The sequence below is a fragment of the Pseudomonas sp. BP6 genome (assembly GCF_017875935.1).
GTDB classification, from domain to species: domain Bacteria; phylum Pseudomonadota; class Gammaproteobacteria; order Pseudomonadales; family Pseudomonadaceae; genus Aquipseudomonas; species Aquipseudomonas putida_Y.
The window spans coordinates 5,851,389-5,909,059 of the sequence record NZ_JAGINI010000001.1; the positions used below are offsets into that span (position 1 = coordinate 5,851,389).

General features: G+C 61.2%; 40 protein-coding genes, 2 pseudogenes and 1 riboswitch (2 of these 43 cut by a window edge). Of the genes and pseudogenes, 27 read left to right on the forward strand and 15 right to left on the reverse strand.

Going from position 1 to position 57,671, the window contains the following annotated elements; translation table 11 throughout:
* The 6 genes from J3A98_RS26500 to J3A98_RS26525 form a co-directional block, all read right to left on the reverse strand.
* A protein-coding gene (locus J3A98_RS26500; protein WP_209969641.1) for an NAD(P)/FAD-dependent oxidoreductase crosses the window boundary here: on the reverse strand, positions 1-870 show its 5' portion. It extends 312 nt beyond the left edge of the window; the window shows 870 of its 1,182 coding nt (coding positions 1-870); the start codon lies at positions 868-870; its stop codon lies beyond the left edge, outside the window.
* A gap of 121 nt (positions 871-991) precedes the next feature.
* Complete coding sequence (dbpA, locus tag J3A98_RS26505; protein WP_245355303.1) at positions 992-2,329, reverse strand: ATP-dependent RNA helicase DbpA; 1,338 nt, start codon at positions 2,327-2,329, stop codon at positions 992-994.
* Positions 2,330-2,441: 112 nt separating this feature from the next.
* Complete coding sequence (gene mdtD / locus J3A98_RS26510) at positions 2,442-3,869, reverse strand: multidrug transporter subunit MdtD (protein WP_176683097.1); 1,428 nt, start codon at positions 3,867-3,869, stop codon at positions 2,442-2,444.
* Between the two features lie 106 nt (positions 3,870-3,975).
* Entirely contained in the window at positions 3,976-5,295 is a 1,320-nt protein-coding gene (locus J3A98_RS26515; protein ID WP_176683098.1) for a TldD/PmbA family protein, read from the reverse strand.
* Positions 5,295-6,737, reverse strand: a complete 1,443-nt coding sequence (locus J3A98_RS26520; protein WP_209969644.1) for a TldD/PmbA family protein — start codon at positions 6,735-6,737, stop codon at positions 5,295-5,297. The genes J3A98_RS26515 and J3A98_RS26520 overlap by 1 nt, the downstream gene beginning before the upstream one ends.
* A gap of 31 nt (positions 6,738-6,768) precedes the next feature.
* The gene (locus tag J3A98_RS26525) at positions 6,769-8,571 is read right to left on the reverse strand and encodes an acyl-CoA dehydrogenase (protein WP_209969648.1); all 1,803 of its coding nucleotides are present in this window, start codon (positions 8,569-8,571) and stop codon (positions 6,769-6,771) included.
* A gap of 142 nt (positions 8,572-8,713) precedes the next feature.
* On the opposite strand from J3A98_RS26525, the gene J3A98_RS26530 reads away from it, so the two are divergent.
* Positions 8,714-9,397 carry a hypothetical protein gene (locus J3A98_RS26530; protein WP_209969652.1) on the forward strand — a complete coding sequence of 228 codons (684 nt, stop codon included), beginning with the start codon at positions 8,714-8,716 and terminating at the stop codon, positions 9,395-9,397.
* Between the two features lie 1,448 nt (positions 9,398-10,845).
* Here J3A98_RS26530 and J3A98_RS26535 read toward each other — a convergent pair.
* The gene (locus J3A98_RS26535; protein WP_209969656.1) at positions 10,846-12,156 is read right to left on the reverse strand and encodes an IS4 family transposase; all 1,311 of its coding nucleotides are present in this window, start codon (positions 12,154-12,156) and stop codon (positions 10,846-10,848) included.
* A 123-nt stretch (positions 12,157-12,279) separates the two neighbouring features.
* On the reverse strand, positions 12,280-16,233 hold the full coding sequence (gene putA / locus J3A98_RS26540) for a trifunctional transcriptional regulator/proline dehydrogenase/L-glutamate gamma-semialdehyde dehydrogenase (RefSeq protein ID WP_209969660.1): 3,954 nt from the start codon (positions 16,231-16,233) through the stop codon (positions 12,280-12,282).
* Between the two features lie 355 nt (positions 16,234-16,588).
* On the opposite strand from putA, the gene putP reads away from it, so the two are divergent.
* The 9 genes from putP to J3A98_RS26585 all read left to right on the forward strand — a co-directional run bounded on the left by putP (position 16,589) and on the right by J3A98_RS26585 (position 27,343).
* Positions 16,589-18,067: a sodium/proline symporter PutP gene (putP, locus tag J3A98_RS26545; RefSeq protein ID WP_176683103.1), complete on the forward strand. Its 1,479-nt coding sequence runs from the start codon at positions 16,589-16,591 to the stop codon at positions 18,065-18,067.
* Positions 18,068-18,173: 106 nt separating this feature from the next.
* The gene (gene rlmJ, locus J3A98_RS26550; protein ID WP_209969664.1) at positions 18,174-19,010 is read left to right on the forward strand and encodes a 23S rRNA (adenine(2030)-N(6))-methyltransferase RlmJ; all 837 of its coding nucleotides are present in this window, start codon (positions 18,174-18,176) and stop codon (positions 19,008-19,010) included.
* 192 nt (positions 19,011-19,202) lie between these two features.
* Positions 19,203-20,960, forward strand: a complete 1,758-nt coding sequence (locus J3A98_RS26555) for a carbamoyltransferase (RefSeq protein ID WP_003249431.1) — start codon at positions 19,203-19,205, stop codon at positions 20,958-20,960.
* A complete protein-coding gene (locus J3A98_RS26560) occupies positions 20,944-22,074 on the forward strand; it encodes a glycosyltransferase (protein ID WP_209969666.1) in 1,131 nt (376 codons plus the stop codon). The genes J3A98_RS26555 and J3A98_RS26560 overlap by 17 nt, the downstream gene beginning before the upstream one ends.
* Complete coding sequence (locus J3A98_RS26565; RefSeq protein WP_176683106.1) at positions 22,074-22,970, forward strand: antimicrobial resistance protein Mig-14; 897 nt, start codon at positions 22,074-22,076, stop codon at positions 22,968-22,970. Before J3A98_RS26560 ends, J3A98_RS26565 begins: the two co-directional genes overlap by 1 nt.
* On the forward strand, positions 22,967-24,370 hold the full coding sequence (locus J3A98_RS26570) for a PIG-L family deacetylase (RefSeq protein WP_209969669.1): 1,404 nt from the start codon (positions 22,967-22,969) through the stop codon (positions 24,368-24,370). Before J3A98_RS26565 ends, J3A98_RS26570 begins: the two co-directional genes overlap by 4 nt.
* A gap of 48 nt (positions 24,371-24,418) precedes the next feature.
* The gene (locus J3A98_RS26575; RefSeq protein ID WP_176683108.1) at positions 24,419-25,375 is read left to right on the forward strand and encodes a glycosyltransferase; all 957 of its coding nucleotides are present in this window, start codon (positions 24,419-24,421) and stop codon (positions 25,373-25,375) included.
* Between the two features lie 65 nt (positions 25,376-25,440).
* Entirely contained in the window at positions 25,441-26,214 is a 774-nt protein-coding gene (locus J3A98_RS26580) for a glycosyltransferase family 2 protein (protein WP_176683109.1), read from the forward strand.
* A 37-nt stretch (positions 26,215-26,251) separates the two neighbouring features.
* Positions 26,252-27,343, forward strand: coding sequence for a glycosyltransferase (locus J3A98_RS26585; protein WP_209969672.1), 1,092 nt, complete (start codon positions 26,252-26,254; stop codon positions 27,341-27,343).
* Between the two features lie 3 nt (positions 27,344-27,346).
* Here J3A98_RS26585 and J3A98_RS26590 read toward each other — a convergent pair whose 3' ends face one another.
* Entirely contained in the window at positions 27,347-27,952 is a 606-nt protein-coding gene (locus J3A98_RS26590; protein ID WP_176683111.1) for a toluene tolerance protein, read from the reverse strand.
* Between the two features lie 100 nt (positions 27,953-28,052).
* Here J3A98_RS26590 and J3A98_RS26595 point away from each other — a divergent pair, with 100 nt between their 5' ends.
* From J3A98_RS26595 to hldE, 3 genes are all read left to right on the forward strand, one after another.
* Entirely contained in the window at positions 28,053-29,228 is a 1,176-nt protein-coding gene (locus tag J3A98_RS26595) for an O-antigen ligase family protein (RefSeq protein WP_209969675.1), read from the forward strand.
* A 15-nt stretch (positions 29,229-29,243) separates the two neighbouring features.
* Complete coding sequence (gene msbA, locus J3A98_RS26600; protein WP_209969678.1) at positions 29,244-31,052, forward strand: lipid A export permease/ATP-binding protein MsbA; 1,809 nt, start codon at positions 29,244-29,246, stop codon at positions 31,050-31,052.
* A gap of 130 nt (positions 31,053-31,182) precedes the next feature.
* A complete protein-coding gene (gene hldE, locus J3A98_RS26605; RefSeq protein WP_021783834.1) occupies positions 31,183-32,604 on the forward strand; it encodes a bifunctional D-glycero-beta-D-manno-heptose-7-phosphate kinase/D-glycero-beta-D-manno-heptose 1-phosphate adenylyltransferase HldE in 1,422 nt (473 codons plus the stop codon).
* A gap of 81 nt (positions 32,605-32,685) precedes the next feature.
* On the opposite strand, the gene J3A98_RS26610 is transcribed toward hldE, so the two are convergent.
* From J3A98_RS26610 to J3A98_RS26625, 4 genes are all read right to left on the reverse strand, one after another.
* On the reverse strand, positions 32,686-33,654 hold the full coding sequence (locus J3A98_RS26610; protein WP_209969682.1) for a metal ABC transporter ATPase: 969 nt from the start codon (positions 33,652-33,654) through the stop codon (positions 32,686-32,688).
* A gap of 58 nt (positions 33,655-33,712) precedes the next feature.
* Positions 33,713-34,525: an aldo/keto reductase gene (locus tag J3A98_RS26615; protein ID WP_084850260.1), complete on the reverse strand. Its 813-nt coding sequence runs from the start codon at positions 34,523-34,525 to the stop codon at positions 33,713-33,715.
* A complete protein-coding gene (locus tag J3A98_RS26620) occupies positions 34,522-35,697 on the reverse strand; it encodes an FAD-dependent oxidoreductase (RefSeq protein ID WP_176683115.1) in 1,176 nt (391 codons plus the stop codon). The genes J3A98_RS26615 and J3A98_RS26620 overlap by 4 nt, the downstream gene beginning before the upstream one ends.
* A gap of 88 nt (positions 35,698-35,785) precedes the next feature.
* Entirely contained in the window at positions 35,786-36,118 is a 333-nt protein-coding gene (locus J3A98_RS26625; RefSeq protein WP_176683116.1) for a multidrug efflux SMR transporter, read from the reverse strand.
* An 86-nt stretch (positions 36,119-36,204) separates the two neighbouring features.
* Between J3A98_RS26625 and J3A98_RS26630 the strand changes: the two genes are divergently transcribed.
* The 11 genes and pseudogenes from J3A98_RS26630 to J3A98_RS26680 all read left to right on the forward strand — a co-directional run bounded on the left by J3A98_RS26630 (position 36,205) and on the right by J3A98_RS26680 (position 48,494).
* Positions 36,205-37,095, forward strand: a complete 891-nt coding sequence (locus J3A98_RS26630) for a LysR family transcriptional regulator (protein WP_003249460.1) — start codon at positions 36,205-36,207, stop codon at positions 37,093-37,095.
* A gap of 11 nt (positions 37,096-37,106) precedes the next feature.
* Positions 37,107-38,378: a lipid IV(A) 3-deoxy-D-manno-octulosonic acid transferase gene (waaA, locus tag J3A98_RS26635; RefSeq protein ID WP_209969685.1), complete on the forward strand. Its 1,272-nt coding sequence runs from the start codon at positions 37,107-37,109 to the stop codon at positions 38,376-38,378.
* Positions 38,379-38,616: 238 nt separating this feature from the next.
* On the forward strand, positions 38,617-40,761 hold the full coding sequence (locus J3A98_RS26640; RefSeq protein ID WP_209969687.1) for a type I secretion system permease/ATPase: 2,145 nt from the start codon (positions 38,617-38,619) through the stop codon (positions 40,759-40,761).
* Positions 40,758-42,176, forward strand: a pseudogene (locus J3A98_RS26645) (HlyD family type I secretion periplasmic adaptor subunit). Before J3A98_RS26640 ends, J3A98_RS26645 begins: the two are co-directional and overlap by 4 nt.
* A 26-nt stretch (positions 42,177-42,202) precedes the next feature.
* Entirely contained in the window at positions 42,203-42,970 is a 768-nt protein-coding gene (locus J3A98_RS26650; RefSeq protein ID WP_209969689.1) for a hypothetical protein, read from the forward strand.
* A gap of 104 nt (positions 42,971-43,074) precedes the next feature.
* Entirely contained in the window at positions 43,075-43,371 is a 297-nt protein-coding gene (locus tag J3A98_RS26655) for a hypothetical protein (RefSeq protein WP_245354963.1), read from the forward strand.
* Between the two features lie 36 nt (positions 43,372-43,407).
* Entirely contained in the window at positions 43,408-44,214 is an 807-nt protein-coding gene (locus J3A98_RS26660) for a hypothetical protein (RefSeq protein WP_209969691.1), read from the forward strand.
* Positions 44,215-44,514: 300 nt separating this feature from the next.
* Positions 44,515-45,195, forward strand: coding sequence for a hypothetical protein (locus tag J3A98_RS26665; protein WP_209969693.1), 681 nt, complete (start codon positions 44,515-44,517; stop codon positions 45,193-45,195).
* A gap of 77 nt (positions 45,196-45,272) precedes the next feature.
* Positions 45,273-46,499, forward strand: a pseudogene (locus J3A98_RS27055) (peptidase S8); the annotation flags it as partial.
* A gap of 84 nt (positions 46,500-46,583) precedes the next feature.
* Positions 46,584-46,943 carry an IS66 family insertion sequence element accessory protein TnpB gene (gene tnpB, locus J3A98_RS26675; RefSeq protein WP_245354962.1) on the forward strand — a complete coding sequence of 120 codons (360 nt, stop codon included), beginning with the start codon at positions 46,584-46,586 and terminating at the stop codon, positions 46,941-46,943.
* Between the two features lie 18 nt (positions 46,944-46,961).
* On the forward strand, positions 46,962-48,494 hold the full coding sequence (locus J3A98_RS26680) for an IS66-like element ISPpu15 family transposase (RefSeq protein WP_010954877.1): 1,533 nt from the start codon (positions 46,962-46,964) through the stop codon (positions 48,492-48,494).
* 30 nt (positions 48,495-48,524) lie between these two features.
* Here the strand turns inward: J3A98_RS26680 and J3A98_RS27225 are convergent, their stop codons facing one another.
* Positions 48,525-48,668, reverse strand: a complete 144-nt coding sequence (locus tag J3A98_RS27225) for a hypothetical protein (RefSeq protein WP_245354961.1) — start codon at positions 48,666-48,668, stop codon at positions 48,525-48,527.
* A gap of 117 nt (positions 48,669-48,785) precedes the next feature.
* Between J3A98_RS27225 and J3A98_RS26685 the strand changes: the two genes are divergently transcribed.
* On the forward strand, positions 48,786-52,676 hold the full coding sequence (locus J3A98_RS26685) for a S8 family serine peptidase (RefSeq protein ID WP_348635634.1): 3,891 nt from the start codon (positions 48,786-48,788) through the stop codon (positions 52,674-52,676).
* Between the two features lie 130 nt (positions 52,677-52,806).
* On the opposite strand, the gene J3A98_RS26690 is transcribed toward J3A98_RS26685, so the two are convergent.
* Entirely contained in the window at positions 52,807-54,240 is a 1,434-nt protein-coding gene (locus J3A98_RS26690) for a TolC family outer membrane protein (RefSeq protein ID WP_021783855.1), read from the reverse strand.
* Positions 54,241-54,400: 160 nt separating this feature from the next.
* Positions 54,401-54,507: riboswitch (TPP riboswitch) on the forward strand.
* A gap of 154 nt (positions 54,508-54,661) precedes the next feature.
* Between J3A98_RS26690 and thiC the strand changes: the two genes are divergently transcribed.
* Together thiC and cytX are read left to right on the forward strand one after the other, a co-directional pair.
* Positions 54,662-56,542 (forward strand): phosphomethylpyrimidine synthase ThiC, encoded by a 1,881-nt coding sequence (gene thiC / locus J3A98_RS26695; RefSeq protein WP_021783856.1) that lies wholly within the window; start codon positions 54,662-54,664, stop codon positions 56,540-56,542.
* A 144-nt stretch (positions 56,543-56,686) separates the two neighbouring features.
* A protein-coding gene (gene cytX, locus J3A98_RS26700; RefSeq protein WP_209969696.1) for a putative hydroxymethylpyrimidine transporter CytX crosses the window boundary here: on the forward strand, positions 56,687-57,671 show its 5' portion. 299 nt of this gene lie beyond the right edge of the window; the window shows 985 of its 1,284 coding nt (coding positions 1-985); the start codon lies at positions 56,687-56,689; its stop codon lies off the right edge, out of view.

Consider the following 57,671-nt stretch of genomic DNA (forward strand, 5'->3'; position numbering starts at 1 on the left):
CTTGCGGGTGAACACTTCGCCCAGCACGGTCTTCAGTTCTGCGTTGGCGCGTTCGGCCTGCATCTGTTGCAGCCAGGAAAGCGCATCGCGGTCGGGCAACAGGTTGATCTCGACTGTGTCACCGGCTTCCCAGAACGACGAGATCTGCAGGATCGCCGGGCCGCTCAGGCCGCGGTGCGTGAACAGCAGGTTTTCGCGGAAGCTGGTGCCATTGCAACTGGCAGTACAGTCCAGCGAGGTGCCGGACAACTCGGTGCACATCGCCTTGAGTTGGGGCTCGGTGATGGTGAATGGCACGAGCCCGGCGCGGGTTGGCAGCAAGGTGTGGCCGAACTGACGGGCTACCTGGTAGCCAAAACCGGTGGCGCCCAGGGTCGGGATCGACAGGCCGCCGGTGGCGATGACCAGCGACTGGCAGGCGAACTGGCCGCTGCTGGTCTGCAACAGGTAGCCGCTTTCGGTCTTCTCGATCTGTTCGATGCTGGTGTGCATGCGGATTTCGGCACCGGCCTCGTCACACTCGGCCAGCAGCATGTCGAGGATGTCACTGGCCTTGTTGTCGCAGAACAGCTGGCCGAGCTTCTTCTCGTGGTAAGCCACGCCGTGCTTGCACACCAGTTCGATGAAGTCCCACTGGGTGTAGCGGGCCAGGGCCGACTTGCAGAAGTGCGCATTGTGCGAGAGGAAGTTGGCCGGCTCAGTGTACAGGTTGGTGAAGTTGCAGCGCCCGCCGCCGGACATGAGGATCTTCTTGCCTGGCTTGTTGGCGTGGTCGAGCAGCAGCACCCGGCGGCCACGACGGGCGCTGAGCTGGGCGCACATCAGGCCGGCGGCGCCGGCGCCAAGGATGATCACGTCGGTGGAGTGCACGGTATGAACCTTCAGATTTGAAATGCTGAACCCTGTGGGGGCGGGTTCACCCGCGAATGCGATGGTGCATTCACTGCCGCATTCGCGGGTAAACCCGCTCCTACAAGGGATTTGCCTGGCTTTAGATAATGCGGACTTTCAGGGCGCGGCCCTTGATCTTGCCGCTGTTCAGCCGCTGCATGGCCTGCTTGGCCAGCGCCCGCTCCACGGCCACAAACGCCTGGAAGTCGAAGATGGCAATCTTGCCCACCTGCTTGCCCGGGATGCCGGCATCACCGGTCAAGGCCCCCAGGATGTCGCCAGGGCGCAGCTTGTCCTTGCGGCCAGCGGCAATGCACAGTGTGGTCATCACCGGCAGCAGGGGCTCGCCGCCCTTGTTTTTCAGGCTGTCCAGCTGGTCCCAGCGCAGCGGGCTCTTCTGCAGCGCTTCGATGGCCTGGGCGCGGTGGCCTTCGGCCGGTGCCACCAGGCTGACCGCAACGCCTTTCTCGCCGGCGCGGCCGGTACGGCCCACGCGGTGCACGTGGATTTCCGCATCACGTGCCAGCTCCACGTTGATGACCATGTCCAGGCCATCGATGTCCAGGCCGCGGGCGGCCACGTCGGTAGCCACCAGCACCGAGCTGCTGCGGTTGGCGAACATGGTCAGCACTTGGTCACGGTCGCGCTGCTCCAGGTCGCCGTGCAGGGCCTGGGCGACGATGCCCTTGGCGGTCAGGTGGGCAACCACGTCCTCGCATTGCTGCTTGGTGAAACAGAACGCTACGCACGACTGCGGGCGGTAGTGGCCGAGCACGCGGGTGACAGCCTCCAGACGTTGCTGCGGGTCAATTTCGATGAAACGCTGCTCGATCTGGTTGTCAGTGTGCAGGCTCTCGACCTTGACCTGCTGCGGGTTGCGCATGAAATCGGCGGCCAGTTGCTTGATGCCGGCCGGGTAGGTGGCCGAGAACAGCAGGGTCTGGCGGCGCGACGGGGTCTTGCCGATGATGCTGGCGATGGCGTCGAAGAAGCCCATGTCGAGCATGCGGTCGGCTTCGTCCAGTACCAGGGTGTTCAACCCGTCCAGTACAAGGGTGCCTTTGTCCAGGTGCTGCTGGATGCGCCCTGGGGTGCCGACGATGATGTGCGCGCCGTGCTCCAGCGAAGCGATCTGTGGGCCCAGCGAAACGCCGCCGCACAGGGTCAGGATCTTGATGTTGTCCTCGGCACGGGCCAGGCGACGCAGCTCCTTGGCCACCTGGTCGGCGAGCTCGCGGGTAGGGCAGAGCACCAACGCCTGGCAGCCGAAGTAGCGCGGGTTGATCGGGTTTAGCAGGCCGATGCCGAAGGCGGCGGTCTTGCCGCTACCGGTCTTGGCCTGGGCGATCAGGTCCTGGCCTTTGAGGATGACAGGCAGGCTCTGGGCCTGGATAGGCGTCATCGACGCATAGCCGAGGGCGTCCAGGTTGGCCAGCATGGCAGTGGACAGCGGCAAGGTGGCAAAGGCGGTGGATTCGGTGGTCACGAGGCGGGCCTGCGTTGCGAAGCGAAAAATGCCGCACAGTCTACCAGCCTCGTGGCCATTCGCCCTACGACTCCATGTGTTGTTCCGGACGACGGGCACGCCTTCCGTCCGTCGGCGCCAGTTGCAGGAAGATCGCCGCCGCCAGCATGGCCATTACGCCGATGGTGACGAAGGTCAGCTGGAACGCGCCCAGGGTGGTTTCCACGCCCTCGGCGCTGCCTGCCGCAGTAAAGCCGCCCAACAGTGCGCCGGCGCAAGCCACGCCCAGGCTCAGCGAGAGTTGCGCAACCACCGACAACAGGCTGTTACCGCTGCTGGCGCTGGCATCGTCGAGATCGATGAGCGTCACTGTGTTCATCGCCGTGAACTGCATGGAGTTCACGGCACCCAGAAGGCCAAGTTGCACCAACAGCAGCCAATAGGGCGTCTGCTCGTCCACCAGGCCCAGGCTTGCCAGCAGGATGCCTAGCAGCAAGGTATTACCGGTGAGAATGATGCGATACCCGAACCGTTCGATCAGCGGTCGGGCAATGGACTTGGCCAGCATGGCCGCCACCGCCAGCGGGATCATGCTCATGCCTGCCTGGGCGGGTGAGTAGCCCAGCGCGACCTGCAGCAGCAACGGCACCAGGAAGGGCAGAGCGCCGCTGCCCAGGCGGGCGAACAGGTTGCCGAGGATGCCGATGGCGAAGGTACGCACGCGGAACAGGCTGGGCGAGAACAGCGGCTCCGGGTCGCGCCCGGCTCGCAGCCAGTACGCGGCCAGGCAGGCCATGCCGGCGAACAGCAGCAACATTACCCGCAAGTGCGGCAGGTGCAGCTCGCCCAGGCCTTCCATGGCAATGGTGATCAGTACCATCGCTGCGCCGAACAGCAGGAAACCAGGGCCGTCGAAGGTGGTGCGCTCGGCGCCGCGCAAGTCCGGGATGAACTTCCACACTGCAATGCAGCCAAGCAGGCCGACTGGCAGGTTGAGCAGGAAGATCCAGTGCCAGCTGAGGATTTCCACCAGCCAGCCACCGACCGTTGGCCCCAGCAATGGCCCGAGCAGACCGGGGATGGTGATGAAACTCATGATCCGCACCAGCTCGCTGCGTGGGTAGGCGCGCAGCACCACCAGCCGCCCGACCGGCAGCATCAGCGCACCACCCAGGCCCTGCACTACGCGGGCGAAGATCAGGAAGCCAAGGCTGTTGGCTGCGGCGCACAGCAGCGAGCCAAAGCTGAACAGCAAGATGGCGCTGAAGAAGATGCGCTTGGTACCGAAACGGTCGGCGATCCAGCCTGAGGCAGGGATCAGCAGGGCTACGGTGAGCATGTAGGCAATGATCACACCCTGCATGCGCAAAGGGTCTTCGGCCAACGAGCGGGCCATGGCCGGCAGCGCAGTGTTGAGGATGGTGCCGTCCAGGGACTGCATGAAGAAAGCGATGGCCACCACCCAAGGGATCCAGCGGGCGGTGACGGGGTCCAGCGGGGTGCGTTCGGGCATGACGTCCTCGTTTGTCAGTGCCGGCCCTTTCGCGGCTAAAGCCGCTACAAGGTTTACGCGTTCCTTGTAGGAGCGGCTTTAGCCGCGAAAGGGCCGGCAAGTCCAGTCACAATGTCAGGGTCAGGCCTTTGACCAGTGCCCCGGGCAAATGACTCGACCCGGTACTGCGCTGTCCATAAGTACTGGTCGACAGAATCATCTCGCGCTCCTGGGTCAGGTCCTCCAACTGGCTACCCAGCAAGCTGTACAGGCTGTCATCGAAGCGCATGGTGCTCACCGGCCCCTGGATCTGCCCGTCTTCTACCCAGAAAGTGGCGAAGCGGGTCAGCCCGGTCATGCGCGCCGCTGGCAGGTCCGAGTAGTTCAGGTACCACAGGTTGCTGATGTACAGCCCGGTGCCTAGACGCTCAAGGATCTGCGCACTGGCCAGATTGCCCGGCGCCAGGCTGAGCGCACAGGGCGATTCGTAGCCGTCGGCGCCATTGGCCTGCAGCTCGAACTCGGCCGCGCTGCGCGCACTGATCAACCGCTGCCGGGCTTCACCTTGCTGGATCAGCGGCACATCCAGGCGCGGTGCACCTTCATCGGAAAATGCCGGGCTAAGCGAGCCGCTGACCTGCTCGGTAAAACTCACCAGCGGGCTAAGCCGAGCATCGCCATTGTACAGGCGCTGCAGGGCACTGTTTCCAGTGGCCAGGGCTTGCGCGGAAAAGCCGCCCCAGCACAGCATGCCGGCGATTTCGTCCATGGCCGCGGGTGCCAGGTAGGCACGGTAGGTGCCGGGCTTGAGGGTAACTGCCGGGCGATCGAGGAAGCCCAACTGCTCTCGTGCTTGGCGCAGGCGTGCGGTGAAGTCGTCGGCACTCCAGACCTGGCCGGCATAGTTGGCCTTCACCGCCTGGCCATTATCGTGGAACAGGCTCCAGTCGACGTTGAAACTGTTGGCCTGGTGCCAGCCGAAGGCGCCGAACGAGCTGGCGAAGCCACGGCAGACCGGGCCGGCGGCATAAATGCCGACCAGGTCCAGGTCGCCTGCTTCACGCTCGAGCAGGGGCAGAACTTCGTTCAGTGCGGGCAGGGGGTGTTCCTGCAGGCTATGGCTGTGCCAGGCATTTTCGTCCAGGCGCAGGTAAGGGTCGAGGGCAAGCAGCGGCAAGGTCTGGCGCAACTGCTCGAGCGCAACGTTCAGACGCTGGCGATCCAGTTGTGCGTCGCCACTCAAGGTCACCTGTTGTTCCGCCTGGCGCCCATCGCGCACCAGTCGCAGTTGCGCACAGGCCTGGCTGACTTCGCCGGCCTGGCGCACCTTGGCATGGTTGAAACGCACGAACTGCGATTGCTCGGCACTGTAGCCGAGGGTGAACTGCTCGCCAGCCTGAAGGGCGGCGTGCACGTCCCCTACCAGGTTTTCGAAAGCGTGCTTCATCAGGCGTCTCCTCCGAATACATCGATCTGGCGGAACACGCAGGCCGGTGAGGCGTGGCCCACGCGCACCACCTGGTTGGGTTCGCCCTTGCCGCAGTTGGGCGTGCCCAGCACCTGGAAGGTACTGCGGTCGCCGACCGCCGACAGGTTGCGCCAGAACTGCGCGGAGATACCACGGTAGTTGGGGTTCTTGACGATGCCCTTGAGCTGGCCGTTCTCGATCAACTGGCCCCATTCGCAGCCGAACTGGAACTTGTTGCGCGCATCGTCGATGGACCAGGAACGGTTGGTACGCATCAGGATGCCATGTTCTATGCCCGCGATCAGCTGGTCGAGGGACTGGTCGCCCGGCTCGATGTTGAGGTTGGCCATGCGGTCGATCGGTGCCCGGTTCCAGCCGCAGGCGCGGCTGTTGGCCACGCCGTCCAGGCCAGAACGGAACTGAGACAGCGCGCCACCCAGCGGGCGCAGCAGCAGACCGTCGCGTATCAGGAACGCTTTGCTGGCCGGGGTGCCGTCGTCGTCATGACTGTAGCTGGCCAGCTCTTCGCCAATGGTCGGGTCGAAGGTCACGTTCAGCAAGCTGGAGCCGTACTGCAGATGGCCGAAGTCGCTGGCTTTGACAAAACTGGTGCCGGCGTAGTTGCGCTCGTCGCCGAGAATGCGGTCCATCTCCAGCGGGTGGCCGATGGATTCGTGAATCTGCAGCATCATCTGGTCCGGCATCAATAGCAGGTCGCGCGGGCCGCTGGGGGTGTTCGGTGCCAGCAGCAGTTGCAGCGCTTCATCGGCCACCCTGCTGGCCGCGCCGATCAGCCCACAGCGCTCGATGATCTCGAAACCACCCTGCTGGCCGAAGTTGTCGCGGCCCAGGCTGCGGCTCTGGCTGTCCTGGCCATCGCTGGCCGTTACGCCAAGGCCCGGGAACAGGAAGCGCTGGGCATGGCGCAGCTCGGCGCCGGCCGAGTTGAGGTAGGTTTGCTCGACCAGGCTCAGCCCCAGGCTGGCCTGCCAGTCCACCAGGCGGCTGTCCCTGGGCACGCTGGCCGATTCGGCGGCGAGCAGGCCAAGGCAGTCGGCGAGGCTGGGCAAGGGTTGGTCGAAGTTGGGCGAAACATGGTCGTGGCGTGCGCTGGTCACCGGTTGTTCGCGCAGGTCCAGCAGGCTGTGCCGGCCGATCTGCTGCGCCAGCGCCTCGGCTTGCTCAAGGGCGCGCTGCAGGCCAGCCTGGGACAGGTCGGCGGTGGCAGCATAGGCCTCCACGCCATTGACCCGCACGGTGAGCATGGCGCCCTCATCCTGGCTGAAGAAGGGTGGTTCGGCGACGTTGCGGCGAACCGAAAGCGCCTGGTGTGACTGTTTTACATGGCGCAGGGAAAACAACTCGGCCGTACTGCGCAGCGCGGCAAAGCGCTGGCGCAGCAGGGCGCTGGAATCGAACATGCGGATGCCTCCGTGTACACGGTGGCTCCCCCTAGAACCACCCGTCTTGCATGCCGAGGCAGGTATCGTCGTGTGCCTCGAGCAATGCCAGGTCATTATGGCAGCCCGGTACTTCCCAGGTCAGGAAATAACGTGCGGCTTGCAGCTTGCCAAGGTAGAAGTCGCGATCAGCAGCGGTTCCCTTGAGCAGGCCAAGCTCGGCGTGAACCGCCTGCTCCAGCCAGCGCCAGCCGATCACGCAGTGGCCGAAGGCCTTGAGGTACAAGGCAGAGTTGGCCAGGGCGCCAGCGACTTTGCCTTGGGCCAGGTCGCCGAGCAGGGCCAGGGTGACGCCTTGCAGGCGGTTGACCAACTGCTCCAGCGGCTGGCGCAGCAGGTCCAGGTTGGGGTGATGGCTGGCGCGCTCGCCGGTGGCGGCGATCAGGCGGATCAGTTGCTTGAGGCCGGCACCATTGTGCTGTGCCAGCTTGCGGCCGAGCAAATCGAGCGACTGGATACCCTCGGTACCTTCGTGGATCGGGTTCAGGCGGTTGTCGCGGTAGTACTGCTCAACCGGGTATTCGCGGGTGTAGCCATGGCCGCCAAGAATCTGGATCGCCAGTTCGTTGGCCTTGAGGCAGAACGCCGAGGGCCAGGATTTGACGATCGGGGTCAGTAGGTCGAGCAGGTCTTGCGCCAGTTTGCGGGCGTTTTCGTCCGCGGCCGTATGGGTGTCGTCGAACAGGCGCGCGGCGTACAGGCCAAGGTCAAAGGCGCCTTCGACGTAAGCTTTCTGGGCCAGCAGCATACGTTTCACATCCGTGTGCTCGATGATCGGTACCGCCGGGCTGTGTGGGTCCTTGTTGTCCGGCAGCCGGCCCTGCGGCCGCTGGCGAGCGTATTCCAGGGAGTAGAGGTAGCCGGCGTAACCCAGCATCACCGCGCCCATGCCTACGCCTATCCGCGCCTCGTTCATCATCTGGAACATGCAGGCCAGGCCTTGGTGTGGCTGGCCGACCAGATAGCCGACGCACTGGCCATTGTCGCCGAAGTTCAGCGCGGTCGAGGTGGTGCCGCGCCAGCCCATCTTGTGGAACAGTCCGGCCAGCAGCACATCGTTGCGCGGGCCGCGGCTGCCGTCCGGGTTGACGTGGTACTTGGGCACGATGAACAGCGAGATGCCCTTAACGCCGGGCGGGGCGTCCGGAAGCTTGGCCAGCACCATGTGCACGATGTTTTCCGACAGTTCGTGGTCGCCGCCGGAAATGAAGATCTTGTTGCCTTTGAGCCGGTAGCTGCCGTCGCCTGCTGGTTCGGCGCGGGTGCGGATGTCGGCCAGCGAAGAGCCGGCGTGGGGTTCGGTCAGCGCCATGGTGCCGAAGTAGCGGCCCTCGATCATCGGTTGCAGGAACAGGCGCTTCTGCTCTTCAGTGCCGAAGCTCTCGATCAGGTTGGCCGCGCCCATGGTCAGGAATGGGTAGGCCGTGGTGCCCGCGTTGGCGGCCTGGAAGTGGGCGAAGCAGGCTTGCGAGATCAGGCTGGGCAGTTGCATGCCACCCACTTCGAAATCACGGTTGGCATTGAGGAAGCCGGCTTCGAGGAAGGCATCGACGGCGGGCTTCACCTCGGGAATCAGCTCGGCGCGGCCGTCCACATAGCGTGGTTCGTTTTCGTCGGCCTTGCGGTTGTGCGGGGCGAAATACTTTTCGGCGATGGTACGCGCGGTGGTCAGCGCCGCATCGAAGGTTTCACGGCTGTGCTCGGCGAAGCGTGGGCGCTGAGTGAGGGCTTCGGCGTCGAGGACTTCGTAGAGCGCGAAGGCGAGGTTGCGGGGGCTGAGCAAGGTCTCGGGCATGGTGGCGGTCCTGAGGCGGGATGCTGCGAGTGTAGGAGTGTGTTAGGACTGGGGACAGGTTAATAGGTTTGCGTGATATGGGTTGAGAACGCCGGGAAACCTGCCGTTTTTTGGTGAAACCAACGCCAGATCAGGTCGTGTAATGCCTATCCGGGACAATACAGAGACGTTTCCCACGAGCCAGATCGTAATTGGACTGCTGCGGATCGTATGTCAGTTGGCCTTGAATGTGCGTTTTGGTGTTCACAAGGAAACGTTTCAGATGAGTGATGCCCACAACGCTGACTTGGCTGAGGCCAACGGCAATCAGGTTCCCTTCTTCGTAGTCTCACCCATGAAATTTGGCGTAATGACTTTCTTTACCTTGGGCTTCTACTGGGTTTATTGCTTCTATCAAAGTTGGAGTCTGCATAGAGAGAAAACGGGAGAGCGCGTAAGTCCGTTCTGGCGAAGTGCTTTTGCAGTGTTCTTCATCTATCCATTATTGAGAAGGGCAAATAACCATATTCGCGACTCAGGTAAAACCTATCCGTGGTCCATCCTGGGGCTCACTCTGGGCTATTACGTTTTTTGCGTTATCTGGGTGGTTGCTAGCGTCGTGTTGGAAGGCCGGTTGTGGCCAGCCTATTTTGCGGGCTTAGTCATTCAGGCCGCTTGGCTGATCATTCTGGTGTCCATGCAGAAGGGCATCAATTTCTGTGCGGGTGACAAAGAAGGGAAGGCCAACAGCCGGTTCACGCTGGCCAATTGGCTTTGGATGCTGCTGGGTATTGCGCTTATGGCAGCGCAGCTGTTTGCTTTGATTGTGCTTTCACGAATGGTTTGAGCAATTTTGGCCGGAGCTCTGTATGAGTGGAGCTCCGTACAGTCCCCGATCCGCCCCGCGCTTCCACTTTCCGTGAAGACAATTCGATGCTGGGGTAGAAGCCTGCTGCAAAGTTTTTTGATATGTCTGGACTGGCCCTTTCGCGGGTAAACCCGCTCCTACAGCGGCCTGTGTCCAACCCCCGGTGTGTGTCCACCGCCGTGGTAGGAGCGGGTTTACCCGCGAATACGGTGGTGGTGGCAACGGTGAACGGCGGGTGGAGATTGGCCAGCAGGGCCGGCCCTTTCGCGGGTGAACCCGCTCCTACGACGGCCTGTGTCCAGCCACCGACCTGTGTCCGCCACCGATCCGGTGTAGGAGCGGGTTTACCCGCGAATACGGTGGTGGTGGCAACGGTGAGCGGCAGGTGGAGATTGGCCAGCAGCCCCGGCCCTTTCGCGGGTGAACCCGCTCCTACGACGGCCTGTGTCCAGCCACCGACCTGTGTCCGCCACCGATCCGGTGTAGGAGCGGGTTTACCCGCGAATACGGTGACGGCTGCGACGTTGAATGGCTGGGGATATTGGCCAGCAGGTCCGGCCCTTTCGCGGGTAAACCCGCTCCTACGACGACCTGTTTCCAGCCCCCGACCTGTGTCCGCCACCGATCCGGTGTAGGAGCGGGTTTACCCGCGAATACGGTGGTGGCGGCAACGGTGAACGGCGGGTGGAGATTGGCCAGCAGGGCCGGCCCTTTCGCGGGTGAACCCGCTCCTACGACGGCCTGTTTCCAGCCACCGACCTGTGTCCGCCACCGATCCGGTGTAGGAGCGGGTTTACCCGCGAATACGGTAGCGGCGGCAGCGTTGAACGGCGGGTGGAAATTGGCCAGCAGGGCCGGCCCTTTCGCGGGTGAACCCGCTCCTACGACGGCCTGTTTCCAGCCACCGACCTGTGTCCGCCACCGATCCGGTGTAGGAGCGGGTTTACCCGCGAATACGGTGACGGCTGCGACGTTGAATGGCTGGGGATATTGGCCAGCAGGGCCGGCCCTTTCGCGGGTGAACCCGCTCCTACGACGGCCTGTTTCCAGCCACCGACCTGTGTTCGCCACCAATCCGGTGTAGGAGCGGGTTTACCCGCGAATACGGTAGCGGCGGCAACGGTGAACGGCGGGTGGAGATTGGCCAGCAGGGCCGGCCCTTTCGCGGGTGAACCCGCTCCTACGACGGCCTGTTTCCAGCCACCGACCTGTGTCCGCCACCGATCCGGTGTAGGAGCGGGTTTACCCGCGAATACGGTGGTGGTGGCAACGGTGAACGGCAGGTGGAGATTGGCCAGCAGCCCCGGCCCTTTCGCGGGTGAACCCGCTCCTACGACGGCCTGTGTCCAGCCCCTGCTTCGGGACAGCACCCATAAAAAAAGGAGAGCCGAGGCTTAATGCCAGTCAGTTAAGCTGACTGGCATTTTTCATTTTCGGGTGGGGTACTTCGCTGGACGTTGCTTCACCGTTCGCGGAAACCATCGGTCAGGCCGTCGATGTGGCAAAACATATTGTGCCGCCGAAGCCTGCAGATCCGACAAAAATCCCGGCAAATTCCCGGGGTGGTTCAAGGATGTGCCATGCAGCAAGCCCAGTATTGCCCAGCTACAGGCAGTAAAACTCATCTCGCATGGGTACACACCGGGGCACTGTCGAGACATCTGCACCATCTGATAACGCAACAGGTTGTAGCCCAGCAGTACGCCCCATAGCTCTTGTGCAATCATCTCCGGCGTCTTGCTTCTCAGCGTATATTCACCGCCTAAAAGCCCTTGCTTGATCTCTCGGTATCCCAGTTCGATTTCCCAGCGCTGACTGTAAAGGTCGACGATCTCATCACCTGGGAAACGCAGCGGATCGACCATTGAGGTCAGTACATTCACCACCTTGCCTTTGATCGTCTTGCTTAACAGCCGCGCTCGAATCTCCAGCGGCAGGCCGGGCCATTGCTTACGGGCTTGCGGCGAGGTGCGCAGAACGACCACGGCATCATTGCGCCCAAGCTTGTGCTCGACCTCGTACTGGGTACCCTTCTTCAAAGGAATAAGCCAATGACGCTGCTCGCCTTGTGATTGCCAGTGATGCAGCAAACCCAACGAGTAGAAACCTTTATCGAACAGGGTCAGCGAGTGATCAGGCGTGGTAGCACTCAGCTGTTCGGCCAGCTTCATTTCGCTACTGTGATAGCTCTCGAAAGTACTGCTTATCAGCAGATGGCTAGTCAGTTCCATCTGGCAGACCATTCGGACTTGAGGGTAGCTGCCATCGCCATGCTGGTTGGTCGCGCCGCCGTAGCACGCCCGGTTTTCTGTGGTGTCGGGGGTATTCCAGACCACGCCATCCACGCCCAAAAGCGTTAACCCCAACCATTGCGGGTGTTGAACTTCTGCATGCCATCGTTGCTGGGTGAGCGAGAACACCTCGCGAACAGCTTCGCTACCCAGTCGTTGCCGTCCCTGAACAACAGCGCTGGGCGCCACCAGAGGTCGCTTGCCCGGCAGCAAGATGTCCATGTGATTCACGACATCCCAGACCGACATCCGGCGGAACAACGCCATGCCGATGATGCACCAGACCAGGCTTTCCAACGGCAGCCGGCGCTTGCGTATAGTCGAGACGCCTGCCGTTTCGAAGGCCTGTTTCACAATGTCTGGATCAAGCAACGCTCCAAGCCCTTCGAGGGCATGTGGCCGCGATGCCATTTCATGAGTGAGGGACAGGGCTTTTGACAGGCGCATAAAAAATCCGATGCTCGTTTCCAAGCATCGGATTTTGCGGCCTATGGGCTAAAGGTCAATGCGTCAGTCTTAACTGACTGGCATTAAGCCGAGGCTCTCCTTTTTTTCAACAACCCTCAGCCATTAGCCAATGGTCATCAGGCTGGCGTTACCGCCTGCCGCTGCAGTGTTCACACTCACCGCGCGCTCGATGACCAGGCGTTCCAGCGCAATCTGGTGATCACCGCTGGACAGCCCGTGCACCCCAACGATCGCCCCGGCACGCTTGGCTACCTGCTGGCATACGCCGCGCAGCTGGTCCGAGTCGCCATGGTGGATCACGGCGTCGAACGCCACTTCATCCTTGTTCCAGTCCGCGACCAGCTTCACCTTGGCCTGCAGCTCACGCGGCAGGCGGGCGCGCAGGGCCTTGCCCGGTTCACCGTCAACCCACACCGCCGAGCTGCCAACGGCCAGGACTGCGGCGAACTGCGCCAGCAGGTCGGTTTCGTTGTCGGCCAGGCACAGTACGTGCTCACGCGGCAGGATGGTGTAGCTGTTGCGCTCGCCGGTCGGGCCTGGCAGCAGGCGGGCGATGCCGCTCTGCGACTGGCTGGCGAACTGGCTGCACAGCGCGGCCAGGTCGGCCAGCTGGTTGTTCTCGGCCCAAGCCTTCAGGCCGTGCAGCGGCTTTACCAGCTGTTCGTGCAGGGTGCGGTCCGGCGTGCCTTCGCCGTCCTGCTGCTGGAAGTGGCGGCCAATGGCGTCGGCCGGGCGGGTCGACAGCAGGCGGTAAAGGTACAGCGGGCCGCCGGCTTTCGGGCCGGTGCCAGACAGGCCTTCACCACCGAACGGCTGCACGCCCACCACGGCACCCACAATGTTGCGGTTGACGTACATGTTGCCGGCATTGGCGGTTTCGACCACTTTGGCAATGGTCTCGTCGATGCGGGTGTGCACGCCCAAGGTCAGGCCGTAGCCGGAGTTGTTGATCTGCTCGATCAGTTGGTCCAGATTGCGGCGGTTGTAGCGCACAACGTGCAGTACGGGGCCGAAAATTTCGCGCTTCAGCTCGTCGAAGCTGTCCAGCTCGATCAGGGTTGGCATGACGAAGGTGCCGCGCTTGATCTCGGCAGCATCGGCAATGGCGACTTGGTAGACCGAGCGGCCTTTCTCGCGCATGCCCTGAATGTGCTTCTCGATGCCGGCCTTGGCTTCGGCGTCGATCACCGGGCCGATGTCCACGGCCAGGCGGTCTGGGCAGCCCAGGCGGCTTTCAGCCATGGCGCCCTTGAGCATTTCGATTACGCGGTCGGCGGAGTCTTCCTGCAGGCACAGCACGCGCAGGGCCGAGCAACGCTGGCCGGCACTGTCGAAGGCCGAGGACACCACGTCGATCACGACCTGTTCGGTCAGTGCCGAGGAGTCGACGATCATCGCGTTCTGACCGCCGGTTTCGGCGATCAGCGGGATCGGGCGGCCCTGGTTGTCCAGGCGGCCAGCGACGTTGCGCTGCAGCAGGCGGGCTACTTCGGTGGAGCCGGTGAACATCACGCCTTTGACGCGCTCGTCTCCGACCAGGCCGGCACCGACGGTTTCACCGCGGCCTGGCAGCAGCTGCAACACACCTTCGGGGATGCCCGCTTCCAGCAGCAGGCGCACGGCCTGGGCGGCGATCAGCGGGGTTTGCTCGGCAGGCTTGGCCAATACCGGGTTGCCGGCAGCCAGGGCTGCGGCCACCTGGCCGGTGAAGATCGCCAGCGGGAAGTTCCATGGGCTGATGCACACCACCGGACCCAGTGGGCGGTGGGCGTCGTTGCTGAAGTCGTTACGTGCCTGCACCGCGTAGTAGCGCAGGAAGTCCACGGCTTCACGCACTTCGGCGATGGCGTTGGCGAAAGTCTTGCCGGCCTCGCGGATGAGCAGCCCCATCAGCGGCTGGATTTCTGCCTCCATCAGGTCGGCGGTGCGTTCCAGAATGGCAGCGCGCTCGGCTGGCGGAGTGGCCTGCCAGATCGGCGCGGCGTTCAGTGCGCACTGGATGGCGTTGTCCACGTCAACAACAGTGGCTTCTTGCACGTGGCCCACCACATCGCGGTGGTCCGCCGGGTTCAGTACCGGTGCGGCAGCGCTCTCGCTGGCGGTGCAGGCCAGCAGCGGGGTAGCCTTCCAGTCGTTGTGAGCGGTGGCCAGCATGGCGCAGGACAGCGATGCCAGGCGGTGTTCGTTGGCCATGTCGATGCCGGCCGAGTTGGCCCGTTCAGTGCCATACAGATCGCGCGGCAGCGGGATACGCGGGTGTGGCAGGCCGATACTGCCTTCCTGAGTACCCATGCGCTCGATGCTGACCACCGGGTCGGCGACCAGTTCCTGGATGGAGATCGAGTGGTCGGCGATGCGGTTGACGAACGAGGTGTTGGCGCCGTTTTCCAGCAAACGGCGCACCAGGTAGGCCAGCAGCGTTTCATGGGTGCCGACCGGTGCGTACACGCGGCACGGGCGGTTCAGCTTGCCATCGGCAATCTTGCCGACCACTTGCTCGTACAGCGGCTCGCCCATGCCGTGCAGGCACTGGAACTCGTATTGACCCGGGTAGTAGTTCTGCCCGGCAATGTGGTAAATGGCCGACAGGGTGTGAGCGTTGTGGGTGGCGAACTGCGGGTAGATGGCTTCTGGCACGGCCAGCAACTTGCGGGCGCAGGCCACGTAGGACACGTCGGTGTACACCTTGCGGGTATAGACCGGGTAGCCTTCCAGGCCTTCGACCTGGGCACGCTTGACCTCGCTGTCCCAGTAGGCGCCTTTTACCAGGCGGATCATCAGGCGGTGGCGGCTGCGCTTGGCCAGATCGATGACATAGTCGATCACGTACGGGCAGCGCTTCTGGTAGGCCTGGATAACGAAACCGATGCCGTTCCAGCCAGCCAGGGATGGCTCGAAGCACAGGCGCTCGAGCAGGTCCAGCGAAAGCTCCAGGCGGTCGGCTTCTTCGGCGTCGATGTTCAGGCCGATGTCGTACTGCTTGGCCAGCAGCGTCAGCGACAGCAGGCGCGGGTACAGCTCTTCCATCACGCGCTCGTACTGGGCGCGGCTGTAGCGCGGGTGCAGTGCCGACAGCTTGATCGAGATGCCTGGGCCTTCGTAGATGCCACGGCCATGCGAGGCCTTGCCAATCGAGTGAATGGCCTGCTCGTAGGACGCCAGGTACTTCTGCGCGTCCTGCTCGGTCAGCGCGGCTTCGCCGAGCATGTCGTAGGAGTAGCGGAAGCCTTTGGACTCGAAGCGGCTGGCGTTGGCCAGTGCTTCGGCAATGGTCTCGCCGGTGACGAACTGCTCACCCATCAGGCGCATGGCCATGTCGACGCCCTTGCGGATCATCGGCTCGCCGCTCTTGCCGATGATGCGAGTGAGCGAGGAGGTGAGGCCAGTTTCGTTGTGGGTGCTGACCAGCTTGCCGGTCAGCAGCAGCCCCCAGGTGGCGGCGTTGACGAACAGTGACGGGCTGTTGCCCAGGTGCGGCTGCCAGTTGCCGGTACTGATCTTGTCGCGGATCAGCGCATCGCGGGTGCCTTTGTCGGGGATGCGCAGCAAGGCTTCGGCCAGGCACATCAGCGCCACGCCTTCCTGAGACGAAAGGGAGAACTCCTGCAGCAGGCCCTGGACGACACCGGCACGGCCGCCGGCGCTTTTCTGATTGCGCAGTTTCTCGGCAATGCTTGCGGCCAGTTTGTTGGTGGCTTCGGCCAGCGGTGCGCTCAGGCGCGCCTGCTCCAGCAGCATTGGCACCACTTCCTGCTCGGGGCGGCGGTAGGCAGCGGTGATCGCCGAGCGCAGTACCGACTGCGGCAAGATGCTCTCGGCAAATTCGAGGAAGCACTGGTGGCTGTGGTCGGCCTGGACTTCACCGGCATCGTCGGCCGGGTTGCTGGCCTGACCGTTGAGTTCGGTCAGGGTGGCACCACCCTCGAGCTTCTCCAAGTAATTGAAGATCGCTTGCTTGATCAACCAGTGAGGCGTGCGGTCGATGGACTGCGCAGCTGCTTTGAGTCGCTCACGGGTCGGGTCGTCGAGTTTGACCCCAAGGGTGGTAGTCGCCATTTCTTATCCTCGTTATTGCCACGGTTGTGGCCTAAGCTGGCATCAAGAGTAGCTGTAGGACAATTCGGGTGCAACTAGGTGCAACCTGAATTTTTCTCGTAGAAGGTGCAACTCGTCCGATAGCCATTCCCTCACCCTGAAAAGGGGCGTTATCGGTGCGATTTATTCTGAAAAACCGGTTTTTTACTCCCAAAAGGAGCAAAAAATGGGCTTTGTCGGAAAATGCACGGGCAGGTGCAACTTGCAAAAGAAAAATGGTTGCACCTTCTTTGCGTTGTTGCATAGCATTCGCCGCCTGGGTGCAACCGCCATCGCTGCGGTTGTGCATGATAAAAACAAACGCCAGGGCACACGCATGGGCAATCCACTAACGATCACCTTCGTGATCTACATCGCAGCAATGGTGCTGATCGGCTTCGCCGCCTATCGCGCCACCAAGAACCTTTCCGATTACATTCTGGGCGGTCGCAGCCTGGGTAGCGTGGTCACCGCGCTGTCTGCCGGTGCCTCCGACATGAGTGGCTGGCTGCTGATGGGCCTGCCTGGTGCCATCTACTTCGCGGGCCTGTCCGAGGTCTGGATCGCCGTCGGCCTGACGGTTGGTGCCTACCTGAACTGGCTGTTCGTGGCCGGCCGGCTGCGTGTGCAGACCGAGCACAACGGTGACGCGCTGACCCTGCCGGACTATTTCTCCAGCCGTTTCGAAGACAATAGTGGCCTGCTGCGCATCATTTCCGCCATCGTGATCCTGGTGTTCTTCACCATCTATTGCGCCTCCGGCATCGTTGCCGGTGCCCGTCTGTTCGAGAGCACCTTCGGCATGTCGTACGAAACCGCGCTGTGGGCGGGTGCAGCGGCGACCATCGCCTACACATTCATCGGTGGTTTCCTGGCTGTGAGCTGGACCGATACCGTGCAGGCCACGCTGATGATCTTCGCGCTCATCCTCACCCCGGTGTTCGTGCTGATCGCCACCGGTGGCTTCGACCAGACCTTCGCCGCTATCGAGGCGGTGAACCCGGCACACTTCGACCTGCTCAAGGGCGCTACCTTCATCGGCATCATCTCGCTGATGGGCTGGGGCCTGGGTTACTTCGGGCAGCCGCATATCCTGGCGCGCTTCATGGCCGCTGATTCGGTGAAGTCGATCGCCAAGGCGCGCCGCATTTCCATGACCTGGATGATCCTGTGCCTGGCGGGTACCTGCGCCGTAGGCTTCTTCGGTATCGCCTACTTCTCGGCCCATCCTGAACTGGCAGGCCCGGTAAGCGAGAACCACGAACGTGTGTTCATCGAACTGGCCAAGATCCTGTTCAACCCATGGATCGCAGGTGTCCTGCTGTCGGCTATCCTGGCCGCGGTCATGAGTACCCTGAGCTGCCAGTTGCTGGTGTGCTCCAGTGCCTTGACCGAAGACTTCTACAAGGCCTTCCTGCGCAAGAATGCTTCGCAGGTCGAGCTGGTGTGGGTCGGCCGTCTGATGGTGTTGGCCGTGGCCCTGATCGCCATCGCCATGGCTGCCAATCCGGAAAACCGCGTACTGGGTCTGGTGGCCTATGCCTGGGCTGGCTTCGGTGCTGCCTTCGGTCCGGTTGTGCTGATCTCGGTGCTGTGGAAAGGCATGACCCGTAACGGTGCGCTGGCCGGTATCGTGGTGGGTGCGCTGACGGTGATCCTGTGGAAGAACTTCGACACCCTCGGGCTGTACGAGATCATCCCAGGCTTCCTGTTCGCCAGCATCGCCATTGTTCTGGTGAGCAAGCTGGGCAGCCCTTCGCAGGCGATGGTCAAGCGCTTCGAAGCTGCTGATGCGGCGTATCACGCCGACAAGTAACACCCGTTGAATTGGCGGCGCCTGCTTTGCGGGTGCCGCCAATCAGCAGCCAGGCCTGACTCCGCCTGCAAGGCAAGGTAAACTTGCCGCCTTCGCAGGAGTTGCCATGAACTATCGTCACGCCTTCCACGCCGGCAACCACGCCGACGTCCTCAAGCACATTGTGCTGACCCGCCTCATTGCCCTGATGTCGCGCAAGGAGCAGCCGTTCGCCTATATCGATACCCACGCAGGGCTCGGCCTGTACGACCTGCAGGGTGACCAGGCAAGCCGTACCGGCGAATGCCTGGAAGGCGTAGCCCGCCTGTGGAATCGCGATGACCTGCCGGCCATGGCCGACGACTACCTGCGCATCATCAAGCGCCTGAACGCCGATGGCGAGCTGCGCTACTACCCGGGTTCGCCCGAACTGGCCCGTCGCCTGATGCGCCAGCAGGACCGCGCCCTGCTCAACGAGAAACACCCCGAAGACGGGCCGCTCCTCAAAGAAAACATGAAAAAAGACCCGCGCGTGACCGTGCACCTGGGTGAAGGCTGGCATGTGCCGCGGGCCTTGCTGCCGGTGCAGGAAAAGCGCGCGATCATGCTGATCGACCCGCCGTTCGAGCAGGCCGATGAGCTCAAGCGCTGCACCACTGCCATGAAAGAGGCGATTGGCCGCATGCGCCAGACGGTTGTGGCCATTTGGTACCCGATCAAGGACCAGCGTTCGCTGACCCGCTATTACCAGGACCTGACCAGCACCGGCGCGCCGAAGCTGCTGCGGGTCGAGCTGTATGTACACCACCAGGACAGCCCGCAGGGCCTGAATGGTTCGGGCCTGGCCATCGCCAACCCGCCGTGGGGGCTGGAGGATGAGCTCAAGGAGCTGTTGCCATGGCTGGCCAAAGAGCTGGCACAGACTGCTGGTAGCTACCGCATGGACTGGCTGATCGCCGAGTAGACCTGTAGGCGCGGGTTTACCCGCGAACGCCGGCGACGCCGGTGCCATCCACCGCGTTGCCTGCTTCGCGGGTGAACCCGCTCCTACAAGGGGGCGGTGTGCCCCCGATGTTTGCGTTATAATCCCGCGCTTTAGCCGCCATCCGCCCAAGCGGCCGATGGCGCATTTTTACCGAATGAAGAGGCTAATCCCTTGGCATTGACGATTCTTGGCCTGTCCGGCGCCCTTAGCCATGACCCTTCCGCGGCCCTGTACATTGACGGCAAGCTGATTGCCGCCGCCGAAGAAGAGCGCTTCGTGCGTGACAAGCATGCGAAGAACCGCATGCCCTACGAGTCGGCGAAGTTCTGCCTGGAACAGGCAGGCATCAAGCCGTCCGACGTCGACGTGGTAGCCATTCCGTTCGCCCCGATCAGCCTGTTCGGCAAGGCGCGTTGGCACTATGCCAAGCGCTACTGGTACGCCCCGGATCGTGCACTCGATGCCATCCTGATGGGCAACCGTCGCTACAAGCGCTATCGCAAGAAGATCGTCTGGTGCCTGGAGCAACTGGGCTTCGACCCGAAAAAGGTCAAGATCGAGCCCGTCGAGCACCACCTAGCCCACGCTTCCAGTGCTTATCACTGCTCGGGCTTCAAGGAAAAAACCGCAATCCTCGGCATCGACGGCAAGGGCGAGTACGCCACTACCTTCTTTGGCTACGGTGAAAACGGCAAGATCCACAAGATCAAGGAATTCTTCGACCCGGACTCGCTGGGCGGCCTTTACGGTGCCATCACCGAGTTCCTTGGCTTCGAAATGCTCGACGGCGAGTTCAAGGTCATGGGTATGGCGCCGTATGGCGACGCCAGCAAGTATGATTTCTCGCGTCTGGCCAGCTTCGAAAACGGCGAGCTGGTCATCAACACCGAGTACGCCAACGTTATCGGCCTGCGCCGCTATAAAGAAAAGGGCAAGGGCTTCTACTTCTCGCCAAAGCTGATCGAATGGCTGGGCCCCAAGCGCGAAGGCGACATCGCCGACGAGCCGTACATCCATTACGCCGCCAGCATGCAGGCGCTGTTCGAGAAGCTGGCGTTGCAGATGATCGACCATTATCTGGGTGACACCCTGCGTGAAACCGGCAAGCTGGCCTTCGCCGGCGGCTGCGCGCTGAACGTCAAGCTCAACCAGAAGATCATCGCCCGTCCGGACGTAAAAGAACTGTTCGTCCAGCCGGCCTCCGGCGACGCCGGGACTGCCGTTGGCGCCGCTGCCTATGTTTCTCACGCCCGTGGCGTTCCGGTCGAGAAGATGGAGCACGTCTACCTCGGCCCGTCGTACTCCAACGAAGACGTGATCGCTGCCTGCGCCCGTCACCCGAACCAGCCAAAGTGGCGCAAGCTCGAGAACATGCCGCAGCAAATCGCCCAGATCATGGTCGATGGCAACCCGGTAGCCTGGTTCCAGGGCCGCATGGAGTTCGGGCCGCGTGCCCTGGGTGGCCGCTCGATCATCGGTTGCCCGAGCGTGGAAGGCGTGGCTGACCGCATCAACCACCAGATCAAGTTCCGCGAACGCTGGAGACCTTTCTGCCCGTCGATGCTCGACACTGTCGCCCCACAGATGATCAAGGTCGACCATCCCGCGCCGTTCATGACCTTCACCTTCGAAGTGGCTGAAGAGTGGAAGACCCGCGTGCCGGAAGTGGTACATGAGGACGGCACTTCGCGTGCCCAGGTGCTCAAGCGCGAGTACAACCCGCGCTACTACGACATGATGAAGGCACTGGAAGACCTGACTGGCAACGGCGTGTCGCTGAACACCTCGCTGAACCGTCGTGGTGAACCGATGATCTGCTCGCCGACCGATGCGTTGAACATGTTCTTCGGCTCGGACCTGCAGTACCTGATCATGGAAGACATCCTGGTTGTAAAGGACGGCGCGGCCCCGTATGACCAGCCGCTCTGAACCGCGCATCCTGCAGTTCTGCCATGGCTATGACGGGCCGTTCCTGGACTGCGCCCGTCAGTACGCCAGCCTGTTTCAAGGGCGTGGGTATCAGGTCACCACGGTGTTCCTCACCGGCGCCGCCGACGCGCAGGTAGCGGCTGGCTGTGCGTCGGACGAGGTGCTGTTCCTTGAGTTCAGTTCCAAGGCCGTGCGTGGCCTGAAACTTGGCGCCATCCGCGCATTGCGGCGCATTGCGGCCGAGCGCAATTTCGCCTTCTGCATCGCCCATCGCTTCAAGCCGATCTACGTTGCCCTGCTGGGGACCGGCCTGCCGGTGATTGGTGTGCACCATGCCTTTGGCGACTACCAGCGCAAAGGCCGCCGCCTGTTCGCGAACCTGTTCAGCAAGCGTCTGAGCCTGTTGGGGGTTTCGGACGCGGTACGTGACGATATGCGCCGTTGCTTGCCGCAGTGGCCGGCCGAGCGCATCCAGACCCTGTACAACCGCATCGACATCGACGCCCTGCAAGCAGCGCTGGTGCCGCGCGCTGATGCACGCCAGGCCCTGGGCCTGGATCCTCAGGCGTGGATCGTCGGCAATGTTGGGCGCCTGCACCCGGACAAGGACCAGGCTACCCTGTTGCGCGGTTTTGCCCAGGCACTGCCGGGGCTGCCTGCCGGCGCCCGCCTGGCGATCCTCGGCAAGGGGCGTCTGGAGGCCAGCCTCAAGGCGTTGGCCGCCGAGCTTGGCATTGCCGGGCAAGTCGACTTTCTTGGCCAGGTACCGGATGCGCGCCGTTACTTCCAGGCGTTCGACGTGTTTGCTTTGAGTTCCGATCACGAACCGTTCGGCATGGTCCTGCTCGAAGCGATGGTTGCCGGTGTGCCGGTGCTGGCCACGGCCTGTGGCGGTGCCCGCGAAGTGGTCGAGGGCGTTGGCGTTCTGTTCCCGCTGGGCGATGCCGCGCAGCTGGCCCAAGGCCTGAAGCACATGGCCGTACTGGAGGCTGAGCAGCGCCAGGCCTGTGCCAGCCACATGCTGCAGCGCCTGCGTGAGCGTTTCTCTGACCAGGCGGTGCGCGAGGCCTTCTGGCACCTCCCGCAGGTGCGCGCGTTGGTGGGGCAGGCCTGATGCTCAATCGTATCCAGGCCTTCCGCGAACGCGGTTGGCAAGCTATTGATGCCAAGGCTTATGCCGAGGCATGGGCGCGCTTTGGCGGCAGTGTCGCCACCCATCCGCTGGTGGTCGAGCAACTGGCGGATCTGGCGCAGATCCCGGTGCGCTATCTGGGCTGGCACCAGGCTGGCGAGCTGAAAGCCGCGATCCCGGCCTGGGGGCGTCACCTGGCGCTGTCCAAGGACGTGCTGAAGCGTGCTGGCAAGAAAGCCCTGTTCGACCTCGGTAATGCCGAGATCATTCTGCCGGCGGCGTCTGATGCCGCTGCGCCGTTGCGCCATACCGTGCGTTACCTGTCCGAGCTGAACCAAGGCCGTTTCAGCGGTCTCAAGGCGCAGAAGGAGCAGTTGGCCATGGCCCGGGCGCCTGAAGACCTGTCGAAGAAGTTCCGCTACAACCAGCGCCGTGAACTGCGCCTGCTGGAAGAGGCGGGTGGTGTGGTGCGCCCGATCAGCGACTTCAGTGCTCAGGAAATCGCCAGCATGTACTGCGACCTGTTCCTGCGCCGCTGGGGCTTCCCTGCCACCGGTGCCGAGCGTATGGCCGACGTGCTGGAGCGCCTGCGTGAGCTGCTGATCGGCTCGGTGTTGCTGCTGGACGGTAAGTCGATTGCCATCCAGCTGGTGTACCGGGTCGAAGCGCCGGAGTGGATCAGCGTCGAGTACATCAATGGCGGCGTCGACCCTGAAACCAAGGCCTTCAGCCCAGGCAGCGTGCTGAGCTTCCTCAATACCCAGGCCGCCTGGGAAGACGCCCGGGCGCGCAACAAGCCGCTGCGGTTTTCGTTCGGCCGTGCTGACCGTGAGTACAAGGACCGCTGGTGTAACCCTGTGCCGGTGTATCAAGCGTGAGCCGCAAGCAGCAGTTGCTCAAGCGCCACCGGCGCAACAAACGCCTGGGGTTGCTGGCGGGCCTGGTTGCGCTGGTCGCCCTCGGGATATTCAGTTGGTGGTGGCTGCCACTGCTGCTGTTGCCGCTGCTCTGGGCTGCGCATGAGGCCTGGTTTGCCGACCATCTGTTCTATGCGCCGGGCGAGGACTACGCATACGACTTCGGCGATCAGGCGCAGCAGGTTCCTGCCAGCCTGCTCGATGGCTGGCTCAAGGCCGAGTGCACGTTGCAAGGTGACGAAACCCTGGTGCTTGAACTGCGGCTCAAAAGCAGCTGGTTGGGGCGCTTTCTCGACCCTCGGGTCGAGCTGCTGGCCGGCGAGCAGACCGATCGGCAAACGTTCGAGCGTGGCGTCGATGGCGTGCGCTTCCTTAACCTGACCGGTCTTGCTGCACCACTGCAGGCCGGTACGTTGCGACTGCGCGGCCGGAATTGCCGGCTGCAGGGGCAGTTGCGCCTGTGGATAACCCCTTCGGTCGAGTTGCAGCGGCGTCGGGTGATGGTGATCGCGCCACATGCCGACGACGCCGAATTGGCCGCGTATGGTTTGTACAGCCAGGCGGATGAAAGCTGGGTGGTGACTCTGACCGCCGGTGAGATAGAGGCCGAGCACTATCAGCAGATGGGCTTGGCAAAGGCCGAGGCCGCGCGCCTGAAGGGGCGCCTGCGTGCCTGGGACAGCATCGTCGTGCCGCGTTGGGCCGGTGTGCCGGAGTCGCGTTGCATACAGCTGGGTTACTTCTGCCTGCAGCTGCCTGCCATGCAGGCCGCACCCGACCAGCCGGCGGCCTCACGTGAAGCCGACCTGGCCGATATCCGCGTGTTCCGCCAGTTCAACCCGTTCCCGTTACCGGGCGACCGTGATGGCGCACCCACCTGGCACAACCTGCTGGCCGACCTGCGAGCCTTGCTGGAGCTGGCCAGGCCAGAGGTGCTGGTGATGCCCCACCCGCAGCTAGACCCCCACCCGGACCATATCTGCGCTCAGGCGGCAGTGCTGGAAGCCTTGCAAGGTATGGCCTGGCAGCCAAAAACCTTGCTGTGTTACGCGAACCACCTGCACGATAACGACCGCTGGCCGATGGGCGACAGTGGCGATGGCGTGGCCTTGCCGCCGCAATTGAGCGCTGCCCAGGCCTGGGCACCCTGCAGCCTGGTGCTGGATTGCGCGACCCAGCGCGACAAGGCCATGGCCTTGGGCATGATGCACGACCTGCAGCCGCCGGCACCGTTCAAGCGCCGCCTGCGCCGCGTGCTGCAACGCTGGCTTGCCGGGCGACAGCCATCGCCTTATGGGGAGAACGAATTCTTCCGCAAGGCCGTGCGCCGACACGAGCTGTTCTGGCGGCGTGAGCTGTAAGCACACCCCATGGTTGACCGCGAAGGCGCAGAGCGCCCAAGGAAAGCAATGAAAGTCCTATTTCTGGTGCAGAAGGAACAGCGGGCCATTCTTGACCGCCTGTACGATGGCGTCGCGGCCAACTGCGAGTGCGACCTGCGCTGGCTGACCAGCCAGGATCAGCGCAACCTGCGCCGTTACTTCAAGCGTGAGGTGCAAGTCGAGCGCTATGACCGGATCGTGTTCTTCCTGCGTTTCAAGCAGGAGATCCGTCAGGTGGCCTTTATCCGCACTGTGCCGAACCTGGTGATTCTCGAGCACGACGCCTACCAGAACTACATCCCGTGCAAGTACACCGGCAAGTTCAGTGCTCATTACCGCCAGTTGCCATGGGCGCGGGTTATCAGCTCCGGCTACATGGTCAGCGAGCGCCTGCGCCAGGAAGGTTTTGACGCGGTGTTCGTGCCCAAGGGCTACGACGAGCAGTTGCTGACCGACCAAGGGCGTGAACGTGATATCGAACTGGCCTTTGTCGGCAGCGTCAACAGTGTGGCCTATAGCGGCCGCAAGGCACTGCTGGACGAGTTGGGGCAGGTCGAAAACCTGTTGGTAACCCGCACCAAGTCTGGCGAGGACTACTGCAACACGCTCAACCGTATTCGTTTCTTCGTCAGTGCCGATGTCGGCATGGGCGAATACATGATCAAGAACTTCGAAGCCATGGCCTGTGGCTGTGTGTTGCTGGCATACGATCAGGGCGAGGAAGAGAACCGTGCGCTGGGCCTGCAAGACATGCACAACGTGGTGTTCTATGACAACATCCCGACCCTTCAGGAGAAGCTCCGTCGTTTGCGCGCGGACCCCGAGCTAGCCCGGCAGATTGCAGAAAATGGCCGCCATCTGGCGGTTTCCCGTTTTAGTTTCGGCGCAGTTGGACGTAGCATCGTCGACCACATGCGCCCGGCGCTCAGGCCCCATCCGCCATTGTCTGCATGGCAGCGGCTGCGTCTGAAGCTGGGCATCTAAACAAGAGCTTTCACGCCCAGGAGCGGGTCGTTGAAGGCCGATAGTCGTAATGCGGAGGGAATCCGGTGCGCTTTTCAAATGAGAGTGATGTCACGCTCGTCGTGACCAGTTGTGGGCGGTTCGATCTGCTCAAAGACACCCTTGAGAGTTTCGATCGCTACAACACCGCGCCCATTCGCGAGGTATTCATCACCGAAGACTCTGGCGACGATGCTGTGCATGCCGCTGTACCGGGACACTGGAAGCCGCATTGCAAGGTTTTCGTCAATCGGCCCAAACTTGGCCAGTTGCCGTCTATCGACCTGGCCTACAGCCACGTCAAGACACCGTACATTTTTCACTGCGAAGACGACTGGCAATTCTACCGCCAAGGCTTTGTCGAAGACTCGCAGGCCATCCTGGATGTCAGCCCCAACCTGCTGCAGGTGTGGCTGCGCAGCCATGCCCACGACTTGGCTATCCACAGCCCGTACATCCACTTGGGCGATCGCCAGGTGATCGCCGGGGTGCCGTGTTATCCGCTGCTGTCCGACAAGGCCGAGTGGCAGGCGTTTTCGCTCAACCCAGGGCTGCGCCGATTGAGCGATTACCAGCGCTGTGCGCCATTTGCCGCCTATGCTGGAGAAAAGGCGCTTTCCCGTCGCTACGCTGAGTTAAATCTGACAGCGGTCACCTTGGAGGGTGATGCAGTATTGCACACTGGTTTTGGCAATCACGTGACCTTGCCCATTGAGGTGGAGCGTAAGGCCAAGCGTCGTCAACGTGATCGGATGAAGCTGGCATTGACGCTGTTAGCGGGTGCCTTGATCGGCATGGGAATCACCATTTTTGTTCAATGAAGTCGCTGTCCCACCTGACTTGAGCGGGAGAGGGCCCATGAACATCGTCAATATGATGTGGGCGGGTGGAACGCCGTACATGTCCATCCACAAGGTGCATCGGCAGGTCTTGTCGAACGCGGGTGCCGATGCCCGGATCAGTAACTGGCTGTTGCTGGGAAGCGGGCTTTGTTGTGGGCTCGGTTCGACCCGGGAATGGCATATGCCGTCACGTGCGCTCAAAGGGCGGCACTTGTGGCGCTTGCTGCGCCCGTGGCTGCGCATGCGCTTGCGCAAGGCACTGGCCGAGGCCGGGGCAGAAATCGTGCTGCTCGATGGTATTGGTGTCGCCCGGTTGTTGCTGCCGTTGTTACAGCGCATTCCGCACGTGCGTGCAAAGGTACTGTTCCATGGCAAGACGCGTCTGCATGCCAGCGATATCCGCTTGTTGCAGATGTTTCCGTCTGAGCGTCTGAGTATTGCAGCGGTATCACAGACCTTGGCCGAGTCGCTGGCGTGTGACCTGGGCAGGCCGGTGCAAACGCTGCGCATGGCGCTTGACCCGCTTGCATTCGTCGAGCCTTTGTTGAGCCGGGACCAGGCCAGGCAGGCGCTACGGTTGCCTCAGGGTGCTGGAGTGATGCTGGGTGCGGTAGGGCGGTTGGTAGAGAGTAAAGGCTTCGAAATGCTGATTGGAGCATTCGCCAGGGCCAGTGCACGGCAGCCGGGCTTGCAGCTGGCGATCATTGGCGAGGGGCCGCAGCATGCCATGCTGCAGCAGCGTATCAACGCGCTGGGCCTGGCTGAGCGTGTTCATCTGCGCGGTCACCGCGAAGACCTGCAGCAGCTGTATCGGGCATTCGACTGGCTATTGGTGCCTTCGCGTTCCGAGGGTCTGGGGCTGGTGGTGCAAGAGGCGGTGATGGCCGATGTACCGGTGGTGTGCAGCGACCTGGAGGTGTTCCGCGAACAGCTGCGCGACACCGGTGGCTACCTGCCGGTTGCCGACGAAAGCGCCTGGGCTGAGGCGATCGAGCGCTGTACGGCGCTCAGTGCATCGGTGATAGCCGCGAAGCAGCGCCAGGCACTGGCACCGGAGCAGGCCTGGCAGGCGTTCTGCAACGGCTCGCAGAGCCTGTTGCGCAGTTGACGCTCAGCGTGTCAGCAAGGCTGACTCGAAGGCGGCTAGGGGGAACCGATCGCCCAGGTTCTCCCGCTCGATATAGCGCACCATGTGCTGCACATTGCGTCGAATCATGCGGGCCGACAGTGGCGGGCGCAGAAAGCGCATGTCGGCCACGTCGATCAAGCCCAGATGCTGGTCGGGGGTGACCACCACATTGCCCAGGTGCAGCGAACGGAAGTAAACGCCGCTGCGGTGCAACTGACGGATCAGTTCGATCAGGCGTGGCAGGTAAATGTCCCAGCTGAAGCCGTCATCGCGCGACATCTGCAGCAGCGTCCGTCCTGGTAGTGGGCGATACAGCACCGCAGTGCGGCCTGGCAGGTCGAGCTTGTGCTGGCTGATCACTTCGAGGGTGGGGATGCCCAGTTGCGCCAGGCGCGCGGCGTTATCGACGAAGCGCTGCGAGTAGGGACGTAGCAGTGCAGACGAAATCAGCCGCTTCCTACGAAAAACCTTGAGGAAATTTCCATCTGTGAGCAGGTAGACTTTGGCGCCATGGCTGTCTGCCTCAAGCACCTGTGCGCCGAGTGTCAGCTGATCGAAGTCGACCTGGGTGAGCCGGGAGCATTGCATGAATAGAGCCTTGTCGTCTGGCGAGCAAAATGACCGGCAATAATGCCGAAAATAATGCTGTAGCACCATGGATGGTGTTTTTGATTCATCGGGGGAAAGGATGTTGTATCAAAAAAGCTGGGCACAGGCCTGGTTAGGTTTTGGCCTGGTCTGGTTCCTGGCGGCGATTGCCCTGGCACCCAGCAACAAGGTTTATCAGCAAGGTCTGGTGTTGTTCTTGTGGCTGCCAACGCTGGTATTGGCCTGGTCGGCCCGAGGTGTGCTGGTGCAAGCCTGGAGGCGCCAACCGGCGCTGTGGGGGAGTGTGCTGCTCCTCCTGGTCTGGAGCGGCCTTAGCCTGGCATGGTCGCCCGCCGAGGAGCCCGGGCGCGAGCTCAAACGCTTGCTCTACATTCTGGTGTTCCTGCTGGCGTTTCCGCTGTTGGCCCAGTTTGGCCAGGCCCGCATTCGTCAGCTATTGCAGCTTGGTAGCGTGCTGCTCGCCATCGCTGCGTTGCTCTCCATCATCAATTTCTATGGGTTGCAGCGTACGCCGCTGCTGGTCAGGCTGGCGGGTATCGGCGAGATATCCCACCCCATCCTGGGGGCATATGTCATTGGTGCGGCCGTGCTCTTGATGCTCTACGAGCCACCTCGGCAACGTGGCTTGCAGTTGTTGTGGCTGGCGGCACTGGCTTGCCTGGGGGCCTTCGCCATGCTCAGTCAGAGCCGTGGCGCTATTCTGGCACTGGTGATTACCGTAGTGATGGCGCCGCTGTGGTTCCGTGACCGCCACAGCCGGGTGTTTTCTGTTCTGGCGCTGCTTGCCACCGGCCTGGCCTTTTTGGCCGTGTACGACCTTATCGCCCAGCGGGGCTCGTCCTTCCGGCCGGAAATTTTCCATGCCGTGGTCGAGATGATTGCCGCGCACCCTTGGGCTGGTCTTGGCCTGGGGGCTGATTACAAAGTGAGCGCCGTCGGCATGCACTTCGATCACACCCACAACATGTTCACCCATGTTGCCGTTGAAGTGGGCTTGCCCGGCATGTTGCTGTGGGTAATGGTATGGCTGTTCACGCTGGGCGAAATCGTGCGCGCACGCGGTACCCTGCTGGGCAAGGTTCTGCTGGGCTTCTGGGTGTACTCGACCCTGGCCATGCAGTTCGATGCCGCCAGCCTCACCGGTACGCCACGTGCCGAATGGTTCATCAGCTGGCTGCCGGTGGGCCTTGCCATGTTGCTGCCATGGGGGCGTGCCGAAAATGACGCCTGTGGTAAAATTGCCGGTTCAACCTGAACAGCGAGCTCGATAATGGCCGAAACACCGCGACCAGCGGAGCACACCTCCAGCCTGAAGATCTACTTCCGGCTGTTGAGCTATGTGAAACCCTATGTCGGCATTTTCCTGCTGAGCATTGTCGGTTTCGTGATCTTTGCCTCGACCCAGCCAATGCTGGCCGGCATTCTCAAGTACTTCGTCGATGGGCTGAGCAACCCCGAAGCGGTATTGTTCCCCAACGTCCCCTACCTGCGTGACCTGCAACTGCTGCAGGCGGTGCCGCTGCTGATCATCTTGATCGCTGCGTGGCAGGGCCTGGGCTCGTTCCTCGGCAACTACTTCCTGGCGAAGGTCTCTCTGAGCCTGGTGCATGACCTGCGGGTGGCATTGTTCAACAAGTTGCTGGTGTTGCCCAACCGCTACTTCGACAACCACAACTCCGGGCACCTGATTTCGCGCATTACCTTCAATGTGACCATGGTCACCGGCGCCGCTACCGACGCCATCAAGGTAGTGATCCGCGAAGGCCTGACCGTGGTGTTCCTGTTTGCCTATCTGCTCTGGATGAACTGGCACCTGACCTTGGTGATGGTCGCCATCCTGCCGGTGATCGCGGTAATGGTCAGCATCGCCAGCAAGAAATTCCGCAAGCAGAGCAAGAAGATCCAGGTAGCCATGGGCGACGTCACCCACGTTGCCTCGGAAACCATCCAGGGGTACCGCGTAGTCCGTAGCTTCGGTGGCGAGGCCTATGAGGAGCGGCGATTCGACCAGGCCAGCCAGAGCAACACCGACAAGCAACTGCGCATGACCAAGACCGGCGCGCTGTACACACCGATGCTTCAGCTGGTGATCTATAGCGCCATGGCTGCGCTGATGTTCCTGGTACTGTTCCTGCGCGGGGATTCTACTGCCGGTGACCTGGTGGCTTATATCACCGCTGCCGGCCTGCTGCCCAAGCCTATTCGCCAGTTGTCGGAAGTCAGCTCGACCATCCAGAAGGGCCTGGCAGGTGCCGAGAGCATCTTCGAGCAACTGGACGAAGCACCCGAAGTGGACACCGGTACTGTCGAGAAGGAGCGCGTGGAAGGGCGCCTGGAAGTGCGTAACCTGAGCTTCACTTACCCGGGTACCGAGCGTGAAGTGCTGAGCGACATCAGTTTTGTCGCCGAGCCCGGGCAGATGATCGCCCTGGTCGGCCGCTCCGGCAGTGGCAAGTCTACCCTGGCGGCCCTGATCCCGCGTTTCTATCACCACGACAAGGGGCAGATCCTGCTCGATGGCGTGGAGATCGAGCACTATCGCCTGCGCAACCTGCGCCGCCATGTTTCGCAAGTCACCCAGCATGTCACCCTGTTCAACGACACCGTGGCCAACAACATCGCCTATGGTGATCTGGCTGGCGCGCCGCGCGCAGACATCGAGGCCGCCGCGGCCGATGCCTATGCCAAGGAATTCGTCGATCGGCTGCCAAAGGGCTTCGATACTGAAGTGGGTGAGAACGGTGTACTGCTTTCTGGTGGCCAGCGCCAGCGCCTGGCTATTGCCCGTGCGCTGCTTAAAAACGCGCCGTTGCTGATCCTCGACGAAGCCACTTCGGCGTTGGATACCGAGTCCGAGCGGCATATCCAGGCCGCTCTGGACCATGTGATGCAAGGCCGTACCACGCTGGTGATTGCTCATCGCCTGTCGACCATCGAGAAGGCCGACCAGATCCTGGTCATGGACCAGGGCCGCCTGGTCGAGCGCGGTACTCACGCCGAGCTGCTTGCGGCTAATGGCCATTATGCCCGCCTGCATGCCATGGGGCTGGATGAGCCGGCCAAGGCCGATATCACCTGAACCCTCCTTGATCGGGGCCGTCATGGCCCCGATTGTCACGGGAATTTTCCAGGGATGATCTGGCCATAAAGCCATTGACTACCCTGTGCTAATATCCTGCCCCTGTTCATTATTTCCATATGGGTTGCCCATGAAGTTGTCCATGCCGCGTTTCGATCAAGCCCCGGTACTGGTGGTCGGCGATGTCATGCTCGACCGCTACTGGCATGGCGGTACTTCGCGTATTTCGCCCGAAGCGCCAGTCCCGGTGGTCAAGGTCGATCAGATCGAGGATCGCCCCGGCGGTGCGGCCAACGTTGCCTTGAACATTGCTGCGCTGGGCGCGCCGGCTTCGCTGATCGGTGTTACCGGCCAGGATGAAGCTGCCGACAGCCTGGCCAACAGTCTGCAGGCTGCCGGTGTCCGTTCGGTATTCCAGCGCATCGCGCACCAGCCGACTATCGTCAAGCTGCGGGTCATGAGCCGTCACCAGCAACTGCTGCGTATCGATTTCGAAGAGCCGTTCGCCACCGACCCGCTGTCGCTGGGCGCGGAGGTCGATGGCCTGCTCGAAGGCGTCAAGGTGCTGGTGCTGTCCGACTACGGCAAAGGTGCATTGAAGAATCACCAAGACCTGATCCAGGCGGCGCGCGCCAAGCGTATTCCGGTGCTGGCCGACCCCAAGGGCAAGGACTTTTCCATCTACCGTGGCGCCAGCCTGATTACCCCGAACCTCAGCGAATTCGAGACCATTGTCGGCCGTTGCGTCGATGAAGCCGAACTGGTCGCCAAGGGCTTGCAGTTGCTGCAGGACCTGGATCTGGGCGCCTTGCTGGTCACCCGCGGTGAGCATGGCATGACCCTGCTGCGTGTTGGTCAGCCGGCGTTGCACCTGCCAGCACGGGCACGTGAAGTGTTCGATGTTACCGGTGCCGGCGATACCGTCATCTCCACCCTTGCCGCGGCCATTGCCGCGGGTGAGGACCTACCCCATGCGGTGGCCCTGGCCAATCTGGCGGCGGGCATCGTGGTCGGCAAGCTGGGTACGGCTGCCATCAGCGCCCCTGAACTGCGCCGGGCCATCCAGCGTGAGGAAGGCTCAGAACGCGGCGTGCTGGGCCTGGAGCAATTGCTACTGGCCATTGATGACGCGCGGGCGCACAACGAGAAGATCGTCTTTACCAATGGCTGCTTCGACATCCTGCATGCCGGGCATGTCACCTACCTGGAGCAGGCGCGGGCCCAGGGTGATCGCCTGATCGTTGCGGTAAATGACGATGCCTCGGTAAGCCGCCTGAAGGGACCGGGCCGGCCGATCAACAGCGTTGACCGGCGTATGGCCGTACTGGCCGGTCTGGGCGCGGTGGACTGGGTGATCAGTTTCCCGGAAGGCACCCCGGAAAACCTGCTGAGCCAGGTCAAGCCGGACGTGTTGGTGAAGGGTGGCGACTATGGCATCGACCAAGTGGTGGGCGCTGACATCGTCAAGGGCTATGGCGGCACCGTGAAGGTGCTGGGGCTAGTCGAGAACAGTTCGACCACGGCGATTGTCGAGAAAATTCGCAAGAACTGATCTGACCTTGGGGCCGCTGTGGCGGCCCTCTGCAGGGGCGGGTTTACCCGCCCCAGCAAGCAGGTGAAAGCCTCCGGGATGTCACTTGTTCAGCGAGGTACGTGCCCGCTCCAGCAGCGCTCGCGCCTTGTCGCCAAACCGTTGCAAGTGCGACGCCCGTGCGGGCTTGCTTTCCACCAAGCCCTGCTGCTTCACCCAATCCTTCCAGCGTACCCGTTCATCTGCCACCACCCAGCCTTCCTGCCGGGCAAAACTTTCTGCCAGGTACAGCCCACGCGTACTCGCCGGCACCAGTTCATCCTTTTTCAGCGTGTACAGCTCTGCCAGTGGCTGGCCGTCCTTCAATGGCATCAGGTACAGGTCGGGCCGTTTGCGGTTGAGTCGCGCCACCAGTTGGTCGCCCTCCAGCCGCTCGTCAACGTGGAACAAGCTGAGTTTCTTGGCGTCCCGGGGCACTTGCAGGCGCATGTCATAGATCAGCTGTAGCGAAGCGGTGGGCAGGTGCACATAGGCCCGTGGGCGCTCCAGTAGCATCAGCTTGCCGCAATGCACCGGGCGTGCGGCACCGGACTGAGGTGCCAGCACGAAGTGGGGTGTTTCGCGGTAGTGCAGGGCGGCGGCGTAGGGTACGGGCAGCCAGGTGTCGTTGAAGCGACCGCCCAGCCAACCTTCCGGGGTTTCCAGCAGACACTCCTCGGCCACTTCCTGTACAGCCGTGTGCAGCGGCAGGTTCAGCTCCTGTGCCGGTACATAACCGGAAATCAGTTTCAGCACCACATCGCCACGGTCTTGGCGGCGCTGGCGCACCAGTACCCAGTAATCGCGGTTCTGCCAATGCAGCGTGAGGCGCACTGACACGCCCAGGTTGGCCAGTTCGACCACGAAATGTTGCGCGTCGGGTAACTGGATGGCCTTGCGCCGTTGCTGGGTCTGGGCAAAGTTCAGCGGCATGCCGATGCTTTGGTAGATCAAGCCTTCGGGCGTGGCCTCGACATGCAGTGGCAGTGTCTTGAAGTTGCTCGGGTTCTTGCGGATCAGCGTTCGCGCCACGAGGCTCCTCCTTGCGTCGGGTCCGTCTCCAGGCCCTGAGTCGGAGGCCTGAGGTAACTCAATGCTGGCCCAGGATGCGGGCGACGGTGGCCACGTTGTGGGCCAGGTGCAACGGGTTGATGGTGCCGACAATAGCACTGCTGACGCCCGGGTGGGCGAACAGCAGCTCGAAGCTGGCCTGCACCGGGTCGACGCCCGGGGCCAGGCAGATGTGCCCGCTCGCCAAGGCCTTCTTTACCAGGATGGCCTTGCCGTGTTCGGCAGCGTAGTCCAGCACCGGGCGTTCTGCCTGTTCGTTGAGGTTGTAGGTGACCATGGCGCAGTCGCCTTGCTCCAGCGCCTTCAGGCCGCCGGCGACGGTCTTGCCGGACAGCCCGAAACCGAGGATCTTGCCCTCCTGCTTGAGTTCGGCCAAGGTCTGGTAGACCTCCTGCTGTTCGAGGATGGCCAGGTCGTTGCCATCGGAATGCACCAGCACCAGTTCGATGCGGTCGGTTTCGAGCCGGCGCAGGCTGCGCTCCACCGAGCGGCGGGTGTGGGCGGCGCTGAAGTCAAAATGCGACAGGCCCTCCTCGAACTCTTCACCGACCTTGCTGACGATTACCCATTCATCACGTTGGCCGCGCAGCAGCGGGCCCAGGCGTTCTTCGCTGTGGCCATAGGCCGGGGCGGTGTCGATCAGGTTGATGCCAAGCTCGCGGGCCTGGGCCAGTAACAGGCGGGCGTCTTCATCGCCGGGGATCGTGAAGCCCGTGGGGTACTTCACGCCCTGATCGCGGCCCAGCTTGACCGTGCCGAGGCCCAGTGGCGAGACCTTGAGGCCGGTGCTGCCCAGCGGGCGATGGAATTCGTGCAGGGTTGGCAGGCTCATGGCAGCAGTTGCTCCCAGGCCGGTACGCCCAGCGGAGGGCGTGGCAGGTCGGTCAGGTCGGCCTGTGCTTGTGGACGAATGCCGTCGCGCTCCAGGTGGCTGATCACCCGGTCGCTGAAGTCCGGTGCCAGTGCCAGCTTGGTCGGCCAGCCCACCAGCAGACGCTGCTGGTCGGCAAGGAAGGCGTTGTCCGGGCGTACCAGGCCAGATTGTGCCGGCTCAGCGCGGTCGACGCGCAGTGTGGCCCAGCGCACCAGGCTCTGATCGACCCATGGCAGCAGGCTGGCGATTTCCTTCTGCGCTGCAGCAATCTGCGCTGCAGGCTCGCGCGCCACGCCATCGGCTTCGGCCAGGTCCCCACCGAGGTACCAGACCCACTGGCCATCGGCTGCCGGATGGGTGGTCACCGTTACCCGCGGCTTGGGCCCGCCGCCGAGGCAGTGGGCGTACAAAGGTTTGAGGTTCGGGCCCTTGGCCATGACCATGTGCAGCGGGCGGGTTTGCATCGCTGGCTGATCCAGGCCCAGCGCCTGCAGCAAGCCTTCGGTGCCGGCTCCGGCGCTCAACACGATGCGCTGGGCACGGATTTCCCGGTCGTCCACACGCAGGCCGACCAACGCATCAGCTTCACGCAAGGGTTCGATGCGTTCACCTGCCAGCAAGGACTCGCCGGCCAGCTCGGCCAGGTTGGCCAGCAGGCTCGGGACATCGACCACCAGTTCCGCCAGGCGGTACACCTTGCCCTTGAACGCGCGGTCCTGCAGTGCCGGTGGCAACTGGTCACCCTTGACCTGGTCGACCCGGCCGCGCACGGCCTTGCTGGCGAAGAAGCTTGTGAGGTTGCCGGCCAAGGTGCCCGGCGACCACAGGTAGTGGGCATCGGAGAGCAGGCGGGTACGCCCGAGGTCGAGTTCACCGTTGCCGGCCAAGGCCTCGCGCCAGCGGCGCGGCATGTCGGCGATGGCTTCCGAGGCGCCGGTCAGGGCGCCGTGCAGGGCGTATTTGGTGCCGCCATGGATGATGCCCTGCGACTTGATGGTCTGCTCGCCGCCAAGGCTGGCGCGCTCCACCAGTACTGTCGAGTAGCCCAGGCGGCGCAGGCGGGCATTGAGCCAGAGGCCTGCGACCCCGGCGCCGACGATCAGCACGTCAGTGGAAATGGCAGATGGCATGGCGGTACCTCGAAGACTGGGACAGCTGGCAAGTATACAGGCTATACCTGTGAGGGCCCTATCGTCGGCGAGCCCCGCACACGGGCTCTCAATGCCCAGCGGTCTTCGAAAACAGCTGAATCACCACCACGCCACCCACGATCATGGCCATGCCAAGCATCGCCGGCATATCCAGCTTCTGCCCATAGATCACCAGCGCCGCCACACTGATCAGCACAATCCCCAGCCCCGACCAGATGGCATAGGCAATCCCCACCGGAATGCTGCGTACCACCAGCGTCAGCATCCAGAACGCAATGCCATAGCCAACCACCATCAGCAGCAGTGGCAACGGCGTGCTCAGGCCTTTCACCGCCTTCATCGAGGCGGTGGCGACGACTTCGGCGCAGATGGCAATGGCGAGGTAGGTATAGGCATTCATGGCGGGATCCTCCGTTACTGAGCGGGCATTCTAGACGTTGCCTGGATGGGGTAAAGTCATTACCTATCAATGTGGGAGATAGGTTGATGGCCGAGCAGTGGAATCTTGAACAATTGCGTACCTTTCTGCGCGTTGCAGAACTGCGCTCGTTCTCCGCGGTGGCACGTGAGCAGCACAAAGCCCAGTCGGCGATCAGCAGCGCCATCGCGCTGCTCGAAACCGACCTAGGGGTCACCCTGTTCGAGCGCAGCAGCGGCCGGCAACCGAAATTGACCGAAAACGGCAGCGCCTTGCTGGAGGACGCCCGCGAATTGTTACGCCAGTGCGAACGCCTGGATGGCCGCGCCCTGGCCCTGATGCGCGGGCAGGAGGCCTTGCTGCGGGTCGCTCAGGACGAAGCCATGCCGTATCAGCCGGTGATCGACAGCCTCGACGAACTGGCTAGCCGCTACCCGTTCCTGGAGGTGCAACTGGCCAGCGGAGCCCAGGGCGATGTGGCGCGCAAGCTGGTGGAGCGCCGCGCCGATCTGGGCCTGTTCTTCCTCCACGAAAGCATCCCGGCTTCCTTGGAACGCCGTGCCTTGGGCAGCGTGGAGATGGTCACGGTGTGCGCGGTCGGCCACCCGCTGGCGGGCGAAGGCCGGGTTACCCGGCAACAATTGGCCCGCCACCGGCAGTTGCTGATCACGCCACAACAAAGCGGTTACCCCGGCGGCGAGGCGATCAGCCCGCAGGTATGGCGTGCCGACAGTTTCTACGCCATGGCCGAACTACTGATGCGCGGCCTGGGCTGGGCCTGGTTACCCCGGCATGTGGTGCAGTACCCGACCTACCAGGCGCACATGGTCGAACTGGACAGCGACTGGCGGCCGCCGGCCTTGGTGGCAGAGCTGGCCTGGCGCCGCGATGAACCTCTGGGCCCGGCCGCGCAGTGGCTGGCCGAGCGCTTTGCAGTGCACCTTCGCGCGATCGGGTAGACTTAGCCGCCATGAACAGAACTCTCTATACCTTGCTGTTTCACCTGGGCCTGCCGCTGGTTGCGCTGCGCCTGTACCTGCGCGCGCGCAAGGCGCCGGCCTATGGCCAGCGTATCGGCGAGCGCTTTGCTTTCAAGCTGCCGGCCCTGCGCCAGGGGGGCATCTGGGTGCATGCGGTATCGGTGGGCGAAAGCATTGCGGCCGCACCCATGGTGCGTGCCTTGCTCAAGGCTTACCCGGAGCTGCCGATCACACTGACCTGCATGACCCCTACCGGCTCTGAACGCATTCGCGCCATGTTCGCCGACGAACCGCGCGTGCAGCATTGCTACCTGCCCTACGACCTGCCTTGGGCGGCGGGGCGTTTTCTCGATCATGTGCAGCCTAAGCTGGGCATCATCATGGAAACCGAGCTTTGGCCCAACCACATTCACCAGTGTGCCAGGCGCGGCATTCCGGTGGCGCTGGCCAATGCGCGCTTGTCCGAGCGCTCGGCCCGTGGCTATGGGCGCTTTGCCAGGCTGACCCGGCCGATGCTGGCCGAGATGAGCCTGATTGCCGTGCAAACCGAAACCGAGGCCCAGCGCTTCCGTGACCTGGGTGCACGCCCTGAGCGCGTGCGAGTCACCGGTTCGATCAAGTTCGACCTGACGATCGACGAACAGCTGTTGCCGCGCGCCAGGGCATTGCGTGAACAGTGGGGGGGCGGCCAGCGCCCTGTGTGGATCGCCGCCAGCACCCACGAAGGTGAAGATGCCTTGATCCTGCAGGCGCATCGGCAGTTGTTGCAGGTGCATGGCGATGCCTTGCTGATCCTGGTGCCGCGCCATCCCGAGCGCTTCAATGCAGTGCATGCGCTGTGCAGCGAGCAGTTCACCACCGTGCGCCGCTCTGCCGGCACGCTGGTCGATGCGCAAACGCGGGTATTGCTGGGCGACACCATGGGCGAACTGCTGTTCCTGTATGCCCTGGCCGACATTGCCTTCGTCGGTGGCAGCCTGGTGCCGACCGGTGGGCACAATCCGTTGGAGCCTGCGGCGCTGGCCTTGCCGGTGCTCATGGGGCCGCATGTGTTCAACTTCCTCGAAATCAGCGCGATGCTGCGCGAGGCGGGTGCGTTGCAGCAGGTGGATGATGCTGACGGGCTGGCCGGCGCGGTGCGCCGTCTGGTGGAACTGCCGCAGGATGCCCAGCGCATGGGCGAGGCGGGCAGGGCGGTGATGCGGGCCAATCAGGGGGCTTTGCAGCGATTGCTCGAGGGTCTGGGGGCCTTGATCCGCTGATAATCGACATATCCACTCAAAGACCCGGTCTAGAGTGGGTATGTCTGATTCTGGTTATTTATTCCTACGGCGTAAGTTATAACTTCCTACACTGGATTTCTCGCCGTTAGGAAACTTCCTACGAATAGACTTTAAAAGTCAGAAGTGTCACACGCTTGCGTCGGAAGCTTGTAGGACGTTTGTCCTATTGCTTCGGGCTAGTATCGCCTCATGTCCGATTTTCATAAGAGGTGGCGTGATGGCTGATTTATCTGATGGCAATGCCAACACTATTGAAAGTGGGCTGGTGTGTCTTATCACGCTGGCGCGTTACCATGGTGTTGCCGTCTCTGCCGAGCAGTTGCAGCACGATCATGCAGCAGCGGGTGAGCGGTTCTCTACCAGCACACTACTTCGGGCATTTCAGCAACTTGGCCTCAAGGCCAGACACCGCAGCGTCGATCCGGCCCGGCTGCAGCATACGCCTTTGCCCGCTATTGCAGTGGATGCGCGTGGTGAGTACTTCATCATCGCGCGCGTGGAGGGCGAGCAGGTTCTGGTGCAGGACCCCCATTCCCGCGCGCCGCAAGCGCTGACCCTCGCGGAACTGGTGGTGCGCTGGTCGGGAGAACTCATTCTGGTTCGCTCCGATGCCCAGTTGCCCCTCGGGCTGTCACGCTTCGACTTTACCTGGTTCATTCCTGCCCTGGTGAAGTACAGGCGGCTATTTGGCGAAGTGCTCGTGGTTTCCCTGGTCATTCAGATACTGGCTTTGCTGACGCCTTTGTTCTTTCAGGTGGTAATGGACAAAGTCCTGGTGCATCGCGGTTTGACCACGCTGGATGTTATCGCCTTGGGTTTATTGGTCGTCGTTCTATTTGAAACATTGCTGAGTGGGTTGCGTACCTATGTGGCAGCTCATACAGCGTCAAGAATCGATGTCGAACTGGGTGCAAAACTGTTCAGGCATTTGATCGATCTTCCCACCGCCTATTTTCACGCCAGGCGAGTCGGTGACTCGGTTGCCCGAGTGCGAGAACTGGAGAACATCAGAAGTTTCCTGACCAACAACAGCATCACGCTAGTGCTGGATGTGCTGTTCTCGGTGGTCTTCATCGCAGTCATGTTCCTCTATAGCGGATGGTTGACGCTGGTCGTCGTTGGCTCGCTGCCTTTCTATTTTCTCGTATCCCTGGTCGTTACTCCGCTACTGCGGGCGTTGATTGATCAAAGCTTCCAACGCGGCGCCGAGAACCAGGCCTTTCTGGTCGAGGCGGTCAACGGCATCGACACACTGAAGTCGATGGCCGTGGAACCTCAGGTTACCCGGCGCTGGAATGATCAGCTGGCCGCTTATGTATCTGCCAGTTTCAAGACCCAGAACCTTTCCAGTCTCGCCAATGAAAGCGTCGGCCTGATCGGCAAGCTGGTCACGGTAGCCACCTTGTGGCTGGGGGCCCGGCTGGTCATCGAAGGCGCACTCACGGTGGGCGAGCTGATCGCCTTCAACATGCTCGCAGGGCGCGTGTCGCAGCCCATCATCCGCCTGGCCCAACTCTGGACCAGCTTCCAGCAGACAGGGGTATCGATTCAACGCCTGGGCGACATTCTCAACACCCGTACCGAGGTCAACCAAGGCAAGGGCACGGTGCTGCCCACACTTGTCGGGCAGATCGAGCTCGATCGTGTGTGTTTTCGCTATCGGCCGGACGGGGGCGAAGTCGTGCGCGACGTCAGCCTGAAGATCGCCGCCGGAGAAGTGATAGGCATTGTAGGTCGCTCGGGGTCAGGCAAGAGCACGCTGACACGCTTGATTCAGCGGCTGTACTCACCCGAGCGGGGGCGGGTATTGCTTGACGGTGCTGACCTGGCGGTAGCCGATGTGGCGTCACTGCGTCGGCAGATCGGTGTGGTGTTGCAGGACAACGTGCTTTTTCGGCGCACCGTGCGCGAGAACATTGCCCTCGGCAACCCAGCAGCACCGCTTGAAGAAGTGATCGCCGCAGCGACGCTGGCGGGTGCTCACGAGTTCATCCTCGAATTACCGGATGGCTACGAAACCCTGATTGGTGAGCACGGCGCCAGCCTGTCGGGTGGGCAGCGACAGCGCATAGCCATCGCCCGAGCGCTGTTCGGCAACCCACGCATCCTCATTTTCGACGAAGCCACCAGTGCGCTGGACTATGAGTCCGAACGGATCATCCAGCAGAACATGGCGCGGATTTGCGCGCAGCGCACGGTCATCATCATTGCCCATCGGCTTTCGGCAGTACGCCATGCCGACCGCATCGTGGTCATGGAGCGTGGGCAGATCATCGAGCAAGGGACACATGATGAGCTGCTGGGTTATCCACAGGGCACCTATGCCTACCTGCATCAACTGCAGCTCGGGGCCGCCGTATGAGTGTGGCGTTCAAGGACCTTGCCGAGCGCTACCGGGATGCGTGGAGGACGGCATGGCGAAAGCGCCGGAGCATGGACTGCCCCGTACGTGAGCCCGACGAACTGGCCTTTTTACCTGCGGCACTGTCCTTGCAGGAAACGCCAGTGCATCCCTTGCCGCGCTACCTGCAGTGGAGCCTGTTGATGTTCATTGGGCTGGCGCTTGCCTGGGCTTGCATCGGTGAGATCGATGTCATCGCCAGTGCCGAAGGCAAGATCGTGCCCAGTGGCAGGAGCAAGTTGATACAGGCCAGCGAGGTCGCGGTGGTGCAGTCGATCCACGTCGTCGATGGCCAGCCGGTGCGCAAAGGCGATGTGCTGGTCGAGCTGGAAGGGCAGTTGACCGAGGCTGATATCAAGCGCCTGGGCAGCGAACTGCTGGCTGCACAGATCGACCAGGCCCGCGCCAGCACATTGCTGAGTGCGCTGGACGGCGATGTGGCACCTGCCTCCCTGGCACCATTGATACCGCAGGCCACGGCCGCGCAGCAGGCAGGCGCGCAGCGCTGGCTGGAGGGGCAATACCTGGAGTTGCAGGCCACGCTGGAACAGGCCGATGCCGAAATCGGTCAACGCGCTGCCGAAATCCGTTCCGCCCAGGGGCGGGCTGACGCGCTCCGGCAACTGTTGGTGATCACCCGCCAACTGACGGCGGATTACAAGCTGTTGTTCAGCGAATCGGCCGTGGCCAAGCACACCTACCTGGAAAAGGAGCAGGCCCGCCTGGAGCAGGAACGCGAACTGGCACTCCAGCGCTCGCGCATCGACGAACTGAACGCTGCACGACTTGCTGCTCAGCACCGCCGTAGCGGTGCCATTGCCCAACTGCGCAGAGCCATGCTCGATCTTCACGGTGAGGCGCAACGGCGCATTGCAACCCTTGAGCAGGAGTTGAACAAGGCCGAGCAGCGGCATCGCCTCAAGGTACTGACATCCCCCGTTGACGGCACCGTCCAGCAGTTGGCGATCCATACACAGGGCGGGGTGGTTACACCCGCGCAGACACTGATGGTCATTGTGCCTACGGGCGAGCCGGTGGAAGTGGAAGTGAAAGTCGAGAACAAAGATATCGGCTTTGTATATCCGGGGCAGCCAGTGGAAGTGAAAGTTGAGACGTTCACGTTTACCCAGTACGGGGTTGTCCCGGGGGTGGTGGAGAGTATTTCTGACGATGCCATTGAAGATGAGAAGTGAGGGTTGGTTTATAGCGCTCGAGTCCGCCTGGGTAAGGAAATAATGCGTGTAGGAAAACAGGATGTTCCGTTGACGGCGGGTATGTCAGTGCGTGCGGAGGTTATTACGGATAAGCGCAAGGTTATAAGTTATTTTCTAAGGCCTTTGCGGCGACATGTGCAGGAAAGTTTAACGGAGCGCTAAGTGATTACTTGTGAGGGTGATAACAGATGGACGCGAATCGGCTACGAGAAAAAAGCGGCTGGAGAATGCTGTACGAAATTATATGGAATGCACTGAGGGTTAGCGCAGCGGTCGCGTTGTGTCTTCCCGCGAGCTGTGTTGCTTTAGCAGTGGCGACTGTTGCTTTAAGCGAGAAATCGAAGCCGGTCGCACCCCCTGCGCCAAAAGTATGTGGTGTGGTGTCCGGTGTTATGTATGAGTTTTCAAGCGAATATGTTCCTTTCTGGCCGGAATATGAGGATGAAGGAAATTATAAGAGAGGTTCTGGCGGCGTTGATAGAGGGTGTGAATCAAATTTATATTCTTTAAGTCTGGCCATGAACTGGCCTGAGTTAACGCCGGGGAACTATTTCTCAGAGACGTTTAGTGGAATCGTAGTGACGCTTGAACCATGGCCCGCTGGTGAGAGGGGACTGCGCGAAACCTTTGATTTTTTCATTTCCGAGGCAACTCATAAGCAGCGAGAGGCCAAGGTGTTTGATAGACAATTAGGTTTGAATCGAGTGGAGGGTGTTGATAGCGTTTTCCCCAATTCACCACGGATGATTTTCTGGTCTGAAAGAAATGGGTACATGGAGCAAATTGGAAGGTGTAGCTGGAGTAAGTATAGGTCTAAATACCATCGGTGTCATTTTAGATATTTGCTGGAGGACAGTAAAGCTATTGTAAAGATTGATTTTGGATGGGACGAATTAAGCGAGTGGGGTGAGATGGTGTCGCGTGTCAAGAACTTCTTGGAATCTAATGGGATGTAAGGGTGGTTTTTAATGATGAAGTTAACCTCTTCTGATCAGGGGCAGTAAGTGGAAATTAAAGTTGAGATGTTAACGTTTACCAGGTACGGGGGTGTCCAAGGGGTGTGGAGAGTATTTCTGATGACGATATTGAAGATGAGCGGCGCGGCCTGATGTATAGCGCTCGAATAGAACTGGCCAAGGAAATTTTACGCGTAGGGGATAAAGACGTACCGCTGACGATAAGTATGGCTGTGCGTGCAGAAGTGATTGTGGATAGGCGCAGGGTTATCAGTTTCTTCTTGAACCCCCTGCAGCGGCACGGTGGTTCAGATGCGTTTGGGGCTGGGGGCAACATTTCCGTGTTGTGCGAAAGAAATTTTGGAAAAGTTTATGCATTGTCTAAAACAAAGTTTGCTTAGTGGCTGATATGGGCAGACTGGCTCTAGGGAGGGGTGATGATTGGTTGCAGGTATATCTTTCTCTTTGTGAAGGTGCTGTTCGGAAAGCTAATTACGCTGTGTAGAAGATTTGGTTTGGTGCTGTGGGGGTTTAGCAAATTGTTGTTGTTGCTAAGTGTGGTGTGGTTATTGGTCGCCATTGTTATTACTCCGACTTGGGCGCCGAAGAAGCTGACGACCCCTAATCCAATGGTGTGTGGAAAGGTCTCGGGTGTTGTTTATGAGCTCCCTAGGAAGTATGTGATCTATTGGCCTGAGGATGAGGGCAAGAGTTCTTGGGAGCCGGTATTTATAAATATCAAAAAAGGCTGTGGTGCAAACTTGGCGTCACTCTATATGGCAATGAGTTGGCCGGAGATGCAGCCCGTCTCTTACGGTGAGGCGACGTCTTTTCGCTTTGATGGGATATCGGTCGCAATTGGGCCTTGGCTGCATGGGGAAGCAGGGTTGAGAAAACAGCTCCAGCATTATCTTCGTGAAACACCCGCGGCTCTAGTTAAGGCTAGCAAGCTGAACGAAGATCTCGGCCTAAATTTTCTCGAGGGTGTTGATAGTGAATTTCCTAATCGGCGCAAGGGCTTTTTCTGGCTGGAGGCCAAGGGACGCATGCAATACATCGGTTATTGCAACTGGGTGGAACCCAAGGCCAATTACTCGCGTTGCTATTTGAAGTTTTTGATACCCGGAGGGGATGCAATTGTTAATGTGGAGTTTTTATGGGAGAGGCTTGGGGAGTGGCATAACATTGCTTTGGCAGTGGGTGAGTTTTTCATGAATGCTGCGAGGTATCGGGTCGATAAATGATCAGGATGGAAATGTCCGATGTGGAAGAGGCGCGTCAGGCTTAGCGTGATAAGAGGGCTGGCTCTTGTGAGTGTTGATTTTTTTGCGGGGTGAGTTGAGGTGTGTGGTTAATAGAATTGAAGAATTGCAAGGCGAGGTGTAAGGCAAGGAGAAGGGAAATGATCAAAGTTAGATTCTGCCCTCTTTTGGTTGCATGTCCGAGAAAGCTTGAAGGAGCGCTAAGTCATTATGAGAAAAATACCATGTTTGTTTTTCCTATGGGCTTGGAGTTTTTTGAGGCTTTGCTCCGCTGTACTCTTGTTGACTCCCGTGCTGGTGATGATAGTTGTGGCTTGGAAAAGCGAACCTTGGAAGCCAGGGGAGGTAACGTTTGATCCTTTCGTGTGCGGCAGAATTTCAGGGGAAGTGTACAAGTTCTCTAGGTTGTACTTTCCATTTTGGCCAGAATATGAGGGAAAAAGCTCTTTTGATCCTGGCTTTATTTATAACAAAAAAGGCTGTGACGCAAACCTGGTATCTGTATTTTTGTCAATGACCTGGCCAGAGCTCGAGCCGGCGGATGACAGTTTAGTGTTCCGGCAGGGCTTGGAGCATGAGGGGCTGTTGGTCGCAGTGGGCCCGATAACTGCAAGAGAGGGGGATTTACGGCGTCAACTCGAGTTTCTTTTGCGGAAAAGCCCAGCAGAAACAATAACGCTTGCTGAGTACGATGAGTCAAGCAGCCTCTATCGTGTAGAGGCGCGTGACACGACTTTGGAAAATCACAAGAAGCTTATCTATTGGCAGGGTGAGCTCGATGACTTGGCTGCTGTGGGGTATTGCAGTTGGCGCCCGAAAGTGCCGAATTACTATTCGTGTGAAATGACCTTTGTGGTGTTTGGAGACGTACTAGTCGAGGTGATAATGCGCCCTGATAAGTTAATGCGATGGTTGGAAGTGAGGCGCTCAGTGGTCGATTTTTTAATTAATAGCAGAAGATGAGGTGGCAAATGTCGGGGTTGACAAAAGAAGATATAGCGGTTGCGCGTAAAATTTTTGAGTCCAAAGGTGTTGGCGATATGTATGACTATATGGCTATGAAGGGGGACCGATATGCCGTGCTTGCCAATGGCGTTGCTAAAGGCAACTCCATAGCAGGGTTGGCTGCTATAAATTTCATGAAACGAACTGAGGCGGATGCCGGGCGCCCCATGAGTGAGGCAGATGTTGAAGAAGTAAGATTGGAAATGGGCAAAGCTTATTTGAAACTTCAAGAACGCAGGGTGATGGGTGGTAAGGTGGATGGTGATCCAAATCATAAGGAAGTTTGGGCGTTCCATAGTAAAGTATTTAAAAACTTGGGTAGGTCGAAAGATGCCTGGACTTTGAATTCTGTGTTTGAGTTAACCCATCCGGAGCATCGTGAGTCATATTGGAAAAAGGTACTGGATGCGGCGGGAAGCCCGGGTAGTGAGTTTTGGTTGTCCATTCAGACTGATAGTAGAATGGCTTATAGCACTGTAGTGGCACCGGATGATATGCGTGGCATGGCCAAGTACTGGAAATCTCGTATTGATTCGCCGACCGCCATTGCATCGTTTCTTTATTCAATAGGAGAAGTTGCGGGAAATGGCTTGGCCAGTGTGATCTCCGAGCTCGTAGATTCCGAGAACCCTGGGGCTATAGATCCATCCTTGAACATCGAAATCACCCCCACAACCGAATCCCGCCGCGACCTCCAAGGCCAGGACGATATCCGCAATGACGTCTCCAACGGTTACGTCGATCGTCGCCTGACCCACAGTATCGCATTCACCGACAGCACCCTCGACAACACCGACTTCACCTCCGCTCAGTTGGGCAGTTTGGCCACCGGTGGTGTTCGCCCCGGCGAGCTCCAGATCGATCCCAATGTGCGACCCAATCAGCATCTGGCTCAGTTCTATCGTGATGGCAATGAACAACCGGATTTCAGCCTGCGCAATGCCGTGGTACTCAACGGGTTGGCAGCAATGACTACGGTGAACACGTTTGTCGACCCGCTCTTGCTCGACCTCAGCGGCAAGGGCGTTGGTCTGACGGGTATCGAGGAAGGCGTACTGTTCGATATCGATAACAGTGGTTCACTGCGCCGCACCGGCTGGGCAGACCGGCTGACCGGCATGCTGGTGCATGACAACGGTACCGGCCAGGTGAGCAACGTCAGCCAGCTGTTCTCCGAATACTACGGCGGCAAGGCAGGCAGCGATGGCAGCTCTGGTGAAACGCCGTTCAAGGATGGCTTCGCCGCCCTGGCAAGTGTTGAGTAAGGGATCCATCATCCCCACATTCCAACCGTCCACCTGATTCCCGATGCTGTGCTCCCGATTTCTTTCTGGAGCCAGCCCGCCATGATGCGCCCCGACAGCAAAGTCGATAAAGTCTACCTCTACCCCAAGCCCGTGGACTTTCGAAAGTCCATCGACGGCCTCACAGCCTTGGTCGAACTGGACATCAAGGTCGCCGTGTTCGACCCGGTACTTTTCGTCTTCCTCAATAAAGCCCGTAACCGCATCAAGGTGTTGTATTGGGAGCGCAACGGCTTCTGCCTTTGGCTCAAGCGCCTCGAAGCCGAGCGTTTCAAAACTTCACCCAACGCGACCGACGAAGCTATCGTACTGACCGTCCAGGAACTGAATTGGCTACTCGACGGTTTCGATCTCTGGCGCAACCGTCCGCATCAGGTTTTGACTCCTCGTTTCGTCGCCTGACCGGGTATAATCCGGGCCATGATTTCAGTGCCCGATAACCTTCCTGACGACCCTGCCGCGCTCAAACTACTGCTTGCGCAGTTGTTGGCCGAGCGCACGGTCGACAAAGGTCAGATCGTCGATCTTAAAGAACAGGTCAAGCTGCTGCGTGACCGATTATTCAATCGCAAGTCCGAGCAAACCGTCGAGTCCAACACGCCCCAACTGGCGTTGTTCAATGAACCCGAAAGTCAGTGGGTTCCTACCGCTGATGATGCCGACGAAGAAGTTGTTGCGCCAAGCAAGCAGCGCGGCAAACGCAAGCCACTGTCGGCTGACCTGCCACGCATTGAAGTCATTCATGACTTGCCCGAGCACGAACTGACTTGCGCCTGTGGTTGCCGCAAACACGTGGTTGGCGAGCAAACCAGCGAACAACTCGACATCGTGCCGATGCAGATCCGTGTGCTTAAACACGTACGCAAAATCTATGGCTGCCGTGGCTGCGAATCCGCGCCGGTCACCGCTGACAAGCCGGCCCAATTGATTGAAAAGAGCATGGCCAGTCCCAGCGTGCTGGCGATGTTGCTAACCACCAAGTACGTCGATGGCCTGCCGCTGCACCGCTTCGAGACGGTGCTGAACCGACATGGTATCGAGATCCCCCGGCAAACCCTGGCCCGCTGGGTCATCCAGTGCAGCGAACACTTTCAGCCACTGCTGAACCTGATGCGTGACCGCCTGCTGGAAAGCCCGGTGATCCATTGCGATGAAACTCGCGTGCAGGTGCTCAAAGAGCCGGATCGTGATCCGACCAGTCAATCCTGGATGTGGGTGCAGGCCAGTGGCCCGCCTGATCGACAAGTCGTGCTGTTCGATTACACCACCAGCCGCGCGCAGGAGGTGCCGCTGCGCCTGCTGGAGGGCTATCGCGGTTACGTGATGACCGATGATTACGCCGGTTACAACGCGTTGGCGCTACAGCCGGGCGTTGAACGACTGGCGTGCATGGCGCATGTTCGGCGTAAATTCGTCGAAGCGCAGAAGGTGCAGCCTAAGGGCAAGACCGGTCGCGCCGATGTTGCGCTGACGATGATCAACAAACTGTATGGCATCGAACGCGACCTCAAGGATGCCAGCGATGAACAGCGATTCATCGGTCGTCAGGAACGAAGCCTGCCGATCCTTGAGCAGTTGAAAAGTTGGCTCGACAAGACGCACTCACAGGTGACACCGCAAAGCGTACTGGGCAAGGCGGTGCTTTACCTGGCAAACAACTGGAACCGCTTGGAGCGGTATGTCGAGGCGGGCCACCTGCCGATCGACAACAACCTGGCAGAGCGGGCCATAAAGCCGTTTGTGATCGGGCGCAAAGCTTGGCTGTTCAGTGACACGCCCAAGGGAGCCACGGCTAGCGCGCAGATCTACAGCTTGGTCGAAACCGCCAAGGTCAACGGCCAAGAGCCCTATACGTGGCTGCGCCACGTCCTGGAGCGACTGCCGCACGCCTCATCGGTAGCAGACTACGAAGCGCTGCTGCCATGGAACTGTTCGCCAGAGATGCCACGGTAACCTTGGCTTCCACCTTGTGGTAGGTGGGGTTCATGGATCGGTTACAGTGTTGACGCCAACGCCGATGGCGTCATCAACGTTGAAGACGCCGTCTGGGCGCAATTGAAGGTGTGGGTCGATGGCAACCACGACGGGCGTGCCGATGCCGGTGAGCTGAGGGCATTGCAGGAGCATGGCATTAGCCAGATCAAGCTCGGCCAGGTCGAGCCGGTAGGAGAGGTGCGTCAGGGTAACGAGGTCATTTCCCGAGGCGCTTTCACTGTCAATGGTGAGGACCGGGAAGTACTGGCGGTGAGGTTTCTCGCCGATACCGTCGGTAATCGGATCGAGGCCCAGGAGGGTGGCACTCTACTCACTTCGTCAAGCGGGCCCACTTCCCGAAGGGCCTACATCAGCCAGAGTGCTCAAGGAAGCACGCTGGACGCCGCAGCGCTCGGCGTACAGACGCTGTACGGCAGCGCGGGCGATGATGTCTTGACCGCGGCTCCAGAGGGCAGTTGGCTGGTTGGTGGCGGTGGCAGCAACACCTATCACGGCGGGGCGGGCGACGATGTATTCGTGATCAGTGCCAGCGACGATTGGGCGAACATGCAGGGCAATGGTGGGCGCGACACGGCACTGATCGTGGGGGAGCATGGCGTTGGGCTGAACATGGCCAAGGCCGGGCTGACCATCGCGCAAGGCGGGCGGGGTAAGGACATCATCGCCAGCGGCGGTCAACGCGGAGTATTCATCAAGGGCGGCTCGGGCGACAGCTTGCTGATTGGCGGGGGCGGCAACGATGTGCTTGTGGGGGGGACAGGCCGTAACGACATCATTGGCGGTACCGGCAAGTCGGTGATCTATGCGGGCCCCAAGGGGGATCGCATCCGGGCCTCGGCGGGCGGAAGTATCATTTACGCCGGTGGTGGCGCTGATCGGATTACGGGCGGTGCTGCCGATGACGTGATCGAGGCCGGACGCGGCGATGCCACGATCGACGGAGGCGCGGGCACCAACCTGGTCAGTTTGCATGGTGCTCACGACGAGTACCTGATCACACGTACCGAATCGGGCCACCTGATCACCGACACCGTGGCGGGACGAGATGGCCGTCTGAGCTTGAGCAACATCCAGAAACTCAGCTTCGCCGACATCGCTGCCATCGATCTTCTCGGCGGGGGCGCCATGCCAATCGGCGACAGGCTCTCGCCTGAGCAACTGGCTACATTCGCCACCACTGACACGGCGCTGATAGTCCCTGCAACGGCGCTGCTGGGCAATGACCAGCCACTTGGCAGCAGCGGGCCATTGCGCATCGCCTCAGTCAGCGCTGGCAAGGGTGCAACAGTGCGGCTGAATGAGCAGGGTGATGTGGAGGTCACGCCGTTGCCAGGCCATGACGGTGATGTCAGTTTCCGCTACGACTTGGTCGATGCTGCCGGCAACGCCTCCATGAGTGTGACCGAGGTGGGCAGTGCTGCATCAGCACCCTTGCGGGCAACGGTAACGTTGCGCCATGAACAATCCCCCGCTGACCCGCTGTCGGGGCGGCAGTGGTATCTGGACGAGATCAATGTCGCGCCGGTATGGCGTGACTTCACGGGCAAGGGGGTGAGGATAGGGCAGTTCGAGCCGGGTGGGGAGTTTGCCGTGGCGCCGGAAATCTTCGATATCGGGCACCCCGATCTCAAGCCGAATATCGATCCCATCTGGCTGCACACCCAACGCACCAATGGCACGCTGCCCGCTTTGGCGTCCAATCATGCCACTCAAGTGGCTGGGGTCATGGTTGGCGCGCGCAATGATCAAGGAGGGATCGGCATCGCATATGATGCGAAGATCGGCGGGCATTACCTGGCCAACAAAGGCGATGACCTGACCAATCTGGGGCAAATGGTCAACTACGACATAGCCAACAACAGTTGGGGTTTCAAAACGGACTTCGGACTTACAAATGTTCCAGAAGGAAAAGTCGATACTGCTCTGGCGCTGGCATTCAGCACTACGCTTGCCGCCACCAACGGCCGTGGCGGGCTAGGCACCATCGTCGTCGCCTCTGGTGGCAACCAGCGCCATAAAGGCGGTAGTGCACAGGGCTCGCTGACCAACAACAACCGCCACGCCATTGAAGTGGCGGCCATCAACGCAAAGGCAGACCTCTCGGTACTGCAAGCTGCCACGGCACCCTTTTCCAATCCAGGCTCCAGCTTGCTGGTCGCTGCACCGGGGAGCCATGTTTTATCCAGTGGCGTCAGCCTTGAAGCGGAGCGCGGTGCGTCGGTCGGCAGCGCCTACAGCACGACTCAGGGCACCAGCTTCGCCGCGCCGATCGTCTCAGGCGTGGTGGCGTTGATGTTGCAGGCCAACCCGGGGTTGGGTTACCGGGATGTTCAGCAGATCCTCGCACTGTCTGCGCGCAAAGTGGATGACGCATCAACCCAATGGGCTTACAACGCAGGGCGCAATTGGAATGGCGGTGGCATGCACGCCAGCCACGACTACGGCTTTGGCATGATCGACGCCCGCGCCGCGGTGCGCCTTGCCGAGTCCTGGGGGAGCCGGGCGACCAAGGCCAATGAACGGCTGCTGACAGCCAGCAGTGCACCAGTGGCTCAACAGGTTGCGGCGGGGCAGGTTGCGACTTTGTCTTTGACCCTGCCGGCTGATTTGCTGGTGGAGCATGTGGAGGTCGATGTCCACTCGATGGTCGGCCGCCTTGGCGACATGACGCTCACGCTGGTGTCGCCTGGCGGCACGCGCAGCGTACTGCTCGATCGCACAGGCAAGGCGCCGGGCTCGGGTGATGACGATCTGGGCGATTCGCGTTCAGGGGCGTTCAAATATGGGTTCATGTCGACCCATCATCGCGCAGAGCGCTCGGCTGGGGAGTGGAAGCTTGAGGTGCGTAATGCTGTTGCTGGCTTACCGCTAACGCTTGATCGCTGGACGCTGCGCCTCGTCGGCAGCCCCGGCACCACCGATGATGTCTATTACTTCACCGACGACTACGCGAACCTGGTGGCAGAAAACCCAGGGCGCGCGAAGCTTGACGATGCCATCAGCGGCACCGCTGGCGGGCGCAATACGTTGAACGCGGCTGCAGTAAGTCGCAGTATCTCGGTGGATCTGGCCAGCGGCAGCGCCAGTATTGCCGGTGCGGCGCTCACCATAGCCCCTGGTTCGGTGCAAAACCTTATCAGTGGTGATGGCGACGATACCTTGATTGCCGGGCCCGCAGGGGCATTACTGGATGGTGGCCGTGGGTACAATCTCCTCAAGGGGGGTGAGGGTACCGACCGCTTTGTCATCCACAGGCGTGCAGGCGGTAACGATGTACTCAAGCAGTTCGAGACTTCGCGTGAGGTGATCGACCTGGTCGGCTTTGGTGGTTCAGGGTTTACTGACTTGCAGGTGCAACAGGACGGCAATTCGACTGTGCTCGACCTTGGCAGTGGGCAGAAGCTGACGCTTGCGGACACTACGATTGCCGAACTGCGGTCAGCGAACTTCCGTTTCCTTGACGCTTTCACCGCTGCACCAGGTTATTTCGAGGGCAGCCCTGAAGAGCAGACGACCCCGCCTGTCAGCGCGAATGTTCTGCTTACCGGTGGTGCAGGTGGCGTGTCGCTTGCCAGTGACGCCTCCGGGCAGTTGGTGGCTTCGTTGGCAGGCACGATATATTCCCCGCCGACGGTTGCGCCCAGCGTGTTTCTGGTGACAAAACAAGAAGGTGTGAGCGATTACAAGAACACCCTTCGGGGGTTCCGACACGGTATCGACAAGATTGACCTGACCCAGGTAGGCATCAGTCGCTTCGAGGATCTGCACGTCAGCAAAGTCCAGCGCTTCAAACTCAATGACTTTGCGCAGATCCACGGTGTAGCCGTTGATACCCAGGCAGTGCCGGGGCAGGAAGGTATTGTGAAGATGCTGTACCTGGATGCGCTCGAAGTTGCGCAGGTGACAGCGGAGGACTTTATCTTTGCGCAGCCGGCAATGGTCACATCTGAAGCGGTTGCCGTGCCAGAGGTTTCAGCCCTTTCCGCAGGGGCGTCGCTGTTTGCTGTCGAGCACTCGCTACCGAACCTGGGGAATCTTGTTGATGCAATGGCTGCGTTCGCCCCTGAACCTTCGGGGCCTATGCTTATCGGTGATATGTCGGCGCAACGCATTGACTCGACGATTGCCGTAGCCGCCTAGGCGTTGTCGTTCAGGGCTGGAGTGATATTGGAGGCCTATCGCCAGCAAGCCAGCTCTCACAGGTGCATCATGCCTTCAGGCTTGGCACCATGTGGGAGCGGGCAAGCCCGCGAAGAGTCCAGCCCCTATCTCAAGGCCTGCGCTCGAAGTTCTTGGCCGCTGCTGCCGCCAGGTCCGGTGGCAGGAAGTCCTTGTCCGGGTTGTAGTCAGGTTTCAGGTAGCGCTTCAGGTCCTGCAGGTCTTGCGGGCTCAGGGTGCCGGCTGCCTGCTTCAGGCTCAGGTTGTCGAGAATGTAGTCGTAACGGCTATTGTTGTAGTCGCGCACCGAGGTGTACAGCTGGCGCTGGGCATCAAGCACGTCGACGATGTTGCGGGTACCGACCTGGTAGCCGATTTCGGTGGCTTCCAGCGCGCTCTGGTTGGAAATGATCGACTGCTTGCGCGCCTGTACCTGTTCCACATCGGTGTTCACTGCGCGGTGCAGGTTGCGGGTGTTTTCCACGACCTGGCGGCGCAGGCTTTCACGCTGTTGCTCGCTCTGGCTCAGGCGCTGGTAAGCCTCGCGTACCTGCGAGCTGGTCAGGCCGCCGCTGTAGATCGGGATATTCAGTTGCAGGCCAACGCTGGTCTGCTCGACGTCGCCGCTGTAGCGCACCCCCAGTTGCGATGGGTTGGTGAAGCCAAGGCTGTCGTTGTCACCCTTCTGGTACTTGGCCACGGCATCCAGGGTCGGTGCATGCCCGGCCTTGCGCTGACGCAGGGTTTCTTCTGCGGCAGAAACCGCGTAGTTGGTGGCCAGCAGGTTGAGGTTCTGGCGCCCGGCGGTTTCGACCCAGGCCTTGGCATCGTTGGGCGTTGGCACTTGTACCGGCAGGCTATGCACCACGCCCTGGATAGAGGTGTACTCACGGTTGGTCAGGGTCACCAAGGCCTCGAAGGCATCCTGCACCTGGCGTTCGGCGATGATCCGGTTGGCGCGTGCAGTGTCATAACTGGCTTGGGATTGCAGCACGTCGGTCTTGTCCGAAAGGCCCACGTCGAAACGCTCGTTGGACTGATCCAACTGGCGCTTGAAGGCAGCTTCTTCTGCCTTGGTGGCGGCCAGGTTGTCCTGGGCACGGAGGACGGCGAAGTAGTTTTGCGCGGTTTGCAGGATCAGGTTTTGCTCGGTCGCCGACAGCTCCAGGGCTGCCTGTTCGTTGACGGCTTCGGCGGCTTGCAACTGGAACCAGCGATCAGCGCGGAAGATCGGCTGAGCCAGGGTCGCGCTCCAGGAGTTGCCGCTGCGATTGGACGTCATGGACGGCTCGTCCAGCTTGGTGCGGGTGTTCATCATCTCGGCACCGGCCGACAGGTTTGGCAGCAACCCGGCGCGGGCCTGCGGCACCACTTCGCGGCGCGCCCCGTAATCGGCGCGTGCGGCAGCCAGGTCGGCGTTGTTGTCCACTGCCTCCTGGTAGACGCTGACCAGATCGGTCTTGACTGTCGAGGGCACGTCCGCTGCCCAGACCACTCCGTTGGACGCACAAGACACGGCTATCGCCAGTGAGAGTTTGCGCAGCATAGAGGCAATCCTTGTACGAAATTTAATTACTGAACTGTTGAGTATCGAGCGATGGGCCAGTGTAGTGCCATGCGCACCCGGCAACAATCGCTCGGTGTGCCTTTCATCATCCGCGCATTTACCTGCTTGGCTTTGCTGACCACTCCAGTCTAGACTGCGCATGTTCTTGTCGGGGTGCCTTGAAGCAAAGGCTGAGATCGCAGAGGTGCGGATCCCGTTGAACCTGATCAGGTTAGCGCCTGCGTAGGGAACAAGATTGCTCACCTTCCCGGGGAGCCTCTTGTGCCAGGTCCGGGATTGTCACAGCTGCATACAGCTTCAGGCACCCCCATATCCGGCACTGCACCCAAAGAGGGTGCGTCCGCGCGTTTCAGGTTCACCCCGACATTCCACTGCTAGGAAGCCGTCAGGAGAGCCTGTGATGACCAAACAAGAAAAAACGATCAACCTCAGCGAATCGGCACAAGTCGATCAGCAGTCCGTACAACCGTTCCCGCGTTCGCGCAAAGTGTATGTCGAAGGCTCGCGCCCGGACATCCGCGTTCCCATGCGTGAAATCAGCCTGGATGACACCCCGACCGATTTCGGCGGCGAGGCCAACGCCCCGGTGCTGGTGTATGACACGTCTGGCCCGTACACCGACCCCGACGTGATCATCGACGTGCGCAAAGGCCTGGCCGATGTGCGTTCGGCGTGGATCGAAGCCCGCGGTGACACCGAGCGCCTGGAAGGCCTGAGCTCCGACTTCGGCCAGCAGCGCCTGAACGATGCAGAGCTGGCCAAGCTGCGTTTCGCCCATGTGCGCAACCCGCGTCGTGCCAAGGCCGGCGCCAACGTCTCGCAGATGCACTATGCCCGTCAGGGCATCATCACCGCCGAAATGGAATACGTGGCCATCCGCGAAAACATGAAGCTACAGGAGGCCCGCGCCGCCGGCCTGCTGAATGAGCAACATGCCGGCCACAGCTTCGGTGCCAACATCCCGAAAGAAATCACCCCGGAATTCGTTCGCCAGGAAATCGCCCGTGGCCGCGCGATCATTCCGGCCAACATCAACCACCCGGAAGTCGAGCCGATGATCATCGGCCGCAACTTCCTGGTGAAGATCAACGGCAACATCGGCAACAGCGCCCTGGGATCCTCGATCGAGGAAGAGGTGGCCAAGCTGACCTGGGGCATCCGCTGGGGCTCGGACACGGTCATGGACCTGTCCACCGGCAAGCACATCCACGAAACCCGCGAGTGGATCATTCGCAACTCGCCGGTGCCGATCGGTACCGTGCCGATCTACCAGGCCCTGGAAAAGGTCAACGGTGTGGCAGAAGACCTGACCTGGGAACTGTTCCGCGACACCCTGATCGAGCAGGCCGAACAGGGCGTGGACTACTTCACCATCCACGCTGGTGTGCTGCTGCGCTATGTACCCCTGACCGCCAAGCGCGTCACAGGCATCGTCAGCCGTGGTGGCTCGATCATGGCCAAGTGGTGCCTGGCGCACCACAAGGAAAACTTCCTGTACACCCACTTCGACGAAATCTGCGAAATCATGAAGGCCTACGACGTCAGCTTCTCGCTGGGCGACGGCCTGCGCCCTGGCTCGATTGCCGACGCCAACGACGCCGCGCAATTCGGTGAGCTTGAAACCCTCGGCGAGCTGACCAAGATTGCCTGGAAGCACGACGTGCAATGCATGATCGAAGGCCCCGGCCACGTGCCGATGCAGTTGATCAAAGAGAACATGGACAAGCAACTGGAGTGCTGCGACGAGGCGCCGTTCTACACCCTCGGCCCACTGACCACCGACATCGCGCCGGGTTACGACCACATCACCTCGGGCATTGGTGCGGCGATGATCGGCTGGTTCGGTTGCGCCATGCTCTGCTACGTCACGCCGAAGGAGCACCTGGGCCTGCCGAACAAGGACGACGTCAAGACCGGCATCATTACCTACAAGATCGCCGCGCATGCCGCCGACCTTGCCAAGGGCCACCCGGGTGCACAGATTCGCGACAACGCCTTGTCCAAGGCGCGTTTCGAGTTCCGTTGGGAAGACCAGTTCAACCTGGGCCTCGACCCGGACACCGCCCGTGCTTTCCACGACGAGACCCTGCCCAAGGAATCGGCCAAGGTCGCGCACTTCTGCTCGATGTGCGGGCCGAAGTTCTGCTCGATGAAGATCACCCAGGAAGTGCGTGAGTACGCTGCCAAGATCGAGGCCGTGGATGTGACGGTCGAGCAAGGCATGCGTGAGCAGGCCGAGCGGTTCCGCCAGGAAGGCAGCCAGCTGTACCACAAAGTCTAAACCGCAGCACCTTACCCTGTGGGAGTGGGCTTGCCCGCGAAGCAAGCACTGCGGTGCATGGCACCGGCTTTGCCGGTGTTCGCGGGCAAGCCCGCTCCCACAGGGTGGTGCATGCCACTCACCATCATTCCTGCGGACATGACAATGACATCACCCAGCCAGTTCTCTCCCGACCATCCAATCCCCATCCAGCAGCGCATCTTCGGTGCTCGCGACCTGTTCTCACTGTGGTTTTCCCTCGGCATCGGCCTGATGGTGCTGCAAGTCGGTGCCATGCTGGCGCCAGGTCTGGGCCTTGCTGGCGCGGTGCTGGCCATCGCCCTGGGCACCGGTGTCGGTGTGCTGTTGCTGGGTGCGGCGGGGGTTATCGGCAGTGACACTGGGCTGTCCGCCATGGGTACCCTGAAACTCAGCCTGGGCAGCCATGGCGCGCGCTTGCCGGCGCTGCTCAACTTGCTGCAACTGGTGGGTTGGGGCGCTTTCGAGATCATCGTCATGCGCGATGCTGCCAGCTTGCTGGGTGCACGGGCGTTCGGTGAGGAAAGTGCCTGGAACAGCCCCATGCTCTGGACCCTGTGCGTCGGTGCCCTGGCCACCCTGCTGGCTGTCAGCGGGCCACTGGCCTTCGTGCGCAAGGTGCTGCGCGCCTGGGGCATCTGGTTGTTGCTGGGCGCCTGCCTCTGGCTGACCTGGAACCTGTTCGCCAAGGCCGACCTGGCGGAGCTGTGGAACCGTGCCGGGGATGGTTCGATGTCGCTGGCGGTTGGCTTCGATATCGTCATCGCCATGCCGCTGTCCTGGCTGCCGCTGATCGCGGACTACTCGCGCTTTGCCCGCAATGGCAAGCATGTGTTCGGCGGTACGGTCGTTGGCTACTTCATCGGTAACACCTGGCTGATGAGCCTGGGCGTGGCGTACACGCTGGCGTTCGCCGCCAGTGGCGAAGTCAATGCCTTGCTGCTGGCCCTGGCGGGCGCCGGCATGGGGATTCCGCTGCTGCTTATTCTGCTGGACGAGTCGGAAAAGGCCTTCGCCGACATTCACTCGGCGGCGGTTTCCACCGGTGTGCTGCTACCGCTGAAGGTCGAGCACCTGGCGTTGGCCATCGGCGTGTTGTGCACCCTGATCG

Coding starts and splice junctions, on each gene's coding strand:
- J3A98_RS26630 (WP_003249460.1), top strand. CDS start 36,205: ATGGCCGAGCAGTGGAATCTTGAACAATTGCGTACCTTTCTGCGCGTT.
- J3A98_RS26595 (WP_209969675.1), top strand. CDS start 28,053: ATGTTGTATCAAAAAAGCTGGGCACAGGCCTGGTTAGGTTTTGGCCTG.
- rlmJ (WP_209969664.1), top strand. CDS start 18,174: ATGAACTATCGTCACGCCTTCCACGCCGGCAACCACGCCGACGTCCTC.
- J3A98_RS26660 (WP_209969691.1), top strand. CDS start 43,408: ATGATTGGTTGCAGGTATATCTTTCTCTTTGTGAAGGTGCTGTTCGGA.
- J3A98_RS26615 (WP_084850260.1), bottom strand. CDS start 34,525: ATGAGCCTGCCAACCCTGCACGAATTCCATCGCCCGCTGGGCAGCACC.
- J3A98_RS26525 (WP_209969648.1), bottom strand. CDS start 8,571: ATGCCCGAGACCTTGCTCAGCCCCCGCAACCTCGCCTTCGCGCTCTAC.
- J3A98_RS26515 (WP_176683098.1), bottom strand. CDS start 5,295: ATGAAGCACGCTTTCGAAAACCTGGTAGGGGACGTGCACGCCGCCCTT.
- tnpB (WP_245354962.1), top strand. CDS start 46,584: ATGATGCGCCCCGACAGCAAAGTCGATAAAGTCTACCTCTACCCCAAG.
- J3A98_RS26650 (WP_209969689.1), top strand. CDS start 42,203: ATGGACGCGAATCGGCTACGAGAAAAAAGCGGCTGGAGAATGCTGTAC.
- thiC (WP_021783856.1), top strand. CDS start 54,662: ATGACCAAACAAGAAAAAACGATCAACCTCAGCGAATCGGCACAAGTC.
- J3A98_RS26590 (WP_176683111.1), bottom strand. CDS start 27,952: ATGCAATGCTCCCGGCTCACCCAGGTCGACTTCGATCAGCTGACACTC.
- putA (WP_209969660.1), bottom strand. CDS start 16,233: ATGGCGACTACCACCCTTGGGGTCAAACTCGACGACCCGACCCGTGAG.
- J3A98_RS26575 (WP_176683108.1), top strand. CDS start 24,419: ATGAAAGTCCTATTTCTGGTGCAGAAGGAACAGCGGGCCATTCTTGAC.
- J3A98_RS26565 (WP_176683106.1), top strand. CDS start 22,074: ATGCTCAATCGTATCCAGGCCTTCCGCGAACGCGGTTGGCAAGCTATT.
- J3A98_RS26690 (WP_021783855.1), bottom strand. CDS start 54,240: ATGCTGCGCAAACTCTCACTGGCGATAGCCGTGTCTTGTGCGTCCAAC.
- hldE (WP_021783834.1), top strand. CDS start 31,183: ATGAAGTTGTCCATGCCGCGTTTCGATCAAGCCCCGGTACTGGTGGTC.
- J3A98_RS26560 (WP_209969666.1), top strand. CDS start 20,944: ATGACCAGCCGCTCTGAACCGCGCATCCTGCAGTTCTGCCATGGCTAT.
- waaA (WP_209969685.1), top strand. CDS start 37,107: ATGAACAGAACTCTCTATACCTTGCTGTTTCACCTGGGCCTGCCGCTG.
- putP (WP_176683103.1), top strand. CDS start 16,589: ATGGGCAATCCACTAACGATCACCTTCGTGATCTACATCGCAGCAATG.
- J3A98_RS27225 (WP_245354961.1), bottom strand. CDS start 48,668: ATGCTCCTGCAATGCCCTCAGCTCACCGGCATCGGCACGCCCGTCGTG.
- J3A98_RS26520 (WP_209969644.1), bottom strand. CDS start 6,737: ATGTTCGATTCCAGCGCCCTGCTGCGCCAGCGCTTTGCCGCGCTGCGC.
- J3A98_RS26530 (WP_209969652.1), top strand. CDS start 8,714: ATGCCTATCCGGGACAATACAGAGACGTTTCCCACGAGCCAGATCGTA.
- J3A98_RS26620 (WP_176683115.1), bottom strand. CDS start 35,697: ATGCCATCTGCCATTTCCACTGACGTGCTGATCGTCGGCGCCGGGGTC.
- J3A98_RS26625 (WP_176683116.1), bottom strand. CDS start 36,118: ATGAATGCCTATACCTACCTCGCCATTGCCATCTGCGCCGAAGTCGTC.
- msbA (WP_209969678.1), top strand. CDS start 29,244: ATGGCCGAAACACCGCGACCAGCGGAGCACACCTCCAGCCTGAAGATC.
- J3A98_RS26640 (WP_209969687.1), top strand. CDS start 38,617: ATGGCTGATTTATCTGATGGCAATGCCAACACTATTGAAAGTGGGCTG.
- mdtD (WP_176683097.1), bottom strand. CDS start 3,869: ATGCCCGAACGCACCCCGCTGGACCCCGTCACCGCCCGCTGGATCCCT.
- J3A98_RS26535 (WP_209969656.1), bottom strand. CDS start 12,156: ATGCGCCTGTCAAAAGCCCTGTCCCTCACTCATGAAATGGCATCGCGG.
- dbpA (WP_245355303.1), bottom strand. CDS start 2,329: ATGCTGGCCAACCTGGACGCCCTCGGCTATGCGTCGATGACGCCTATC.
- J3A98_RS26680 (WP_010954877.1), top strand. CDS start 46,962: ATGATTTCAGTGCCCGATAACCTTCCTGACGACCCTGCCGCGCTCAAA.
- J3A98_RS26585 (WP_209969672.1), top strand. CDS start 26,252: ATGAACATCGTCAATATGATGTGGGCGGGTGGAACGCCGTACATGTCC.